We start from the raw sequence: 51,144 nt of genomic DNA, 5'->3' as shown, positions 1-51,144 counted from the left end.
ATATCGCCGATGCACACTCACGGCGAACGTATTTCGTTACAGCGCAACGTATTTCACCGTAAAGGTGACATAATACAAGTTATCGGCATACAAGAAGGTCGAGTTCAACTAGATGAGAGAACTCGTCCCATTGGATCTCAAGCGAAACTGCTGCCTGTGGCCGGTGACGACTTGCTGCCGGACGGTGGCCCACGAGCCTGATCCCCAGATCGACATCGGTTTATGCAAACAGATGAGAGATTCTCGCGCTACACTTGCGTTCATGCAGAGTGTTCCAGGTCGGCTGCCAGAGTTCCTGTCGAACGGCGTCGTCGGGCTGCTGCGACCCGAGGACCGAGTCTTTGAGGCGATGCTCGATGGCTGGCGAGCGCAAATGCTGGCCCGTGGGCTCGGTGTGCCGTTCATTCGGTCCTCGTGCGGCCTGGTCTCTCGGTTCCAGGAGCACTCCAACGAGTATCCGTGGGGCTGGCAGCCGATCCATGTCGATGAGTTCCTGGCTGATCGACGAACCGGGCCGAAAGCCGTCTCGGTGTCGACGCTGCGCGCGAACGCTGGCACGATCAGGTCCTTCTGCTATTACGTCACTGACGAAAGGTATGGGTGGGCTGCGTTCTGCAGCAAAGTATTTGACGACGTTCCCGCCCAAGTCGTGTTCGAGTGGAACACGCCGCGCCACAAGACCGATGACGCCATCCCAGCGGACCGGCGCAGCTTCACTCAGACCGAGTTGCAGACATTCTTCGACACCTGCGATGACCTCGTCGATCAAGAGTTCGCCAAGGGCTCGAAGCGCTGGCTCCCACTGATGCGAGACTCCACCGCGTTCAAGGTGTGCTACGCCTACGGTTTGCGCCGTCGGGAACTTTCCATGCTCGACTACCACGACTTCGGCCCAAATCCGCACGTAGACAAGTACGGCCGCTATGGCGCCGTTCAGATCCGCTACGCCAAAGGCATGTCGGGGTCAGGACCGCGCCGTCGCACTGTTCTCACGGTGCCTGAGTTTGACTGGGTGGTCGATCTTCTCGATCACTGGCTCTCGCCGCAGGGTCGCGAACAGTTCGCCACTGCGGACCGCTCGGCCTCGTTGTGGCCGTCGGAACGGGCTGGCGCCACGGGCATCCGCAACTTCAATCGCACCTTCACTGCGGTCCGCGAACTGGCTGGGCTACCGACAGAGTTGAAGATGCACTGCCTGCGCCACTCCTACGTCACTCATCTCCTCGAGGCCGGATACGATCCTATGTTTGTCCAGCAGCAAGTTGGCCACGCCTACTCATCCACCACCGCGCTCTACACCTCAGTCTCGGCAGACTTCAAACAAAAGACCATCCAACGGATGATCCAGCAACGAATCGTCACACGTGACGAAAGAAGGACCGGGAAGGACACGTGAGCGAGCAACGCCGAATCGGCTATCGCTGGAATCTCCGCCAACGAATGGCCGATCACAACCTCTGGAAGACAACGGAACTCATCCCGCTTCTCAAGTCCCGCGGAATCAACCTATCAAACGCACAAGTGCACCGATTGGTGACAGGCACACCCGAGCGGATCCCTGCGCGCACCTTCGCCGCGCTGTGCGACATCCTTGAATGCACACCCAACGATCTCTTCGAACCATATGTCGAGATCCGAGCTGCGGCCACGGCCGACGCACCGGCCAACCCGGCCGACCTAGGCATCAGCGACAAGCGCTCGGTTGCCCGCCGGATCCGAGTCGTCCGTAGCGATGATGACGATGGCAAGACCACGTAAACCTGAAGACCCACAACGGTGGGAAGTTCCATGCGATCGCTGCGGTGAGCACAGAGAATGTGTCGTCACCTGGCAGGGCCTCGGAGTGTGCGGTTACTGCTACCAAGCAGCCAAACGAACTCGAGGCGTATGCGCGTGCGGTCACGACGGGGTGTTGCCGGGAATCATCAACGGCCAGCAGGCGTGCCGCAAATGCGCGGGCATAAAACTCAACGTCGACTGCGTTGAGTGCGGCGCCGAGGAAGAACTGTACGCACAGGGATGCTGCTGGCGATGCGTCCTGAGGGCGACCGTCGACCGACTACTGACGAATCCAGAGACTGCTAGCATCAACGACGAACTGAAACCCTTTGCAGCTGCCCTGAAGTCGATGAAACGGGCCAACAGCGGTCTGACCTGGATCAACCAGGAACATGTCACAGCGTTCCTCACCGAGCTGGCCCGCACACCGCTCGTTTCCCACGACGTCATCGACCAACTCCCCCGATCGCGCACCCGAGAATACGTCCGAGAACTCCTGGTCACCCACCAGATCCTGCCGCCCAGAGACGGACTACTCCACCGCTACATCGACTGGTCCGATGAAGCCCTCGACCGGCTGAAGTCGTCCGAGCACCGGGAAGTCGCGACCCGGTACATTCGTTGGCATCACCTGCGGCAGATGTATTGCATGGAGTCGGTGTCACACGGCACGTTCCTGCGGTCGAAGCAAACCGTTTCCGTCACAATCGAATTCCTCAACTGGCTCACCGACCGGGACATCTCGATCGACGATCTATCCCAAGCGGATCTGGACGCGTGGCAGGCCGAAGGCCCGAGCACGCGAGAGTTCGCCATCCGGTTCCTCGCGTGGGCAGTCAAGACAAAGCTGGTCGCTCGGGACCTTACAATGACACCACATCGTCGTGGTACAAGCTCTAAGATGAGCCCTGAGGCCCAGCAAGACGTCGTCGATGGCATTACATCAAACCAACCCGCACTGAATCCGCGAGATCGAGCCGCGGCGATCCTGGTGCTCGTCTTCGGCCAACAGATCGACCGGGTCGTGAAACTCACCTGGGACCACGTCATAGTCTCAGACGAACTCGTGACCGTCACACTCGGCGACATCGCCATCGCTCTTCCCGCACCGCTCGACGAACCATTCCGATATCTCGCCGGAGAACGAGACCTCGGGAACACCGCCGCCCACCCAAGTACGCGCTGGGTGTTCCGCGGCTATATCCCTGGCCAACACATCAACCCGGGCCACTTGCGGAACCGCCTGAAGTCGACGTTCGGCACCCGCGCCGCCCGGCTCGGCACCCTGCACGAACTCACCAAGCTCGCACCCGCCGCAATCCTCGCCGACACTCTCGGCTACTCCCCTGCCACCATCGAGCGACATGCGGTGGCGTCTGCAGCCACATATGCCCGATACGTAGCGATGATTGACGCTGATGGCTAGGGTTGTGTAGCTCGAACTGCTTCTGCGGCCGATGCCGTTCATAAACTCGCGGTACTGATATGTCAGGCTACTATTGGCGGCCGGGATGGAGCTAAGAATGTCGAGAGAGAATCGCGGCAAACCTCGGACCAGAAAGACGACGAAACAACCTTCGATTCGCCTTTCTGGCAGGCTATGAGCATGGCGATAACACTAGAAGACACTTTAGCTGCGATCAGCCTGCTGCAGAACACCGAGAAATGTGCTCGCATATCCGGGACCGCCGAGTACCGACGGTGGCCCAAGAACGACATAGCGGGCCCGCCGAACCGCGTCGATACAGTGCACTTCTCCATCGACAACGAGCTCGGTTCATGGTCTCAGCGCGACACCAAGTCCGCGCAAACCCGCCGCTACTCCAGTGGCGCCGGACAGGAGCTGGTCGATGACGACGGGCAGCTCATCCCTCCCAAACCACCATCAGGGTTCGACCACTGGCCTCTGCTCATCAAGATGATGACACCGAGTAGATTCCCGATCTGGGGGCGCCCGGGAGATAAGTGGAGAATGAAGGGCGCCGAGTCCACCGAGCACGGTTACCTCCTGCACCTCAACCGTGACACCTCCCCCGCAGAGGCGGAGCTGTACATCGACACCACTTTTTCGCTACCAATCCGCTGGACCGATACTCACCAAGTCAGGCCAGATCTCGGGGCGAAACAGGAGGTAGAGATCGTGGCCCTGCACATTCCTCCGGAATGGAAGCGTCTCACCGGTATGGACATGTCCGAGGAAGGTCAAGACATGGCAGGATAGCCGAGCTTTGCACCAAGCGCACCTCGGCCTGGTCATCCACTTCATGTCTGATCGGGGTGACGCCTGCACGGCTTGGCTCCGGACGGCGCACAATGGTCCTGTGGGAGCGAAGAGCAACGAGGCGATGTTCCGCTTCATCCTGCCGGCTCAATTGAATGGGCCCGAACTCAGCGAGCAGATAAACGAGGCTGTACTCCGTAGGGCCCGCGATGCTGGAGCTGTCTCCATCGGCGACGTATATGTCAGCGGCACTATCCCTATCGGTGACGGCGCGTGCCAGTACTCGGTTCGAGTTCGGTTGTACTTCGGTGGCCCTGCCTTCGCTTGAGCCCCATTATTTCCCAGCCGGGCTCAACGACGTCGGGCCTCTGAGATAGGTGGTCTACTCGTCCTAGTTCAACACGTCCCGTTACCAGTTTTCTTCTGTGATCGAGGCCGCGTGCCGGATCATCATCCTCGAAGACCAACTCGCCGAAGCGCGGCGCATCAACACCGAACTCCAACAACACCACGACAACAGTCCCGGCGCCGCGCCCGAATAGTGGCGGAGACAGTCGCCCGCGTCTCCCCTGAGTGCGCCGATGCACACGCCTATGCGGAGCGCCGCCGGGAGTCGAACGGGGACAAAGCATTCGCTATAATCGTTCAACGCAACGTCATCCCGACGTGGCGTTGCACTCAGCCGACCGAACACCGGTCCTGCGCAGGCCGACATCCGGTGGGCCACCCGGTACCGCGCGCCTGTCTCCCCAGACTCCGGCGCGCACGGCCCATCAGGTCGGACACCTAACCCCGCCCTGATGGGCCACTTCCGGGCCGTGCCTCACGGTCGGCTAACTACTCACTCGCCGTCCGAACCCCGAAAACTTCTGGCGAAGAGAGAATTTCACCCCTGACGACAGCGAGTATCTCTTCGAAGCGGCGTCACAACCATGCTATCGATCGCGATGCAGGCACCGAGTTGCCAAGACCAGGAGGGTCGTCACGATGGTTCGCAGACTGCCTCGAACTAGTCAGTGGCTTCCAGATTCGGTTGGATTGCAACATGATTCGAGAGTCGAACTACCGGTTACCGTAGGAAATCGATCTATTGACGTCCGTCAGGAGTGCGCGACTGACAGAGGACCGGCTGACCTGACCTCACTCCCCGTATACACCTTTTCCTGTTACATCCCGATGGCGTTACATCAGCTGCCGCCGGGGTTGATTGAAAGCTCGAAGCGGGTTTCAGCAGTCGCGTGTCGTCCATGTGCCGCACCCGTGGCTGCGAAGACGATCATCGAGTTTGCGGCGAAGACGGCCACATTATCGGCTGAAACGGCTACTGGGTCTCTGTCTGAGCCCCTCGTATCTAGGTGCAAGCCTTACGAGACGGTGCGTATGTTGAAGCCGAATGATTCCAGAGGGGTCAGCGCTCTTCCCGTATTTTGGTTGTTGACGGCGAAGACCGTGATTCGTCCGCTCCCATCGATACTCGATGCATAGAAACGCATGTGGTAGGCGACGAGGTCGTTCTGCATCTTGAAGTTCGAGTCGTATTCGAGAATGAATACCGTCTCACTGCTGGTGGTTATGCATGTCGCGCCGGCGATAGCGCCACCAATCGGGTTTCCGTCGAAGAATTTTCCCGGCGCACAGACCGCTCCGAACCAATCCTCGGCGGTCCCGTAAATCGCGTTGTCGTCGATTGCAGCCACGGATGCGGTGGAGTCCCGGGTGTCACTGTTCTTACTTTCTGATGACAGTGCAAGGCCGGCGAACACCGCGCCGGCCACAAGTATGCTCGCCGATCCGATAGCGAGAATGCGCATATGAGTGGCCCGCCCGGCGACCGGGCCGAGTGGATCGTGACGGGCCTTCGTGCGTGACTTCACGTAGAGGAAGAAGCCGCAGGCAGCCGCCACAAAGGGAAATATGCCGAGCCGGATGTAGGTGCCTTGGGTGCTGGTGCCCCTGACGATCTGACCCAAGGCGATGAATACCGCCCCGAGAGACAGCGCCAGCAGTATCAGTGCAATCGACACAGCAGCAACCGTCGCCCAATGTCGATCGATAGGCCTGTGCCCGTGAGAGGGCGGTGTTGGACGCATCTGGGGACGCGTGGGCGCGGCATCGAGGGGCGCGGTGTGCGACGACCACGCTGTTCCGTCCCACCACCTGAGCACGTGGGCGTCGGGATCGGCGTACCAGCCCGGATTTGCCTTCGGACCAGCGTTGCCGGCCGATTCGGAAGCTAAGGGTGTATCCCACAGATGTTGGAAGTTGTTGCGCGAGGACGTGTCACTTCCCGAGCTCGAGGCGATCGGGTCACTAGCATCAGGGGTGGCTGGCATCTTCGGATCGGGGTGGGAAGTCACAGAGATTGCCCTCTATTTCAGGTGTGTAGGTGTGTTCGAGATCGAAAAATGAATCAAAGCTATGCAATGAAGGGCGTCAGGTATCTGAACAATCCATCTCGCAGCGCGCGCTCTTCTGCGGCGGTTATGAGTTCGAGTGGCGGGCGATGGTTGCTTGTTTTGCTGCCGCGAATTCGGCGTCGTCGAGGATGCCTTGATGATGGAGGTCTGCGAGGTTGTGGAGTTCTTCCGCCAGACTTGTCGAAGGCGCCGCGGCGGCACTCGGACTGTGCTGTACGTGAAATGTCGGGCGCTTGTAATCGATGATTTTCTTCTGAAGTTCGGTGAGGCGAGGAAGGGCCAGTTTGTGCTGCGCTTTGGGGAGCGGAAGGCAGTTCGACAGAGTGAAGGGGCTATCACCGGCTTTGTTGCGGCTGGTGCTGGCCGATCTCCAGTAGTCGTGGTTCGCGGTTCCCTGGTAGCTCGGGGTGAGTACCTCGAGAACACCGCTCATCATCCCGCTGTTGTATTCGATGTTGGTGATGTCGGAGTAGGGGAAGGTGGTAACTCGTCCACCGCCCATGGATCCGGTCATGAAGCCGGCCATGCCGCCGACTTTCGCAATGATGAGACGGTCTTCGAACGCGGCGAGGATCCCTGCGGACCCGGAGTTGATGACGAACCAGGGCAATTCGTCTGGGGCCGTGTGCTCGTCTATGGTTCGCCACGCGACGTCCTTGAGCGGCGCACCGATAATTTCGACGTCGAATCGTCGGGCCTCGCGTGCACGCACGTTTTCGGTGGCGACAGCATCGCGGGCTCGAAGAGTCTCACGTATCCCGGGAGGAAAGCCCGCCGACGCCAGATGGTGGACGTAGTGACTGACGAAGTCGATGTCCGCGTCAGTGATCGCGCCGAACTGATGCACCTGCTGAGCAAGGTCGGTGATGTGGAGTTGTTTCCCGGTCATCTTTTTGACGAACTCGAACCGGGAAATATTGTCGGCCTCGAGAGCGACTCGGGGTCCGCGGGTAGCTACGTCGATGCTGCTGAATGCCATGACGCGGGCATTGGTGATTGCGAGTCCGTCCAGCACGGGCCGGACTTGATTGGTTTTCGACAAGGCCCAGATTTCCTCACCAGGAAAGAGTTGCCCTCGCAAGCTTGTCACCCACTTCTCGGCAACTTTTTCTTTCAACTTGGGGGCGTACTGGGGCGCCAAGGTTGCTCCTTTTGTCAAGGATTTCGAGATGCCGCGGAGCGGTCAATAGTCTCTGATCGAGTACCTTATCGCCGGAGCCGGCGGTGTTGTTTCGATCTTCTCGAACAGCGCTCTTTTGCAGGGTCTCTCCTACCGGTCAGGGGTCACACAGCACAGTCGATAGATCGCCGAGTCGGTGGCGTAGGCCGAGATAGGCCGAATCACCGCGAGTTTTCGCGTAGAGCACGGCCTTCGACTGCCATAGTTGCCGGTGGAAAATCCATTCAGCGGCCTCATCGGTGGTCCAGGCACAAGAGGGACGGCACCAATTCCGTCCGTTGTCAGTGGGCCACTGTTGAACAGGGATCGGAAGACCTTCGACTATCGCGGCGTAAGCAAAGGCGTCGGAAAGAATCGGACCGTCACCGCACACCACACAGGCGATTTCGAAGGCCGGCGGCTCGTGCTCACAATGGCGCCAGTGCGACCGGACGATGACCGATCCCTGATCGCTGGCATTCGGTCCGCACGTTATGGGCAGCTTCCGCTGGAGTGTGAAACAGGACCAGACCGATATCGGCGAAGGCACAGAAGATCCAGGCGGTAACCAATCCGCCGCACCGACCGATCCACAGTGGACGGGACGTCGGCAAGCCAAAGCGACTCTCTAGCGCAATCCGGTCCGTGCGATGAGGAGCTAATGGTGAAGAAGTTGGACTACGACCTGGTCGGTGAACGATTGTTCTCGAACTACAAGGTCAGGGCAAGGATCGAGAGGGATTACAGCCTCCCGACAGGCGCCGCCACCTCGTCGCAGTTCCTCGACTACGCGGTGCGCTATCTCGACCAAGAAGCGATGGACAACCCCCTCGCTCAGACGTACAGCAACCAGCAGGTCTTCAAAGCTGCAGTCAACGCCCTCGGCAGCAACTCCCGAAACTGGGCGAGTTTCGTCAAGGTCCGTGACCAGCACCTCGAAGGACTTCTCTACGACTTCGACCCCGACAAAACGCACACCGCCGTCCTCGACGGGACGTTAACGCTCGCCGACATCCGTGAGCATTTGAGCGGGCAGGGGGGCACCGGTGATGCAAAAGCGATCATCCGCTGGGCGAAGCTGCTGACCGATCACCCCAATTACTACGACCAGATCCTCGGAATCGCACGCGCCTTCGTCGCCCTCGCAGAGGATGCCGGCTACCAGCTCGACAACCAGCACCTGATGATGATCCTCGCCGGCTACCTGATCTCACCCCCACGCCGGTGGCCCGGCGAAAAGCATCTCGACAGCGGCCTCGTTCGGATGACGCACCGCGAACGGGACCTACCGGGTATGGGTTATCCGCTCGCCAGCGAATTCCTCCGCAACCTGCATTGGAATGGTTTCAAACCCGACCGCCACATCACCAGACTTCTCGGGCTGTGGGTGCCCGAAATCAGGGAAACGGTAGAAGAGGACGTTGATCGTCTCTGTGCGTTGATCGGAAGCAAGAACCGATCACTCAAGTACTTCCTGAGGTACTCACTGGTCGGAGTTGCGATCACGCCGGACGGCAACTACTCACGCGCCGATAACCTCATCTGGATGCTCGGCGCCTATCTGGAGAAGAAGAACAAGGAATCGAACGTGGAGTACATCCACGAATGAGGATGTCGGCCGGCGGTCAGTCACACGGATCTCATTCGATATCCAGGCGACAGTGGGCGTGCATTGCCGTTGTCGTCATCGGAGCGCTGGCTCTGGCAATGGGTGGCCCTTCGCTCTATCGGTGGGTGAGCACACGATCAGCCGAGAAAGCCGCAGAGTCGCTGGCAACGAACCTCGGTTTACATCTGACAGATGACGACACGATCTTGTACGCCGAGAACTACAGTTCCTTTCCCGACTCGAGCGCATACCTGGTCATCGAGTCGAGTTCGCGCGCCCGCGCGGGAAAACCTTCACACCGAGGCTCATCTGACGTCATACGGACCCACGGTGGCCCATGATTTCGATGAGGTTCCGTCGGAATATCGTCCTGTGCCTTCATCGAATTCAATGTCGTGCGAGTCTCCGGTGACCAGTCACGGATTCCTTCGAGGCATGTGGAACCCCGCCCTGGATCAGGGAAAACGTGTCTACATTTGGGCGATCCAGATGTGAGGGCTGACGAGATCCCGGCAGGACCGAATCTTCAATGCGCCCATCGGCTCCCCCTAAGTTCTCAGTCGCAGGTATCGCATGTGCCGTTGAGGGGTGTGGATACAAAGCAGGTCGGGCACAGCGGCCCAGTGGGGCCGGCGGAGCCTCGTGCCTGCGATTCGCGTTCGCCGGAGGACGTCCTACTCACACAGTCCCGGCAGGGAGGCACATTACGCATCTGCTCTTCGGTAGCCAGTTGCGGTGAACCAAGAACCGTGCCGTCATCGAATTTGAAATGTCCGCAGTCCAAGTCATGCCGCTTTCGGGGCGCTTGGCCTGTCGCCACCCCGTTCATGTCAACCGGCGGCACAACGTACCTGATCTCTGGATGACTGATCATGTCCATGTCGACGCCTTTCGCGCGGGTTTGCCCCACGCAGGTTAACCCGAAAATTGAGAGCGATCGCTTACCCTCAGACCGACACCGTCGTTGGCCGATTCGATTCTGGTCCGTAAAGGGTCTTGGTCTCAACACGTCAACGCATCACTACTGGTGAGATGATGCGTGATCGTGGAGGCATGGATGGGCAACAAGGCGCTCGGGTTCACTATGGATCAAGAGAACACGATCTGGGAGATGTGGCGTCGCGGTGATTCGCTGAGTGCGACCGGGCGGGTCCTCGGGGAGAGTGTCCCTCAGATCGGCCGGTTCCTGCGTAAATCCGGCGGTATCCGGCCGCTCCCACGTCGTCGGCGAGCATCTCGTCTCACGGCCGGGGAGCGTGAAGAGATTTCCCGTGGGATCGCCGCCGGTGACAGTGCTCGGACGATCGCCGACAAACTCGGAAGATCCCCGTCCACGATCGCTCGGGAGATCGCCCGCAACGGCGGCCGCGAACACTATCGGGCGACCCCGGCGGATGCCGCAGCGTATGTCCGCGCGCGCCGCCCTCAAATCTCGACTCTCTCTACCAGGCATTTTCTGCAGGAGGTTGTCACAGGGAAGCTGAGTGAGCAGTGGTCACCGCAGCAGATCTCCGCCTGGCTCCGGCGCGAGTATCCGTCCGATCCGCAGATGTGGGTTTCGCACGAGACGATTTACCGTTGCCTGTATATACCGTCGCGGCAAGTATTCGACGACACAAAATTTCACGAACTGCGTACCGATCGGCGGATCCGCCGGCCTCGTGGGAAGAAACGCTCCCACGGGCGCGGGCAGATACGGAACAGGGTCCCCATCGATCACCGCAGCCCAGCAGCAGATGCTCGTAGCGAGCCCGGACATCTGGAAGGTGATCTCGTGTTCGGCACCCGCCCGTCGGCGGTCGCGACGCTGGTGGATCGGCAATCACGCGCCGTGCATGTGGTCGCACTGCCGGACGGGTACCGGGCCGAGACGGTTGCGGACGCCTTGATTGCCTATCTGGGCCGGTTGCCTGCGCATCTGCGTCGGTCGTTGACGTGGGATCGGGGACAGGAAATGGCCGCGCACGAGCGCATCACCGCAGCACTCGACCTGCCCGTCTACTTTTGCGCCCCGCATCATCCGTGGCAACGAGGGACGAACGAAAATACGAACGGGCTCCTGCGCCAGTACCTGCGCAAGAACGCTGACCTGCGCACTTTCAGCCAGGAGGACCTGAATTCGATCGCGGTAAGACTCAACAATCGGCCTCGTCGGGTGCTCGACTGGAACAGTCCACGCCAACGAGAAGACCAGGTGCTCGGCTCCTCCGCAGTCGGATAGCAAAGCTGGCCATAACGGCGGTTGGCATGATGATGGTCATGGCTGCCACCGGACTCCCCGAACTCGATGTCGCCCGGATCGTGAAGTACTGCGCCAGTAGAGTTCCCGATCGTCTGCGTCATGAGATTCGGGTCGAATGCGACATCGCGCCGCGCCATGTCACGATCTGCGAATGCCGGTCGCCGTGGCGAGAGGACTTCGGACCCGAATGGACACGATTCCCGATCGCCCGCCTGTCTTACACGAAGAAAACCGGGCTGTGGACTCTGTATTGGCGGGATCGGCACCTCAAATTTCACCGCTACCAGTTCTTGGATCCGAGCCCTCATGTTCAGGATTTGCTCGATCACATCGAAAACGGTGGGGATCCGATCTTCTGGGGTTGATCCGTTATCGTCGGTGATGCGTTGACCTATTGAGACCAAGGTTCTTTTCCGCCCCTTCGCGAGCGCCGCCCGTGACCGACTCATGCTGCACGGCGGCGCCAGTCATAGCAGCGAATCCGAAATCGACGCTGCTCGGCGAACGAGAATGAGGACGAATGACCGTAGAAGCTCCGATGTGGAAATCTCGATCGACCATCACCATTCCGTGGAAGGGCAATGCCGAGGTAACCATCACGGAATTGCTGTCAACGACGCTTGATGCCGCTCGTTCCGTCCTCATCGACGTCGCGAAAAGCGGTAAGAAGATCACGTACGGGGAGCTCGCACAGCGTTCGGGAACCGGATATCCAGCGCAGTCGATGGGCAAAGTTTTGGACGTGCTCAGTTTGGACTGCAGCGACAGAGGTGAGCCGTCACTGGCACCCATCGTGGTGAGAGCAGCGACCGATGAAGTCGCGTACGGATATGTCGGGTCTCCAGAAGACGATCGTGCAGCGCTATACCAGTGGTGGGTCGCGCACTGACGTAGCTGGCAGGCAACCATGATCGGCCCGCAGTGGCCGAAGCGGCGGCCGAGGTATTTCACGTCCGGCGAGACTGATCGAGAGTAGGACGTCGACGACAAGCAGTCGTCGTACCGGGTCAGCTCCGGTGCGATAGTGACGGCGGCGAGCCGCTCGAACGTTCCGATGGCGACTTGCGATCTCGGGACATTTCGGTGCCCGTGTTGATCGGTACTTCTTTGACACAAACCGCCCGGTCTACAATGGATCTTCACGATCTTGCGACTCCGTCAGCACGGGAGGAGGCAATACCGATGCCGTATCTGGGTGGATTGATCATCGTCCTGTGGATCTTCTGCCTCATCGACGTCGCCACCGCCGATGAGCACGGTGTCCGGAACATCCCCAAGCTGGCCTGGCTAGTGGTGGTGGTGTTGTTGCCGCTGGTGGGATCGGTGATGTGGCTGCTCGCAGGTCGACCGGTCGGCGGCGGCATCTGGGGTGGCAGCGGGACGCGCCCACCGCACACCAGTGGGCGATTCGCCGAGTACGAGTCCAAACCGGGCAGATACGTCGCCCAGGATCCCGAGGCCGACGCCGAATTCCTCCGCCAATGCCGTGCCCGCGCGGAAGAACAACGCAGAATAGAACGTGAGCGGCGCCGGAACGACGGCTACTGAGTCTCCCTGCCCCGTATGCGGAGCGTACCTACCCTTCGAAGCCTGCTCGCGGCGAAATCCCGAATTCGGGAGAGTTCTGTTGGTTCGGCGCTTACGCTGACATGACAGCACGGTCGGGCGGACCCATGTTGGAGGGCACAGATGCGCCGCAGCGCGATACATCGCCTACTCGTCGCCGGAATACTTGCGATGACAGCAATCCTGGCATCATTCGCCGGATCATCCGCCGCCGAGGCAGATCCGCCTCCCGGTTCGATGCCGTCGACCACGCAGTTTCAGATCCCGGTCACGTTCTTCTCGGGGTGCGGCGTCGGATTCCGGTGCTACATCCCACCCGTGGTGCCGCTGTTCCCGTCGGCAACGACAGGAACCCCGGGAGAGGTGACCTTCCAATTGTCGCGCCCCACAGCGTATGCGATCGACACCTTCGACTGCATCGGCGTGAGCGTGAACTGGCGCAATCTGACGACCGGCGCCGCCGGCACGACCGAGGTCCGACGCGTCCCGCTGGATTACAGCGGCCCCATCGCAGCGGAGGACTGGTGCCGATACACCCCGGCGACAGTGTTCACCGGCAGCGGCCTGGTGACCGCGACCGCAACTGCCGGGGACCCCGATCACCGCCCTGTCAGCGCCGGAGCAGCGGTCTTCCTCGTCCCCTAAACGGATGACAGGTGTCATTGCGCGGTTGGGGTGGTCCAACACCGACGACGCGAGAAAATGGGAAACAGGTCGCCACGTGCGACCGATCGGCAAGGGGATTGGGTTCTTGCCGATCAGGGCCGTCGATGGTGCCGCGCGGCCGGGGTCAGTGTGGCGACCTGTTGCTCGTCGCGGTATCGACGCTAGCTGCTCGGTCTGACAGTGATGGTGGATGTTGTTGGTTCCCGAGCCGTTGTCCCGGTTTGTGAATCCGGCAGTCGGTCAGGCGTGTGCCGCAGCCTGCCGACGTGATTCCGTATGCAACCCTCTCAGGTGTGGTCGGGGCATCGCAGCTCAGGCAGTACGGTCCACCCGCTCGCGGTGAGCCACTGCTGCACCGGATCCGGCAGGGTGCCACTGCGTGCGGTCTGTGCGAAGTCGCCGGCAAGGATCGGACCGTCACCGCACACCGTGCATGCGACATCGAACGCCGGCGGCCCCGGCTCGCACTGATGGCAATGCGATCGGGCGAGCACCGCACCAGGATCGGCGGGATTGTCGGTATGAGGATGCAACCAGATCACGGCCAGATCGCCGCGTTGATGGGCCGCTTCGGCTCTGGTGCTCGGCTCGTACCCGCAGGACGGGCAGATCCGCGACGTTCGCACCGCCGCAACAGGGACCACAGCGACCGTGCTCACCGAATCAGTCGGCGCACTCGTCGCCGGTGCGCGCTTGTTCAGGTGTCCGTAGACAGTAGTGCGGGGAACATTCAACATCGCTGCGATCTGCGCGACCGTCTTCTCCCCCGCGTCGTAGAGCTGCTGGGCGAGTGCGATTTGATCGTCGGTGAGCTTCGGCGGACGGCCGCCCTTTCTGCCGCGCGCCCGCGCAGCGGCCAAGCCGTCCCGGGTGTTCGCCATTATCTATACGACGGCAGGAAGGATTCTCCTCTTCAGCTGGGGAATCAGGATATTCGGCGACATCGCTCTGGTGAGTTACATGGGTGACGAGCGGTGGATGCCAGCATGAGGCGATCGGCGGTGTCGCCGATCATGGGCGAGGTTTCGAAAAATGAGGGCCGAGCCCGACACCCTGACATGAATGAAATCCGAGTCGGCGGGTGTCCCTCCGATGCGAGCGAAAGAGGTGTCGAAAACACCGTCGAAAATCAATGTCGACTAACCACCGTCGGGGTATTGTCGACGGATGCTGCTCGGATATGCCCGGGTCTCGACCGCAGATCAGAACCCTGCCCACCAGATCGACGCGCTGCGCCGGGCGGGGGTTACCACTGAAAACATTCACGTCGATCACGTCAGCGGCGCGAAGGCCTCCCGCCCTCAGTTGGATGTGGTGCTCGCCCTGTTGGACGACGGCGACATCCTGGTCATCACGCACCTGGATCGGCTCAGTCGTTCGGTGCTGCACCTGATCACGCTCGGCGCCGACCTGCGCAAGCGCGGGGTAGGTTTGAAGGTTCTCGAGCAGGGCATCGACACCGCCACCGCCGAGGGCCGGGCGATGTTCGAAATGCTGTCGGTTTTGGCCGAACTCCAGCGTGAGCTCGCCGTGAACAATGTCCGGGAAGGTGTGGCGGCGGCCAGGACTCGCGGCCGCAAGGGCGGACGCCCACCGAAACTCACCGACGATCAGGTCCAGCTCGCGCAGCAACTCTACGACGGCGGTGAACACACCGTTGTCCAGATCGCCGACATGTTGGGCGTGCCTCGCACTACCGTCTACGGGCATCTGAACAAAGCCGCAGCAGCAAAAACTACTGGAACAGTCTCTCTCGCAACAACTCCCGAGCCCGCGGCTCCGGAGTCCGGTTCGGTATCCGGCACTGTCCCCCGGCCGAGCCGGACACGCAGGACAACCCGCGCCTGCCCCACTTGCAGGCACGAACCGGCCACCCGAGCCGAGGCGGCGCATCAGCGCGACGATCTCGCGGTGAGCTGGCTTCGTCCCGACAAAGACCGGCGTGGCGAGCTGGTAGCCCAACATCATTGTCGCCAGTGCGAACCCGACCTGCCGGTCTTCGACGTTGCCTGCGCCCTGTGCGGAGATGGCCCCATCCTCACCGGAGAGCTCGCCACCGCGGCAAGAACAGTGTTACCCGTACCGGTGCAACGGTGGCTCGCCGACGCCGGCTGGTGCACCTCGCCAACACTTCTGTGCCCCGACCATTCTCTCCAAAGCCGATAGCCACGCGGCCGGTGTAGGTGTTTCGCCGATCATGGGTGCGAGCGGCTGGCTTCTTTCATGTACCGGCGGAGCAGGATGTTCGCGGTCTCGAGGTCGTCGCGTTGCTGGTCGGTCAGCTCGACCAACCGAGTATTGGTTTCGCGTAGCTGCGCGTTGTCGACACGCAGGTTGGCGACGAGGGCCTCGAGGTCGGCGATGCGAGCGGCCAGCTGGGAGTGGTCGATCTGTTCGATTTCGTTGCCGAGGGTGCGTTGCAGCCGCTCACGGAGCTTGCGTTCGGAGGTGCGGAGCGCGGCGATCTCGTGCCGGGCGAGTTCGAGGTCGGTGCGCAGGCTGTCCCCGGACGTGAGGGGGCCTGGCGGGTGTCGGGGTGGGCTCTGTTGGGCCATCGCGTCCCGGATTGCGGTCGTCAGCTCCGGCTGGTTGTAGAGCAGCCACGTCGACACGCCGGCCTCGCGGGCGACCCGCGCGTAGGTGATCCGGGTACCGGATCGCACCAGCTGGTCGAGTGCGCGGAGGGCGTGGGCGTGTTTGTCGCGGCTGGCTTGTCGGCGGGCCGTGAGGAGCCTGTCGGTGCGGGTGTCAGTCATCGACAGCGCCTCTGCGGTGGGCGACGCTCAGCGGCAGAAAGTGCCGTTGGTGTTCGCGGGCTTGGCGGATGGTGCCGATTGCGGCATCGAGGGCGGCGCGTTCGTCGGGGTCGAGTCGGTGCAGGTGGGTGGTCATTTTGGTCAGGATGCCCTCGAACATGGCGAGGTTGTAGCGCAGGTTGTCCACCACTTGCGGTGCGGCGCACAATTCGGCCTCTTTCACGTCGGCCTTGATCTTGCGGATTTCCTGCTCGATTTCGGGGATGTAGGAGGGGTCGGGCCGGTAGTGGTCGCAGCCACCGCATTGAAACCTGATCGGGCAGGATTTGCCGCCGGAGTTGACGTTCGACGGTTCGACGCATCCGCCGAGAAGCGTGGAGACGGTTCGCCGTTCATATTCGATGAGCTCGGGTGTGGGACGCAGCGCACCTCGCCGGTCCATCACCATGTTGCCGACGCGTTCGATCGCCTCGCGCTTGCGGTGGTGTCCGATGCGGTAGTAGCCCTGGGTGACGGCGAGGTCGCGGTGGTCCATCAAAGCGGCGAGCACATCGACGGGAGTGCCCGCGTCGGCATGATTTTGTGCGTAGGTGTGGCGCAGCGAGTAGGCGACCAGATCCCGCCGATCGATGAGGCCACCGGGGTGGGGAACCGTCCGGATCAAGGGCGCCAGTTCGTCGATCGAGTCCACCCACTGGCGGAAGATGACGCCGAACGCGGACGCCTTGAAGTGCTTGTCCGAGCACGGGTCCGACAGATCCAGTTGCGGAAACAGGTGGGCGGTGCGGCGATCGGGCCGCAGGGTCGTCACCCGCGCCAACCAGGCGCTGACCGCCGCCGCGGCAGCGGTGGTGATGTGCAGTCGGCGCCCGAGTCGGTTGGCCTTGGCGTTGGTGTAGATCAGCACCGGGCCGCCACCGGGATCGGTGTCGAGACAGTCACGGCGCAGGGCGGTGATTTCTCCCGGTCGCCGGCCGGTGTCGCGCAGCAGCTGATAGATCGTCTGCCGCATCACTGCGTAGTCGTCGTTCGACCATCCCTCGACGCGGTGTCCGGCAGTGAACGTGGGCCGCAACAACGTCATGTTCCGGTCGAGGACCTCGACGATCTCGGTGGGCAGGGCCCGCCCCGGTTCGTCGTCGTCGCGGTGAGGAGGGACCGGTCGTTGTTTCAGGTGCGCGGCGGTGAGCGCGAATGCCCCGGGAATCTCGTCCATGTGTCCGGCGGACCGGCAATACCCGAGGACAGCCTTGATGTTCCCCAGTCTGTCGTCGGCGTAGCTGCCCGCGAAAGGCGCACCGGTGGCGGCGGTCTTGCGGCGGCAATGGTCGATGATGGCGGCGATGTCGCCGCGCCCCGCAGCACGACGATCGGTGAAGGCGGGGCCGAACTCGAGGGCCTCGGACGCCCACGTCAGTGCCCGCAGCGACGGCCTCAGGTGCTCGTATCGGGGCAGGGTTTCCTTGGCCCATGTCTTGCCGAGCATGCGTAGCCAGCCGCAGCCGACGGCGGACCAGTCGATGACGAGGTTGCGGCTGCGGGTGCCCGCGGCGCTGGGGAACCGGTCGAGGACCTCGGGGCCCCACCGGTCCGGCTCGGTGAGATCGATTCCCTCGAATGCGCCCCGCTGCTGCCGCAGCAGCGGCAACGTCATCCGCAGGAAGCTCACGACGTGCGCGTCCGAGGCGGTGGCCTCGAACAGGGTGCGCGCGCCGTGGGCGGCTTTGACGAGATTACGCATCCGCAAGAGGGAGATTCCGAATCCCCGGCGGTCGCGTTCTTGCAGGATCCACAGCAGCTCCGCTCGCACCAGATCCGTGCACCCGGCCAGGGTGAATTCGTGCGAGCGGATCAGCGGCAGCGCCTGGGCCGCGAACTCGTGCGCGTCGATCGGCGGCTCGCCGCGGTCCTGACGGCCCCGATACTGGCTGCGGTGGGATTGGCATAGTGGTGTCGAGGGGTGGAAAACCTGGTGACTGCAGCCCCCGACCGCGCAGGTTGCCAGCGCACCGAGTGGTTGCGCGTCGGCCATGAACTCGGTGATGCCGATGCCGCGGGTCTTCGCCGCGTGCGCGAACCGGCTCTGGTGTGTGAAACACAAACCGGCGGTGGAGTATCGGGGACGTGCGCAACGGACGTCGGCGGCGGCGACCGTACAAGGTTCGACGATGGTGTCGTGAAAGCGGCGCGTGAGGGTTTTGCTGTGCGGCTTGGCTTCGGTGAGGCAGAACGAGCATATGGTGTTGCGAACCCCGGTCGGGTGCACACAATTCGGATGGGCGCACAAATACACAAAGGTTTTCTGATTGTGTGGATCGCCGGTGAAGATCAGCGTCTGCGGGTCCCATTCGTTCGGGCGCCACCGCTCATCGAGCCGTTCCGTCAGAAACGTGTGCCACCGGTCGCCGTCGCCCGGCGTGATCGCATGGCCGGCGGCGGCCACCGCGCTCATCGGATGGTCTTCGCGTGCGCGTTCCGCCGGTGTGCGACGGCGTCCACGGCGGCCCGCATCTGCTCGTCGGACGGGTGCAGGTATTTCGCCGTCGACACCGGACTCTGATGTCCCATCAACTTTTGCACCACGTCGATCGGGGTGCCCGCGCGGGCCCATGACGTACCCGCCGTGTGCCGCAACATGTGCAGCCGCGCCTCCACCCCCGCACGGCGAGCCACTCGGGTCAGGCAGTTTCGGGTGTTCTGATATCTCATGGCGGTATCGGGCGCCGACGTCGAGTACAGGTTGATGAACACGAAATCGCATCCACTGTCGGGTACAAGCCGATCACGTTCGTACTGGTAGTCGCGGTAGGCCGTGGTCGTCTGCGGGCCGACCGGGACACTGCGCGGGTAGTGACTCTTCGCGAGCGCGTGGTTCTCGTTGGCCCGGCGTCGCACATGCAGATGGGCGCCGGGCAGGGCGCAGCCCAAGGCCTTCGAGTCCGGAAGGAAATGCAGGTCTTCCCGGCGTAACCCCAGGGTCTCGCCGACACGCAATCCGGTCTCGACCATCAACTGGATCAGTAGGAAGTCCCTGACGTTCGCCGTCGCTACGAGGAGCGCGGTCACCTCGTCGTCGCTGAGGGATTCCGGTGGCCGCGTCACTTCCTTGGCCTTGATGACCTTCGCGGTGATGTATCGATGCGCGCCGTTTTCGCGCTGCGGCATCGTCTCCGGAGCAAAGCGCAGATGTTTGGCCTCGACGAACTTGTCGACGACCGCGTCGTCGATCACGCCCATCCGGGCGCAGTACCTGAGAAACTCGACGATCGCCGTGATGTGTGCGTTCACCGTCTTGCCGGCACGCACCCGACCGGAGGGTCCCGGTTCCGCTTCCAGTGACCGCTTGTACAAAATCAGTTGCGGCAGAGATATTTTGGTCCACTCCACTACCTGGAAATGGCACCAATTCAGGAACCGGGCAAGCCGGGGAATGTAGGCCCGCAACGTGTTGACGCTCGCGCCGCCGCCGTCGAGATACAACGCGAACTGGGTGACCTCATCGACCGGATCGAGCCGATCATCGAGCACCAGCCACGTCACCTTGCCGGCGACAGGCCCGATCGCCTTCTCGGCAACAAACGGACCATTCACACTTCGAAGCTAATCCCCGTCACTCACTGGGTGTGGGATATCCGCGAGGGACGTCAGCAGGCGTGTCGTAACCCCATGTCCCTCACAGGAAACCGACGCGTATAGATAATCGCCACGATCAACTCACGTTGGAGTTCCGCAAGGACGGAGAGCATCCCGAACATCGCTCGCCCTTCCGCTGTGCCAGTGTCGATGCCCTGCTCGAGAACCTTCAATCCGATTCCCCGCTCGCGCAACTCTGCACCGAGGGTGATCAGATGCAACACCGAACGCCCCAACCGATCCAGTCGGGTGATCGCCAACGTGTCACCGCTACGTAGTCGGGACAGCACTGCGTCGAGTTGCGGGCGTGAGGCTTTCGCACCGCCCGCCTGGTCGGTGTGGATGTTTGCGGCGTCGATCCCCGCCCGCGTCAGGGCGTCGATCTGGTGGGCGGGGTTCTGATCTGCGCTCGACACCCTGGCGTAACCGAACAACATCTGTCGAAAACTACCCTTCTTTAGGGTTTTCCGTCAGGTTTGGAGCCGTCAGCATCTGCCAGGATCAGGCGTGGGAGCGCGAAGTCAGCAACTCGTCGATGACGACCGTCTGGCCCTCACGGACCGCAGCCTGAAAGATTTCGAAGGATCGGCGGCTTCGTCGACAGGCATCGAGGGTCCCGAAGTTTGCAGACAAGAATAGATACGGAGAAACGAACCTCTATAGTCCTCTGATGCGAATGCACATTTATGCCGCGGGGATAATCGCCACAGCTCTTGTTCTTTCAGCGTGTGGCTCCAGCGCCGACGTCTCGGATTCCGGCTCTCCGACTACGGTCGCGTTACCCACCCCCTCGTCGAACGGAACTCCAGTCGCGACAAGTGAGCCTGCCATCCTCAAGCCCGGCGACAAGACTGGGATCAGTCTCGGTAGCACCAGAGGGACTGCGACTCTCGAATCTATCCAGACGAATGTCCCTTGTGGATCTGGATCAGGTTTCTATCAAGCTTTGGAATTTACGGTGACCCTCGATCCGGGTACGAGTTTCATGACAGCCGCATCACTGGAACTCACCGAGATCTTGCCTGATGGAAGCCAAGCAACGTCGAAAGCGAATATTTCGATCAGCGATTGCTTGAGCGAGGACCAGCCTGAGCTCGACACCATTCGCCACGGCTCAACACAGCGAGGTTGGATAGTCGCGAAGACGAAACAAGATGGCGGCTCACTCTATTTTCATACGGACTCCCAGAACAACATGGACTCGATAATCGAATTCTGATCTCCCGGTTCGTTCGAATCTCGAGGAAGGCACGTGCTGCCTGGAACAGGATGGCCCCCTATGACCGAACTCCCCGATACGACCTCCACGGGTTTGACCGAAGCACAGAACCACAACCCCGAGGAAGTCATCGAACTCGAGATCACGTTCAAACTTCCGTCGCCAACCATTAGGTTGTTCTTCCGCATGGGTGAACAGTTGGGTCTCAACAGCAAGGAGCTCGCACAACTGGCGATCGAGGAATATGCCCGCAACCACTTCGACTCCGACCTACCGAAGCCCGAGCGCGGGTGGAGTTCAGTGAACGAGCCGTAGATGGCGAAGGCGCACCGGCGCAGCACCCCTCATCCCGCAGTCGTCCGTTCAGGATAATCGGGGCACATCTCGGCTCGTATGGGCGATAGAATCGTTATCGAAGACCCGGATCGACCTCTGCCACGATGTGCATGTCACCGGGGTTTCGGCGATCCCGTGAAGGAAGTTCATTGCTTTGGTGGCGCTCCACGCCGCCAGGGAAACTCGGCACGATCATGAGGATGCGTCCAACGGCGCATCGAAAAAGCCACTCGACCACGCCATCGGGGCGTTATCGACCGGATTCGATCCAGCAGATGGTCGTATCGGCTGGTGCGGGTTCGCCGAGTACCTCGACGTGCTAGCCGAACGTGACCGCCCGGCAGATCCGACGGCGAGCTGGTCCGGGCACTGGTGGCCGAATCCGCCTTTTCGGTGTTCGACACGGACACTGTTCGACGGGGCTTCCGGCGGGTTTGTGGTTCGTCGCGACAACAGTGGATGGAAACGCGTCGTCACACGGGAAGTCGGTACACCCGCTGGCGCTCGAATTGGCATGTAAGTGGATGACCAAGAACGGCCACTAGGGCGCGAAGTTGTCGTCACCCGGTGCCGATGGCGGGATCGACGTTGAGTCGCTATTCGCAATTGCGCAGGTCAAACATCACAAGTCGCCCGTGGGTATCGGCGAGATGCAACGGATCTACGGAATCGCACAGTCCAAGAAGAAAGCGCTCTTCTTCGCTGCAACGGGATATACCACGCAGGCACTCGAATGGGCCAAGAAGCACAAGATCGAGTGCTACATCTACCCACCGGTGAAACGCGTGCGCGCCTAATGACGCGATACCTGACGACCCACCCACTGAATGCTCTCGTTGTCTCGACAGATCGGGGCCGACGACAATTGGCGATCTCACACGGCAACCACCCGCGACGGAGATCTCACGGTACTGCCAGGAAGTGAGCCCCGAACGTTGCATCGTCCCGGTATCCGCTTTCACCGGAAGATCGACCAGCGCCCCCGTCGAAAAGACCATGCCTCGCAGGAATTCGACATAGATTTTCGACACGAGTTCTCGACAGATCCGAACAAGTCTGAACTGCACAAATCCAATCACCGACCGGGTGACGAAATCGGATCGATTTTCGACGCGGTGAGGGCGCTGGCCATGGTCATCGTTAAGCCGCGGAGACCGGCGACTCCGTCACACGGGGACGATACCCTTCTCGACCATTCAGTCACGGGCGACGTCGACGGGGTCACCTCGGTCGACGTCCGCCATCAATTCGCTTCCCGGATATACGTCACGCCGAATGCCCTGGCCTGACGGAACTCCTGCCGCGTACTGCCGAAGTCGAACCAGCCGCCTTCTTGCTTCTGAAAGATGTCGAGGCCCCGGCCGAGGTTGATGCGCCATCCGTTGTTCGTGCGGATCCAGCGATCATGACCGCCAGGGTCCTTAGCCACGTCAAGCTTGATGCCCTGTTGGGCAGCCCCCTGAATGATCTGGCCGATCATCTGCAACTGTCTCTTCTGATACTCAGGGTCGGTTTCGAGCAGGGTGAAGAGCTTGAATGTCACCTCGTCGGCGGGGTCTTTGGCCGCCGCGATCAAGGCCAGTAACTCGACGAGATTCCGACCCTGGTGGTTCATCCGGATGTACGGGTCGTGCAACTCGATCTCGGACGCGCCGCGCAAGTACGGCATAAGGAGCGTTTCGTAGGAGACGCCGCGCTGATTTTCGATGAAATCTCGGTGTCCTCGATACAACTCCTCCTTCACCGGGACGGAGACAACCGCCTTCTCCGAGCCGGCTGCACCTGCCCCGGGTTGGGCCGGACCGACAAGGTCCTCGATCTCCTCGACAGCGTCTGGTCGATCGCGGTAGTAGTGCCGGGGGTACTCGTCTTCCTCCAGTGTCGTGACAGCGGTCCACTCACCCACAAGCGATTGGTACCCGAACTTCACCGTTGCCATGGTGGAGTCCATGCGCAGGATCTGGTCCTTGACGCGCTTGCGGCCCTCGATCGCGAAGCGCAAGATCTCTTCGATCTCCTGGGCGGTGGCCTGCTCGTGCGGGTAGAGCAGCTTCATCAGACCGGAGAAGGTCTTGTGGATGCCGTCTCGGTCGCGAGTGGAGATGTCCGATCCGAGTGTGTAGTACTGCTGGTAACGATCGGAGTAGTCGAGATTTCGCATCGACTTGAGGACTTCGGCAATGTAGTCGACGACGAAACCGTAACCGCTGGAGAACATCTCGCCGCGGATCGTGTCGATTTCCCAACCAGGGATGTAGAAATGCAGGCGGTCGAGGTAGGCCGAGTCATGGTAACTCTCGGGGAGCTCGTCGAAGAGGTCTGAGTGCTTGAGCATGTACGGAACGGTGTGCGAGGTGTTGCCGACGAACACCATGGACGCCTCCGCGCCGAGCGTCTCGACACCGCGGGAGAAGGACTTGTTCGCCATGTAGTTCTTCATGATGTCGACCAGCGCCTTGTCCGTGCGCTTCTTCTTGCCCGCGAACTCATCGAACGCGACGACGTCCCAGTATCCAACGAGGCCGATCTTCCCGTTGGCGTTGTTCACGAACAGTTTCGGCACGGTGATCTCACCGCCGGAGATCAACATGCCATGGGGCGAAAACTCAGAGTAGATGTGCGATTTGCCGGTGCCCTTCGGGCCCAATTCGACGAGGTTGTAGTTACGTTCCACGAACGGGATCAGCCGGATCAACTGAAGCAGTTTCGCGCGTCGCCCAAACATCTCGGGGTTGAAGCCGATTGACTGGATCAGAAGGTCTATCCATTCATCGGTAGTGAACTCGGCGCGGGCCTCGAGGTACCCGGCGTAGTCAAAACTCGACATCTGGATCGGCTGCAATCGACCCAGAATCCAGGGCACCACACGGGCGTCGTCACTGTGGAAGTACTCGATGTCGCACAGGCACCACACGCCGCCCACCAGCAGTTTCTGGTTCGCGGTCACCGTGCTCGAATCCACGAGCACCCCGCTGATGCCGACGTTCGCGAACGTCGCCTGATAGACGTCGTCCTTCTCGTTCAACGTCACGCTGACCCGATCGATGATCCGGAAGCGACCCTTCTCACGAATCTTCGACTTCACCAGCTCCGACTCGTTGCGGTGCACGTAGTGCTCGGCAAGGATCCGGCGCACCTTCTCGATGCCCTCCTGGATCGTCGCCTCGTCGTCGGACGCGGCGAACTGCCCGAGCAGGTACTCCAGCACGTACGACGGCACGATCGCGTTGCCTTTGACCGTCTTGACGAGGTCCTTGCGCACGACAGCACCCGGGAAATGCGCGTTGATCTTGCGGTCCAACGCTGTCAGCTCGGCCACAGCACTAGCAGGATCCTCCGCGGGAGTCTGCTCGCGGAGGGCCACCTCTGTCAGGTCGATGTGGTCACTCATCAGAAATCCCATCCATCGTCACTGGCGAAGGCACGTTTGACCGTGTACGGCGCGCTCTTGTACTTCTTCCACTGATCGGTGCCCTCGATCGGCTCCGAGAGCCGGAATTCGACGCTGTGGTTGTTGGCCTCGTCCGCGTTCCTACCGAGAAGCAGTGTCACGCTTTGGAACCGATCACGTCCAGCATCACTGCTCGAGTCGAAGGTCATCTCCTGCTCGTTGGAGATCAGTATGTCTCCGAAGTACAGCCCGGCACGCAGCCGCCGCGCAGGTTTGTGCGGCTCCACCTTCGCCGACTGGTACAGCTTGACGACGATCTGCCCCGTGGTGATCCGATCTGACTCGGGGTGGATGTCGACGTTCACCGGCTCGACGGTGTCGATGCGCCTCTTGTTGATCTGGATCACCGGCACCACGATCTCCTGCAGGGAGGCGCCGCCGTGCACGAACTGGTATCCGGCTCCGGGCTGCACGATCCGCTGGATCGAATTCGGGATCTGCACTTCCAGGTCGCTCGACAGTCCCACTTGGTCGGGTTGGAATGTCGTGAACGCTGCGTCCTTCTTCAATCCTCGCCCCAGCACGTAGCGGCGCGTTGACTTCACGATCTGCTCGCCCTGCGGTTTCACCGTCTGGTTGAACTGCTCAGCCAGCTTGGAACGCTGATAGAGGAACCCGTGATCGGCGGTGACGATGATGTTCGTCGCGTTCGCGCTCGCGAGCTTCTTGACGATGTCGATCAGTTCGCGGACCGCGTCCGCTGCCGCCGTGAAGGTTCGGTGTTCGGAGACGGCTTTGTCCCCGGTCGCATCGATCGTGTCGTGGTAGACGTACAGCACTTGATTCGACGAGTACAGGTCGCGGCGTTCGGACGGCTTCATCTCGATGAAATCTCTCGCCTGGATCGCCGTCCCGCCGACTGCATTGAGGATCTTGCTGCGGTTCGCGGTACCGTCGGACTTCTGCCCGTCGACCAGCACCGGGTCGCCGTCTGAGGAATGTGCCAGCGTGGTGTGTGGGAGCAGTGCTGCCATCCCGAGTTGGGTATACGAGGGCAGGACGCCGAGCATGGCTTCGATGGTGGCGGAGAACTTGTTCTCTCCGCGGATCCTGGTACTCAGCTCGTCGGCGACCTCGTAGCGCAGTGCGTCGGAGACGATCACAACGGCCTTCTTGCGACCGGTGAGGCTCGGGGCGACGTAGTGGTCGTAGAACGAGGTTTGCGAGGTCGTATTAATGGTGCGCCACTGCGTGACCGTATCGACTTGCTGTTGCCATGCCACTCCGAGCGGAGCCAGAAAATTGGTGACATAGGCATTTTCGACCAGGTCTGCCAGTGCCTCGATCGGCTGCTTGAACTCAGCGGTGAGGTACGCCTGGGTGAACTGGCGATAGCGCTGGTCGATGCGGAACCACTCATCGCGATACCGTGTCAGTCCCTCGTCGAAGCTGCTGAGGTCGAACACGGCGTTCCGGATCGCCGGAATCAGTTCGGCTGCGGCGCTCAGCCCTTCATACAGGGTCGCGTAGTCGTCGAACCAGAAACTGTCACGACGTCTTGCGCTGATCGCATCGGTGATGTCGCGATACGGCATCGTCTGCGCACTGATCCCCTCCACCAGGCGCCGGATCACCTCACGCTCGCCGGCGTCGAAGATGTCCGTGTCCTTCAGTGTCTCCCAACCGATCTCACTCATGTGATCGGTGTAGTCGAGATTGCCCTCGACGGTTCGGGCCAGCGATTTCATCGCTGCACTGCTGCGCTTGGAGTCACGGAAACCGCGGAAGTCGAGCGACAAGTTTCGTGCCTTGTTCGACTCGGTGACTGCGAACCCGTCGACCGCGCGCTGAAACATCCACAGCACGAAACCTGCCATCGTCGGCGTCTGAGAGGTGAACCCGTAGATGCCGGAAGCTCCAGTCCAGTAGAAGTCCGCCAGGCCGTGGGAGGTAAACGCATCGAATCCGGCGGTTTCGCCGTCGGCGTGCTGTATCAGCAGCGTGCGGGTCAGCTCAGAGAAGCTGTGTTCCTTCTGATTCAGAAGCACGGCGCACATCTGCGCCTGCACTACCGTCAGGTCTCCGCCGTTCAACGGCAGCGATTTGAGCCGCGCTACCAGCTTCGTGTCGTCGAAGAACGCCCGATAACTGGCAATCAACTCATCGGAACCCTGCGCTGTGAGCCCGAGATCGACCCGCATCAACGCGCCACGGTCTGCAGTGAACACCGGACCGTAGGCCAGTTCGATGTCGAGCAACCAGTTCCCGACACCTTCGGGTACACCGCCGGATCGGTAGATCAAGAACTTCGCCGTCGGTTCTTTACGCAGTACCCGATGCTTAACGGCGAACTCGTCATCGACGATGCGCAGCACCGTCACGTCGCTCGGCGCGAGCACATCGAGTCCGGCGGAGTAGCCACCGTCGAGATCGTGCCATACGACTATGCGCTTGGAGTCGAAGCGATCCGCAAGGTGGTCCGCGATCGTGGGGGTCTTACTCATTCATCGTCCTTGTCGTCACGAGCTGGTCCGAGCGCGCACGTGCGACTCGTTACACATCGCTGGACTCCAAGCCAACAATCTTCTTCACCGCCGGGTAGAGCTTCGGGTAGTTCACTTTGACGCCGTCATCGAGATCGATCTCGACCTGCTGGGTGGCGAGCGGATAGAACACGTCATGCTCGTAGTCACGCAGTTCGGCGAGTATTTTGCGCAGCCGGTCGGCTTCCTTCTGGTCCTTCACCGATGTGCCGCCAGCGGCCGCAGCCTCGGCACGCTCAAATGCCTTCTGCAATTTGTTCTCGTACTCACGCAAGTACTCGTTGAGCACAGTCGAGACCGTCGACGGCGTGTAGCGGTGCAAGTAGATCAGCGCGTTGAACGAGCCCTTGGGACTGGAGAACATCCAGTAAATCGGGCGCTTCTTGTAGCGCTTCACGTGGTCGTCGTAGAACTTCGACCTCCCCGACTTAGTGACGAAGTAGTCGCGCAGTGTCTTTACGCCCAGCGACTCCTCTACAAACCGTAGGTTCTCCTCGAAGTGTTCTGCGGCAAACGCAGCTTTCAAGAATTGCCGGAATTGTTCGACGATGTCATCCTCGAACCAGCCATCGTCGACGAACGGAATCACATTGTCGGCGTCCGGCATGAACGTCAGGTCGCTAGTTGTTGAGCTTAACGAAACCTTGGCGAGATAATCCTGAAGCGTCGCACTCTGATCGGCGAGAATCAGGCCCGGCTCATCGAGGCTGTAACGGCCGAACATGCAGCCCACGGCATAGGAGATGATCTCCGCAGCGAAATCTGCTCGCTCCAATGCCTCGTACTCGGTAGCGGACCTACCAGGTCCGTATCGGAACTCGACATTGCGGGTCAGGGAGACGCGATGCAGAGGCACGTCGATCAGAACCTCGTCTTGCAACCCATAAGCTTCAGCAACGATGCGGTTGTTTTGCGTTTCGCGGGTTTGTTGCTCGTCGGCAATACTTTTCTGGTTCTTCGACCATAAGAAATAGCGCTGCCGGAGGGAACTCAGCCCGGCAAAGTCCCCAAACCATGAAGGGCGCTTAAAATCCCACGAGGTCTCGAAGTCATCCCAGTCTGCCTGCGAGGTGGCAACTGCGGCCCTAACGTTTTCCTGGCAGGCATGACTGTCAGCAGCAGGCGAAACAGGTACAGAGCCAAGATAGCCCGGATGAAGGTTGAGCGTAGGATTAAGCGTCGCAAGAATTGCTGAAGCAGCCGAGGAGTTCAGAACTCCGAGGTGGACGTCATCGGTTCCCGACTGACATATACCTGCCGCCGCATCAAAAAGTGACCCCCTCGGGACATTCCGGAAGGTCTGCGCACCTGACGTGACGACCGTCCACGCAATACCTGGACGGAAAATCCGGTCAAGATTGAAATTATGCGCCCATGTCCTCGAACCGCCAGGCGCCAAGGTGGTCTGCAGGCGCAATCCATCGTGTTGCCAATCGACAACCGAATCAAGGTTCCCCGCCCAGCGTCGAAATTCACCACCCTTGGCATAGGGGAACCATCTGCGACTAGTTTGCGCAGCCTGATCACGGCTCTGCGCATCCAGGCACGTCAGATTCGCCGCAACTTCCCACCACTGTCGGACATACAAAGCGTTCTTGCCGGTAACCATTCCGATTGTGGAGCGCGAGCGCGACGACAACGCGGGGAAGTCGCTAAATGTCGCACGCATGGAGTCGGAAAGCCAGTATGCAATCGGAGTACCAGGCACCTTGGCGAAATCCGACGTTGCGGTCCTGTACAAGTGACGCTCCATACCGCTACTTGTTTCACCGGCGCGTTTCAAGCGATCAGCCTGGATGATTTCGAGGGTCTTCGGCCCCTGAACGGCAGGCCCTACGAAGTCGAACAAGCGAACGAAAGCGCCCGCCTGATCCGACTGCCCGCGGCGAAGCACATATGCGCAGATCGGAACCGTTGCACCATCGAACCCCGAGTATTCGAGCTGAATGAGCGTAGTAATTGTCTCTTCACGAATTACTCGATTCCGTAAAGCTTCGTAGCTTGAGATAAACATCCACACGAATGGTGTCATCAGCCCGGAATAGCCGCCCACTGGCAGGAGATCCAGGCACCGTTCAACGAACATTGAAAATAGGTCAGACTTCGAGTCCTTGGACTCGGACTTGGCGAAATCAGCGAGTCGCGTGTCCATATTCTTGGCACCCATGTAAGGCGGGTTGGCCGTGACTACCAGATACTCACAACTCAGTATCTCGGCCTGCCGGACCACCAGACGGGCACGAATCAGCGTGTCGTAGTAGAGTGTCGCTTCCTGGTCCTTAAGCGCTTCCAAAACCATGGCAGCCTGCGCGGTCGCATCTGGGTCTGGCCGGATCAACGAACCCAAGACATCGGCGTCATGGAACTGATTCCAGAACGCTTCTTCGGCGTCGCGGTCCCCGTCCTTCGTGATGAGCAAGCCCAGATCATCGGGAGTGAATGAGATCGGCTCAATCACACAGATCTTCGGCGAAATTCCCGAACGAGTGAAGAAACGACGATCTTTTCCGCGTGCCTTCATGGTGAGGGCGAACGCGGCGAGAGCCCCGGCGCGGGAGTCGATCTCTGTGCCGTGGAGATTGTGGGTGAGGATGAGGCTCGGGATATCAGAGGGTGCGTAGCCCGCTTCCTCGTAGATCGCGTAGAGCAAGTCGAAGGCGTAGGTGAGCATGTGGCCCGAGCCGCAGGCCGGGTCGATCACCGTCAACTCTTCCGGCCCTGCAACTTTTAGAAAGTCGGTTTCCTCGTCGATCGGCGCGATGTAGTAGTCCATTTGGTCGACCAGTCGCGAGGACGGTCTGTTGAGCATCCAGAGTCGTCCGAGCGTGTTCTCTAGGAGGTAACGGACGATCCAGTGTGGAGTGAAGAGCTGGGTGGCTGCGGGGATCTCGTCGGCGCCGGCCTTCTTGTTTTTCTTGAACCCGGCGAAGATTTCGTCTTTCCGCTCGGAGATGTAGAACTGGTAGAGCCAGCCGATCACCTCCGCGTCCCCGCAGACGTCCTCGGTAAGCACTCCGCGGGCCCGGGAGAGCAGCGCTCCATCGGCGAGCAGACCAGCGGGCACTAGCAACTCGGTGTAAGCACCCTCGGCTTCGAACATGAATGGCATTGTCTTGTGCCAATGTCGGCAATACGCGGTGAGCAACAGTGCATAGGCCTCGCCCTCGGCGTCGGTGCTGCGGCGGGTGCCGTCCAGCAGGCCGATGATCGCCTCGTGAGCGCTGATATTGGTGACGACCTCGGTGTCGAGGTCGCCGCGTTTCGCGTCGGCCAGGATCTCCGGTTGGCCGTGGGCCTGGCCCGAGGCCGGCGAGACGATCCCGGCGTCGGTGTAGCCGCGAGCGTCCATGAAGCGTAGTGCGATGAGACGGTTGAACCAGGTGTAGGCGACTCTGTCGATGACGTGTTCACGACCGTGGTCGGCGATCTCGGACTCAAGAAGGCGTACTGTCTCGGTGCGCTCGCTGCGCGCGACGGACCCGGCGGCGAGCACCGTCGATGCCCGTGCCTCGACGGCGACAAGTAGTTCGCGCCTGGCAGCTTTCGCGAAGCTCTCCAACGGCTTTGTATCCATGCTGCGTCCTTAAACTCGTGCCCTTGAGGGGCGCTTGGGCACTACAGGGTGATGCGTTTGTTGTCGTTGATCGTCGCGAGCAAAATCACGCGAAGTTGACCTAGATAGGCGTCGACCTGTGCTTCGTTTTCGAGCACTCCGCCGGCTCCCGGCAGTGAGAGTTTCTTGATCGAAATGCTGTGCTTCGTCGGAGGTGTCGGGATTCTCGGGGCCTTTGACGTGTCGTCGTCGGGAACCACCGTTTCTGGATCCGGTACAGCTTTCGCAGCTTCGAGCTCGTCGAGGATCGCGGGATAGATCGTGTCGTCGAACTGCGTGGCCAGGTGACGGATCGTAGGGATCTGGATCTCCTGCTGGACGCTCGCCACAATCTGCTCGGTCTGGCGGGTCACCGATTGACGAGCCGCCTCCGCCGCGGCCGCATACGCCGCGCTGACCGGAATCTGCTTCCAGTAGTTGTCGATCTTGGCGATTGCTTCGTCCCGTTCAACAGCAACCACTCCATCGAGTTGCTCCTGTACTGCCGCGACCGCACTGCCGAGCTTGGTGGTCTTATTGCCGCGGAAGATCTGGGCGTCTTCGAGCGCGGTCTCGATTCCGTCGGCGACTCCGGCGGGTAGGTAGGCGATGTTGGTGCTGTGTGTCAGCATGAACGAACGGGCATCGTCGTAGATGCTGCGCTGATTGCCGTTGAGGAACGCCTTGATCGGATCGATCACGTTGTCCTTGGCATCGAGCAAATCGTCGGCACCGGCGAAATGCTCGACGAACCAAGCCTCCTGATTGCTGCTCAGCTCCGCGAGCCGCCCGATCGGTTCGTCGAGCTGGTCAATGAACGGGTAGACGGCGGCGCCCGCACGCAGTGCCTTCAGCTCGGCGAGTTTGGCTTCGAGGTGTTCCTTGCCGATGCGGCCGAGTTCGGCGGCATCTTTCGTGACGGAGCCGTCGTCGGTGAAGTCGATGACGAACTTGCGGAACAGGTTCACGATCTTCTGGTCGTAGACGCGCTGCGGGGCGACGATCAGTTTCGGGTAACGCTGAGTGTTGCGCAGCGCCCCGGCGATCTCCGTCCGGGCGATTGTCTTACCGTCGACCTGGATTTCGACCTTCGCCTGCCCTGCTAGATAGGCCACCACGGCGGCGATGGACCACTGGTCCCAGCCGTACGGCTTGGTGGTGTAACGGTCGACGAGTTGCTTCATCGTGACCATCTCGTGCCGCTTACCGCGCATCTCCAGATGCCCGAGCAGGTCGCCCGCGGGAACATCGAGGATGCTGCCGGTTTCCTCGAACATGCCCTCGGCCGGGTTCACCAGTGCGCTCAGGCTCTGCTCGCTGAAGGTCTTACCGCCGAGCATGCTGAGGTTGGTGTAGGTGGCGGCGATGACCTTCCCGAAGCCGTCGTTGATGCGTGTCTGCGGATCCGCGGCGGTCATGTCGAGGACCCCGGCGTTGTGGATCAGGATCGATGCCCCGACCGCTGTCCGCAGACGTTCGACGATTTCCTTCTCCCGCTCGGCGTTCTGGGTGCCTTTCTCGCTGAGGATCCTGGTCTCTATCGCGGTGCGGCTGGACCCCTGAGCACGTTTGACGTACTTCTCGGTCTTGAGCAGCAGACGCAGGTCGGCAAGGATTCGGTTCGCTTCCACCGGGAGCACCACTCGGAGTTCGTCGAACCCCGCGCTTTGCATCTTGATCTGCTCCAGACTGAAATCTGTTTCGGGGCTGATGAAGTGCAGCGAGAGCTCGTACTGCTTGCCGTAGGGCACGCCGTCGAGCTTGTAGCCGAACGGGAAGTTCTGGCCGTTCTTGGCAGTGGCCTTCGTGGTCTTGATGACCGATTCGGCGAGCAGCTTGTTGAGTTTCGCGGAGGCCTCGGAGCTGTCGATGTCGACGTCCTTGATTTCCTGCTCGATCTTCTGCTCTTCGTTGGTCAGGTAGTCGTAGAGGTCGCCATTGCGCTGGATGTAGGTCTGCGCCTCCAGTGTGTTGAGCGCGTCGATGACATCTTTGCCGAGCTGGGTCAGATCGGTGCCGAATCGGTCGTAGACCAGCACAGTGAGGTTGCGAGGCGTGGATTTGAAGCTGTCAACGTATTTCACCAGGAACAGCGCTTTGAGCAGCCGCGCCGCGAGTGGGCTGAGCTTGCCGCTGTCCCGGGAATTCTCGGCGCCCAAGATCGCGCGCTGATTGGCGGACTTCAACGAGGCCCGAATTCCCTCGAACATCTGGTCGAAGGACGCGAGAGTGCCGAGCGGCCGGTCGGCGAGGCTGGTGGCGACTTCCTGAACGACACCGAGCATGGAACGTTCACCGACGGAGCTGTTGCGCCCCTCGAAGAGATTGTGGTCGCTGATCGACTCGATCGCGGCCTGGAAAAGCGGGAACTGGTAGCCCACGAATGGGTACGTGCCGACAAAATGTTGCTCGTCGCGATAATTCGGATAGTGGCGGCCCTCTACGAAGTCGAACAGGGTCTTGAAGTTCGCCTGCTCCGCGTCGTAGATCGCCTCGATTTCGGTGCCCGCACCATCGGCCTTGGCCAGCAGACGCTTACGGATGACCTCCTCGACGTCCTGGCTGGTGAGTTTGAGCCGGTTCTTGAAGCGCGCCTGAATCTTGGAGAAGTCGTTGGCCTGCTGTTTGGTGCGGTCGCCGCCGACCTTCTCCATGTCCTCCTGGGAGGTCACGAAGATCCACGCCCTCCCCTGGCATTTGGTAGCGAGCGATTCGGCGATGGTCTGGAGGTTGAGCATGAGTTGGGTGTGGGTGCCGATGAACTGGCCTACCTCGTCTACGAAGAAATTCAACCGGTAACCGTCAGGCTGTTGGTCAAGCCAGGCGGCGACCTCGTCGGCGAAATCTTCGATCGAGACCGAGTAATTCGCACTGTACTGGCGGATGATGCCGAGGCTCTCGGAGCCGTTGACCTCGGCAAAGGCCTTGTCGATGTTGCCTGCTTCAAGGGCCGTTTGCTCGCGTCCCTGTGACCAGGGAATTCCCGCAATCTGTTCGAAGGCTTCCTGGAACGCCACGTACTGGTCACGGAAGTCGAGGTCGCGCTCGAAGCGGGCGATGTGTCCTTGGTTGCCGTAGTAGCCGCGGGACTCGTCGAAGATCTTCACGAACACCTTCAGCAGGGCGTCGTTCTGGTCTTTCGAGATCAGGGTGGCCTTCTGGTCGATGTTGAACAGCAGGCTCTTCGCTTCGATCCGTTCGGCCTTGTCGATCAACGCCGGCAGGAACGCGTCGTCAGCCTTCGTCCGAAACTGGGTGCAGACCCCAGCACGCGGGTAGTCGAGGCCGTCGATGTCGCCGAGCAAGTGGGCCAGCATCTTCAACAGGTGCGACTTGCCGGAGCCGAAGAAGCCGGAAATCCACACGCCGTTGGCGTTCGTGTAGTTCGTGTACGCCTCCAGCACCTGCTCGACACCCTTGGCGGCCTCGTTGGTGAGGACATACTCCTCCACCTCAGTGGCGAGTTGGGAGGTGTCGTCAGCCTTGATGACGCCCTCAATCGAACGGTCGATCGGCTTGGCGAAGATCTCATTGATCACAGTCATGCTCATGTCTCCTGCTCGAGGATGTCCTTGGCCCGGTAATAGCTGTCGCTCGCACCAAGGTTCAATGCGCGGAGCTGGTGCCCGGTCGACCGGGTGAACTCGTACGTGCCCGGGAACCACGCCAACATCGGGCGACCCACGACCACGCTCTGCAAGTTCTCCAGCACCGTGTGTGTACGGATAAACGGAAATACCTCACCGATGCCGGTGAGGAAGACCACGGTTGCTTTCGGTTCAGTTCCTGGCTCAGTTCCGAGCCGAGCTCGAATCGCTGGGGCGAGGTGATCGTGCGGATCGAGCATGCCCTGAAGCATGTCGCGGAAGTCGGCCTTGTCCATCGTCGGCTCCGCCTGGAGAACGCGATCCCAGACGCCCCGTTCGTTGAGGAGTTCGACGGCAAGGTCGTACAGATTGATCTCGACCACACTGATTCCGTCATCGCTCTGGAGCTTCGTGGTGACCCGGTCGCGCATGCCGTCGACGTCGAGGGTCCAGGCAGGAGGAAAGTGGTAAATGAAGAAGGGAACTTCCTTGGAGAGGCCCTCCATCCTCAAGAACCGGTCGCTACGCAACACGTCATATACGTGCTTCTCTTCGTGAGTGAGGTTTCGCTGGGTTGTTCTCATCGCTGCACCTGGTTGCCTGAGGATGTGAATGGTGTGACCATCGGGAAGAATCGGAGGTCGCTGGGCGTGCGGCGGTCCAGGACGTCGATGACGCGCCCGGAGATCACGGCGGGGATGATGTGGCTGGCGTCGGTGTACAGACCTGCCTCGCGGAGCATCCGAAACAACGTCTGCCGAAGCTTCTGTCGCGTCGACGACTTCAGACCGTCGAGCTCGGGGTGCCACAGGCTCTTACCGGTGATGAACCGGTCAAAGTCCTCGATGTCGAGCGTCGGCCGCATCAGGAGGAATCGCTCGCGCAGCACCTCTTCGGCAAAGTCGCCGATCAGCGCGTAGCGGCGGCAAGCCGCGGCCCACATCAGGTGATGCTGCTCCGACGGACTGCCCTCGACAAGCAGTTCGATCTCATCATCGCCGAGCGCAGCGAGCCGCTGAACGGTCTCGCGGGAGACCCTGTCGAGCGATGAGGTAGTGCGAGCCTGCAACAAGTTGCCGTCGACAACTCGGACACGGGTCGCCTGCCAGTCGCGAGACTCAAGGTATATCGCTGCGACGGACACACCCTCGCGGGCGAGGAGGCCACCACTGGTGAACGACAATGCATAGCGCGATTGCGCTTCGTCAGTCACGTGGTGCAAGGCCTCCCTTCCTGTCTTCAGAACAGCACACAGACTATCGGGAGCCTGCGACAATCCTGGAGGTCGGCCCGCAGGCTGAGATTTTCCTCCGCTGCGCGTCCAGTTGTCGACTTCGCTGGCGCGATGCTCCCAGCGCCTGCGTGCGATAGGTCACCCGTAAAATCACGGTCGCAATGAAGCCGGTTATGGACTTTCGCGTTGTAGCCGATGGTGGCGGTGCGGTCGTCGGCATTCTTGCCGGTCTCGGGGTCGCTTTCTTCTTGCCCCACTTCATCTTTCGATATTCGGACGTCTCTCAGCCTCTGCCGAGGAACCCGACTAAGTTGTACGTCAAGGGGATACAGATCGACGCTCTCGGGTCTCCGGCGTGGGGATGTGCGGGAGAATTTTCTTCAAGTCAGGTGCACAATCCTCGCAGTACGCCGGATCGTGCAGTAGGCCGTAGACGAAGATGCCATCCATGGTTACCTGATCACCGATTACCTTGCCGTTAACACGTCGGTCCAGTTAGGACCACTGATGGAAGAAGGGTCGATAACTACCTAGCCGTACGAACATTCTTATGAAAGTGATGTCGGTGGTAACCGATATTGTCCTCACCTGACGACGGGAGTCACGCGGTGGGAATGTCAGCTTCAGCTCGTACAGAGCTTCTCAGCAGGTGGATCAAGCCATCGAGCGAGAACGAACAGGTGCAGCAAGAGCGAGCGGAGGACATGGTCCGCAAAGCGATTACCACCTGTAATGCCTTCGACGGCACCAACGTCCTCATCTATACAAAGGGCAGTTACCCCAACAACACCAATGTCCGCCGTGACAGTGACGTCGACGTTGTGATCGAGCTTCGGGACTGCCTCTACTACGGATACAAGGCGGGCGTCACCGGCGCAGCACCACCGCCACCGCCTTACCAAGGGTCGTGGACTCCTGAAAGCTGGCGTAAGGCAGTAGTTGATGCGCTCGTCGTAGCCTTCGGATCAGACTCCGTCGACACCAGCGGAAGAGTTGCCATCAACATCAGCGCCGTGGAAGGTAGCCGCCCGAGCGCCGACGTCGTGCCGAGCTTCGACTACCGACGCTACGACAACTCCGACCGGACTATCTCGAAGGAAGGAAGTTGCGTCTTCCCAACCGATGGCGGAAGCAAGATCGTGAATTGGCCGCAACAGCAACTGGATAACGGACGCAGCCTCAACACCGAGACCAACCACCGGTACAAGAACTACGTTCGCGCACTGAAGAACGCTGAGAACTTCCTCGCGACAGCGGGCACCATCGACGAGCTGCCTTCGTACTTCATGGAGTGCCTGGTCTACAACGTGCCTGCCTCGACTCTCACCACTGGTGACCTCGACGAGGGTTTCCGCGCCACGCTGGTCAGCTTGTGGAGTCTCCTCGAATCAGAGGAGAGTGAGCGCAAAATGGTCGAACCTAATTGGATGAAGTGGCTTTTCACGAGTGACAAGAAATGGTCGGTCCAGGATGGAAAAGACCTAGTCCTGGCGACATGGGGCCATCTCGGATACGGAAGCTGACCCCAACGTGCGTCCGACTACCTTGGTGCGAATCGTCGTACTCACTGTTGGCCTCGTCTACACCGCCATCCTCGCGCTATCCGGGATCAGTCTCGACAGCACCACCAAACTCGTTATCGGATGGCTCCCCGCGGCCGCCTCGATAGTTCTGCTCGTATGGGATCTCTGGGGATGGCGCCTTCCACTGCTGAACAGACTGACCCACAGACCCCGAATCGACGGCTTGTGGGAAGTGACGCTGACTCCGACGGCAAAGAGTGTTATCCCGGAAGGAGGGAATCGTGGGCCTATCCCTGCGTACATCGTGATCAACCAGTCGTACTGGTCCCTCCATGTCCGTCAGATGACCGTCGAAAGTGGAAGCGACAGTAAGTCGTTCTTCTGGGACCGAATACCCGGAGATGATGTGGAAAGACTCAACTTCCTCTACCAGAATGATCCCCGCCCTGAGCACCGGGGCCGCAGCTACCCACACCTGGGATCGTGTTCGTTCAACACGGCCCGCCTAGTCCCCCAATCGATTCACGGCATCTACTTCACTGATCGCTATACCCAAGGAGAGATGGATATTCGTCTGGTGGACAGATCCAAGGGGTACACGTCGTACCAGGATGCCGCTGCACATATGGCAGAACTACGCTCCGACAATGACCGGTCGTGACACGCCGCTATCCTGAGGACGTCGGGTCGGATACCGCCCGACGAGAAAATATGCAGTCTTTGAACTGACATAAGGGACGGTTATCGGACTTGACGGGACTACGAAAGAGCCCTCGGCCCCCACCGGGCGGGCGTGGCGTGCCGCCCCGGGCACGGTGAGGCTGGGAAACAAGAACGGCGAACCTCTCTTTGTAGCCAGCGGATGTGCGATGGCGGTTTCTACATATACCGTTGATCGGTTAGCGACAGAAGCGATGTCGTCACCAAACACGAGAGGTCTCGGCCCGTATCTCATCGAGTTCTTTCCCTGGCTCCAGGCGCCCGACAACTACTTCCGGAGTCGTCGGCACCCGGGCAAGTAGAGCGTAAGCCCCCGACAGCGGCCGCAGTCGGGGGTTCACGCTTGCGTGTTCGCTTCCGGCGCAGCGGATAACCCCCAACCTTCCGAGGGAACGCGGGGTGTCGGCCGGATTCGGGAGACTCCGGCCTATTCGCCCTCCATCACCGGTTCAGGTTGCTGGCCGTGCCGTCGACGCCATAGGTTGCCCATGTCGTCGGCGAACTGGAGATCGACCCGTAATTCGGCCGCTCCGGGGGCGCTGTACAACACCTCAGCTGACTGGTCTCGCGAGATCACCTGCGGGTATTTGTCGACCATCTGCTGTTGCGCGTTCTGAAGAAGCGCGGAGAGGCCGGGGACACTCATGATGTGATCCGAGAACATCCCACCATAGGAACCGAGGTTCGTCGGCACACCGAAAATCCCCGGCGGGTACATCGAGTTAGCGCGGGAGCCGATGGCATCAAGTGTTCCGCTCATCACGCCCGACAGCATCTCGCGGGAGAGCCCCTGCACTGAGATCTTCCCCTTCGCCGGGTGACACGCACCCTCCAGTCCGTTGCCGTCCCCATCAACGGCATACACATCGACTTCGAGGTCCGTAATCGGACCCGAACTCGCGTTGTTTACAGCGACGGTCCATAGACCCTGACCGATAGGCACCGGCTTGACTGACGCCGTTACTGCGCGGATGCGGTCGCCGCTGTTACCCGTCTCCGTCGCGCCGACCGAATAGTACGTGTTGTTATCCCGGCCAGCGATGACGTTGCGCTGGGTCGAGGTGAAGTTGTGCGCGGAAGCAGACCAACCGTCTATTGCTCCCGCGCCCAGGTAGGGTGGGGCGACTCCTGAAGGGCACGCGCTGCGACTCGGCCGATCCGCAGATCGCCAGCAGCTGCGATGTCCTCGGCGACAACACCACTCCCGCCGTCGACGGCCACATCTTTGACCTCGATGTCGCCTCCAACCGATGCGCGGCGAATCACTACGCCGATGGTGGCAGGCAACTCGGGAGCCTGCTCCTCGACGGCTGCCAGGAGAGCTTGCGCGAGACCCAGAAGATCGACGTCGTCGCCAGCACCCGCCTGATCCAGTTTCTTCGCAAGGAGTGCGCGGCGGAGTTCTTCCTCTGGCTCCTGCTCCAGCCCCTCGACCTCCGCGGTCACGGAGCTGTACCGGTTCGTAATCCAGCCCTTCACGGCCGTGTACGCGTCGCCGATTGCCTGTTTCGTGGTCTCACGTGCGCCGTCCGACGCACCGAGTGCGATCGCCGCGACTACTAGGGTTACGGGTTCCATCAACCACCTCACAGGGATGTGGTCCTGCACGGTGCCGGACCACGCCCAAATCTAGCGGCCGATGCCGACAATCGCGGGCGCCGAACGTGTATTCCGCTCGAGGACAACTAAACCCGGGGCCCCTGAAGCAAGTGGCAGGACGGTTAGACCATTCAGTGTAAGTAAGCCCTCCCCAGAGTTGCCCGAATCTTCGACATAGCAAAGGTGCATGAATAAGCAGCGTACGGTTCAGCCTGCGAACGATTTACTCCTCATCAACTGTTCCTGTACTGACCTCACTCGCCAATCGCGGAGGCTTACCGGTTCAAGGCAAACGCACTCAGAGCCCTCCTGCCGGTTTCGGTGTGCGTTTTGACCATCGTCATACCGGACGATCGCAAACAGGCTTCTGCGTGAAATTGACGTGGACAAATTCTCGCGATTGCGTCCGGTTTAGGTGTCCGTTGGGTACGTCCGGTATGGCATAGTTTCTAGCGGACAGGTTGTGCGCAGGACGGTGTGAACGGCGAGAATCGGGAGCGGAATGAAGATCGGCTACGCGCGGGTCAGTACGGCGGCACAGGATTCGTCGATTCAGGTCGAGCTTCTCGCCAAGGAGGGCGTCGATCGCGACCGGGTCTACGTCGATCACGGAATCAGCGGCCGGCAGACCCGGCGACCCGGACTCGACAATGCGATCAACGCTGCCCGCGAAGGCGACGTGTTCTGCGTGACCAAACTCGACCGTCTCTCCCGGTCCGCGAAGGACCTCCACGAGACTGTGGGGCGACTGGCAGACAAGGGTGTTGCCTTGTCGATCGACGGGAAGATTTATGACCCATCAGATCCGATGGGCAAGATGTTTATCGGCGTTCTCGGGTTGATGGCCGAATTCGAATCAGACCTGATCCGAAGCAGGACCCGAGATGCCGTTGCGGCCGCGGCGGCGGCAGGCAAGATGAAAGGCCGTCAGCACAAGCTCACCCCGGAAGAGCGCGCATACCTGCTGCAAACGTACGAGACCGGACAGTTCAAGATCGAAACACTATGCCGAAACACAGGTTTGAAGCGATCCGCACTGTACGCAAACATCGAGTTGGCCCGCACCGAGAGGCAAGCCGGAATGCTCCCAGCGCTCTGAGCGCACCAGTCCGTATGACGTGCAGCGGGATACGACCGCGAGCCCGTTGCTGTTGCTGGAGCTGGAGCTGGAGCTGGTGACCCAGTCTCGAATAGCCTGGTCTGTCCGGTCGCCCGAACATCCTCATCGATCCGGCCGGGTGACGCCGCTGCCCATTCGGGATGCTTCACAGTATTTCGTGAGCACGGCCCTGAACTTACCGGCAGCATCTGATGAGATGTCGAACTCGTACGCCGGCAACACCATTGCCGGAAATGCAGAGCCGGTCCCCGCGCAACGAGAAGTCGCTGCGCTGGGGATCGCCGCTACTCGCGCTATCAACTGCGTATCGCCGCACGCGCCCACGAACTCGTCGCCGCCGGCACCGCACTCGATGCCGCGTGCCGCATCATCATCCTCGAAGACCAACTCGCCGAAGCCCGCCGCATCAACACCGAACTCCAACAATCGCAGCAACACGCCACCGACCTCGCACCCGGCACGTAACCGTCGGTCAAGGCGAAGACCACCTGGCCCCGACTCGTCGGGTGCCACATCTTGGTATCGAAGAGGGAAAAACTCCTTTTCATACCAAACGTACGGTTTACAGTAGTGGATGTGCGGTCCCTGAAGGTGACCTCACGGGCCAGTGGGTTGCCAGCATTGTGTGCTCGATGCTGACGACGTTCGACCGCCCCGATCCGATGCATGCAGGGTCGGGGCTTCGGCATGCCCGCCGGGATCGTCTTCCTCACCGCAGCCCTTCCTCACCTGTACAGAACCACACGAAAAGGCAAGAAATTCAAGGGAATCCGGCTGCCGGAGTTTCTGCTGCACTCTCGGCTGAAGCCTGCTGCTTCGGCGAGTTCGACCATCGCGGTGCGATGTCGGGTACGACGGAAGAACGTGCCCTTCGTGGCTGGTGTCGCAGCGAAGACGTATTTCTTGTCGGTGTCGACGACGCAGGAGGGAGTCGTCGTGATGCGCACCGCGTGTCCTTCGAACGCAGCGAACAGGGCCACCGCCTCGGTGTGGAGTTCTGCGAGCAGTTCCTCGGTGACGCGGTCCCGATCGACTCGTTTCTGGAAGACGAGGTCGCCGCGATCCTGGTGGTCGGTGATGAAGGCGTCGACCCGGGCCAGTGCTTGCGCCGAGGATTCAGGTTCAGGTGCGCCGGAGCCTGATCGTGTCGTGTGCGTGATTGACTGATCCCCACATTCCATTGCGATGTCAGCGTGATCTGCGGGTCAAGCGAGTGTGCTGCGCAGGTGCGCTGTCACCACGTCCTCGATGCGGACCGTGAGGTCGACATGTTCACGCAAAGCCGATGCGGCGTGAGCAGCCCCGAAGGTGCCGGCGCACAGGTTCCATGCGAGTCGGTGTGTGGTGGGGGTGTCGGTGAGTTCGCCGTCGGTGATGGCGGTTTCGATGATGTCGCTGATGGCGTCGACCCAGTGTGCGAATGCTGCGCCGTTGTTGATGGTGGGTTCGAGGGTGAGTTTCATTCCGGCCCGCAGGTTGGTGTTCTCGGTGACCTGACGTGCGAGGGACGTGAAGATCGCTGTCAGCTTCTCCCCTGCCGTGCTGCTCGCCCCTGCCGCCAGTGCTTCGCTGATGGTTTCGGCGAGGGTGTGGTTCCAGTCCGAGATGAGGCGTTCGGCGATCGCTTCTTTGGATGGGAAGTGGTAGTACATCGCACCTTTGGCGAATTTTCCGGTGTGGGTGATGGTGTTCATGCTGGTGTGGCCGTATCCGTCGGTGTCGAAATGCCGGGCTGCGACGGCGGTGATCGCTTCGCGTGTTCGTACTGCGCGGTCCTGCATTGCTGAGTTCTTGCTGCCGGGGGCGCGACCGATCCGAGGACGGGTTGTCGTGGTGGCAGCGCTTTCCGGGGTTTGCGCCGGGTCGATGGGGCTGTTCACAGGGATGCTCCTTCGATCATGCGGACGGAGGCCGGGTCGGTGCCGCGCCACATCAGCAGCAGATCGTCGACCCGTCTGGTGATGGAGTGATTCTCGTCGAGGCTAGCTGCAACCTGCACAGCGCCGACGAAACCGGCGCAGAGAGTGTCTGCGAGCCGCGACATGCTTTCCGCGCAGTCGAGAGCGCCGCAACGAATAGCGTCGACGACGATCGGCGTGACGGCTTCGGTCCATGCCTCGTAGGTGGCGCGGGCGCCGCTGAGCGACTTGTCGACGGACAGGATGAGTCCGGCGCGGATGATCGCCTCTGTTTGGGTGCGGCGGGCGAGGTCCCGGTAGATCATCACCACTTGCCGATCGGCGGATTGACCTGTCGCTGCGGCCTTCCCCACTGTCTCCGAGACGGCGTTCTCCCAGCGATGCAGCATTTCTTGGGCGATGGATTCCTTCTTCGAGAAGTGGAAGTACATCGCCCCTTTGGTGGTCTCGGAGATCGCCAAGATGTCATTGATGCTGGTGCCCGCGTACCCGGCTCGGCTGAACAGGGTGGCAGAAACCTCGAGGATCGCTTCTCGGGTGACTTTCGCTCGCGGCTGCATAGGTGGTCGGCCGGTTCTGCCGTGGTCGATGCCTTCGGAGCGGTCGGCGTCATTGCTCATGGTCACAGGTGCTTTCTGTGGTCATCGGCCCTGACGGTGTTACAGCACTGTCGGGGCCACCCTTTTATTTGTGCGTGCGGGTCAAACGGTGGTGAGTTCGCTGCGCATCGGGTTCTCGGCGGCTCGCAGGTCGGGCAATGGTGGACTGTCGAAGCCTGCTTCTCGGGCTGCGGTATCGAATTTCTCGTATCGGCGCCATGCGGTCGATGTCGCGACAGGCGGTTTCGATTCCAGAGCGATGGTTTCCCACGTGAGGTTCGGGTTTGTCAGCTTGCGGACCGCTGTGTCTTTGACATTCTTCGCGAGATTCGACCGGGCGATGAAAGCCATGAGGTCGTCTATGTCGGCATCCGTGTCGGCCTGTGCTTCTTCGGCGTCGCGGCGGGCTGGGAGCTCCGTAGCTGTGTCTTGAGAATCGAGGATCTCGTCGAGGCCTTCATCCGTCATTTCGTCTACGAAAAACGGCTCCGCAAAGTCCGCAATAGCGTCGTCAATGCCTGCCTTCGCATCCACCGCTATGGCGTCCACGTCTAGATCCTCTTCCTCCTGCTCCGCAATATTCTGAGCGATCTTCTCGCGGGGCTGAGGGACGCGGATCGGCCCCCGGCCTACGGTGAGGTCAGATGCAATACTCGTTGCATCCTCACTGTCGGTGACATTTTCGACGATCGAACGGTAAGCGGCGTAGGCCATTCCGACTGCCTTCACCAGGATTGTGATTCCGTGCGTGAACGCCAAGACCAGGGCCGGCGGAATGATCGCAATGGCCGCTGCAATAGCGGGCGCGAGTGGAATGAACCCAAGGTCTCCCCCACCGTCGATCGACTCCTGCGCGGCGATTGCTGCGTGATAGGCGTGGTAGGCGTTTCCGAGGATGCTGATCACGACAACGCTGACGGCGAGTGCGATGTAGAAGCCTCTGTCGCGTTTGTTCATGTTGAGCTTGCTGATGATGACGATGGCGATGGTGGCGCCGAGGATGGCGCTGTCGACGATCGCCGGGAAGATCCAAGTCAGGTGTTCGGGGATCAGTGCTTGCCGTGCGAGGTCACGTTGCACGGCGAAGGAAAGTACGAATGCGCCAGTGGTGATACCAAGCGCAATGACGATCGCGAGTGCCAGTGCAGCAAGCAATGCGCCTAGCTGAATACGAGCTGCCCGAAGGCTAAAGTCGGTCATGACTGGGTTTCTTCCTAATTGGTGTGTAGAAGCACGGACCGACGGGCTGCAACGCTCACGCTGGTCTGATGTTTCTGCCGGTGCACTGCCCGGCCGACTCCCGGTTTTTTCCCGGCGCACACGACGCCTTCTGGAAGAGAGACAGCGCCAGGCAGTGCACCATTCGACGTGGTGAAATGTCGTGGTACGAGCCCGCCACAGGGTCGATCTCTTCTTCTGCATTCCCGAGCCGTGAGCTCTTCGGCAGATCGAGTGCCCTGCGGTGCGCTGGTGACACGAACGGCTGGTGAGATGACGGACCGTCGAGTCCTGCAATTAGGTCGCCGCGTGCACCACACGGGTTCGCAACCTGCACATCGACACTGGGAGGCGCGGTGGGACTGTACTGCGGAATCGATTGGGCCGAAAACCATCACGACTTCGCAATCCTCAACGACCTGGGCGAAGTCGTGAGCCGGGGACGAGTCGACAACGACGCCGCCGGGTTCGCCCGACTGCTCGAGGCATTCGCCGAAGCCGGCGACACCGCCGAAAACCTGATCCCGGTCGGGATCGAAACCGACCACGGCCTGTGGGTCGCCGCACTCCGAGCAAGTGGCCGGGTGATCTACCCGATCAACCCACTCGCCGCCTCCCGGTACCGGTCCCGGCATTCGGTCTCCGGATCGAAATCCGATTCCGCCGACGCGGTCATGCTCGCGAATATCGTGCGCACCGACGCCACCGCACACCGTCCGTTGCCGGCCGACACCGACAGCGCTCTGGCCATCCGGGTTCTCGCCCGCGCCCAGCAAGACGCGGTCTGGTCCAGGCAACGCTTCGGCAACGAGGTCCGCTCGCTCCTCAAAGAATATTTCCCGGCAGCGTTGACCGCGTTTCAATCCCTCGAAGACGGACTGACCCGCCCTGATGCCCGAAGCGTGCTCGCTGCGGCTCCGACCCCGACCGCAGCTGCCGCCCTGACCCGGCCCCAACTTCGGGCGGCGCTCAAGAGAGCGGGACGCTCCCGATTCCTCGACCGAGACGTCGAACGACTGCGGGGCATCCTGCGCACCCCGGCGCTTCGCCAGCCACCGCAGATCGAAGCAGCGATGGGAATCAGTCTGATGGCCCTGTTGCGGCAGTTCGACGCTGCCTGCGCAGCCGCCGAGACCCTCGCCGCACACGTCAGCGTGCTCTTCTCCGAACACCCCGATGCGAAGATCATCACCAGCTTCCCCGGGCTGGGGCCACTGGCCGTGGCCCGAGTTCTCGCCGAGATCGGTGACGACCGGAACAGGTTCGCCACCGCGCGTGGCCTCAAGGCCTACGCCGGCGCCGCCCCGATCACCCGTGCCAGCGGGAAAAAGACCTTCGTCCTGCACCGGCACGTCAAGAACCGAAGACTGGCTGCAGCAGGAACGATCTGGGCGTTCAGCGCCCTCCAAGCGTCCCCCGGAGCCAGGCGACATTTCGATGCCCGACGCGCAGGCGGGGACTGGAACCACCAAGCTCAACGACACCTGTTCAACCGATTCCTCGGCCAACTCCACCACTGCCTCATCACCCGCGAATTCTTCGACGAATTGCACGCATTTCCACCTCCCCTCCCGATCGCGGCTTGACTCCTACACCCCGTGAGATGTCTTCCAGGGGTTTCCCGGTCTGGAGCCTCGTCGGGTGCAACCGGCGAGGCTCCCTTTGTTTTTGCGCAATAGCGTCACGGGGTTATGAGCGACCACTGTTCGCGTCGGTCCACTGCTCGATCATTTCCTCGACCACGTCGCGCATCTTCTTGCCGCTTCCTGCAACGGCAGCTTTGAAGCGTCGGTGCAGTTCAGCGTCGATCTGGACGGTGAGTTTTGTGCGGTCTGCGTCCGGTTCGACGAAGCTGGACGTCACTGAGGGCGGCGCGATGGGTGGCGCGGACTTGCGAGGCCCGAGCGTCGGTGTCGTCTTTGCCTTGGGGATGCTCATGCTGTCAGGGCCTCTGTGATCTCGTCGACGACGTCGGAATACCCTTCGTCGTGCTTGGGGGTAGTGCCGAATGTTGACCGGATGCGCTCGCGCATGGGGATGACGGTGTCGAATCGGGCTGCGTCGTTGCTGTCGAACGCTGCCTTGGCATCTTCGAGCAGGTTCGTTCCGAGACGTGCGGAGGTGATGAGGATTCCGTATGGAAGGCGGCCCTGCACCGAGGGCAGTGTCTCCCAGACTCTGGCGGTGTCGAGTCCTGTAGCGGCCGTGGGCATTATGACGAAGTTGGACGCCCCGATTGCAGCGTCGATAACTTGCCCGTCACCGGGCGGGGTGTCGATGATTACTACCTGGTCGTCGCCATCGGTGGCGTACTTCACCAGGCGTTTCATGTTCACGACATGCACTGGGAACGGGAGTGGATCTCCAGCCTCCGTAGCGCGATCAGCCCAGTCGGTTGCTGAACCCTGTTTGTCCAAGTCGAGGACGACAACCTTCCTCCCCCGATTATGAAACGCGAGCGCAAGGTAGATCGCGCTCGTCGTCTTGGCCGTTCCGCCTTTGGTGTTGACCAGACTGATGATCATCGAGAAGCGCCCTTTCGCTCGTTTACAGCTTGCCAGTTTTACAGTTTGCAGCTTTCTGAAAAGCTGTAAAAACAGTTACCTGTAAAACAGGTTTCCAGCTTGCCATTTAGCCGCATACCCACTTAGCCGGTTTGCCAGGCAACCGGCTTGCCGTCTACCTGTAAGAGCAGCATACCGGTTTGCCGGATAGCTGTCTATACGGTTTTACAGCTTACCGGTTTTCCGTTATGACATTTACCCACTTAGCCGTAAAGCTGTATAACTGTTTTCCTGAAATGGAAATCGTGCAAAATGCCAGCTCAGAGGAACTTCTAGTAGTGGCAGGGGAGTGGAGAGATAAGAGAACCAGACATTCGACATCCGCAGTACGACGGGTACGGTCCTTGGTTCGCCCGTTCCGTTGGCCTTGTTGCTCCATCTTGGATGGCAACTTTGCGTCCCATCGCGCATTTTGCGTCGCGGCGGACTCCGTTCGGAAACTGATGCAAGACTGTCCACCATGTCTTCCGACAAGTGCCCGTATCCGAGCAGTGAGACACCGACCAGTGAGGTCGCGGTCAATCCAGTCCTTGATTTCGAGTCGATCCCCTCCCCGGCCTGGCGGCTACCTGTACTGGGGGACTTGCTCAGTGTCGACTCGGAGAAGCCGGTCCAGAAGGAAATGGTCATGGCTTCGAGGCTGGGGCCGATCTTCGAACGCAAGATCATCAATCACCGACTGACCGTGGTCTCCGGGGTGGAGTTGGTTGCGGAGGTCAACAACGAGGCATTGTGGGCGAAATCGGTGGGTCTGCCGATTCGAAAGCTGCGTGCAGTCGCGGAAGACGGCCTTTTCACCGCTTTCAACTCCGAACCCAACTGGCAAAAGGCGCACAACATCCTCAACGCCGGGTTCAGCCAGGCAGCGTTGCGTAAGTACCACCCGTCGATGCTGCGAGCTTTGGACGGACTCACGGCAGCGTGGGATGCGTCCGCGGCCGCCGGCAGAAAGATCGATGCCACCGCTGATGCGAACAAGCTCGCTCTGGACGTGATCGGCCTAGCTGGCTTCGGCTACGACTTCGCGTCCTTCGATGGCGACGAGCACCCGTTCGTCGGTGCGATGTCGAGGGTTCTCGAGCACGTGAACCGCACCTCCAACGACATTCCATTCCTTCGTAAATTGCGCGGAAACGGCGCTGAACTGCAATATAAGAAGGACATCACGTTTGTTCGGACGGTCGTCGACGACGTGATCGCCGAACGACAGGCAAAGCCGGGGGAGCATCAGGACGATTTGCTCGACCTGATGCTCAACAACACCGACGACGAGACGGGCGAGAAGCTGGACCCGGTGAACATTCGGAACCAGGTCCTGACGTTTCTCGTCGCTGGAAACGAGACAACCGCCGGCACTATCGCCTTCGCGCTGTACTTCCTGGCTCTGCATCCCGAGATCGCCGACGCTGCTCGTGCGGAGGTCGCGGACATCACTGGTGGTGAAGCACCGGCCTTCGAAGACGTGGCCAAAATGCGGTACCTACGCCGAGTCGTCGACGAGACGCTTCGCCTGTGGCCGAGCGCTCCGGGATACTTCCGCAAGGTCCGAACTGACACGACTCTGGGTGGTCGCTACGCGATGCCGAAGGGATCATGGGTATTCGTCCTCCTCCCACAGCTGCACCGCGACCCGGTCTGGGGTGAGAATCCAGAATCCTTCGACCCGGACCGCTTCAAACCTGAGAATGTGAAGAAACGCCCAGCTCACGCCTACCGCCCTTTCGGAACAGGACCAAGGTCCTGCATCGGTCGGCAGTTCGCTTTGCACGAAGCGGTCCTGTCGTTGGCAACCATATTGCAGCGCTACAGCTTTCAATCGGATCCGGAATATAAGTTGGACGTCCGCGAAGCGCTGACGCTCAAGCCAGTCGGGCTCGAGCTCTCCTTGCAACGTCTGTAACGCCGAGTACGCTACTGGCCGGTAGTCTGCCGAGTTGCCGTAATTGTCCGGGTTTTCCCGGGTGGGGCAGCTCCCGCGGGGGCGGGTGGCAGCGGTAAGCGAGGTGTCTGTGAACGAGTGGCATTTGATCGAAACGCTGGGGAAGAGTCCGACCGTCGTCAGCGTCGGTGGCAACGTCAAGAACTGGGCAACCACCAAACGGCTCTCGCCGAGCGCGGACGTGCGAATCGACCCGATCATCGAGCAGGTTCGGAGCAGTAGAACCAAGATCGTCCTGCCGGCCCTCGACAGCGCCCGCGACCAGCGGAGCTACCGAATCGAATGCCTTCCTGTTGTCGGTCCGACAGGCAAGGTTCACGCTGTTCAGCTGTGGATCGGCGACCCCGAAGTCCCACCGGTACCGCCGCGAATCGTGTCCGGGTTCTCCTGGCTGCTCGATCGTTTCGTCATCGCACAAACCCTCGAAGCTGCGCTGATGTCGGGAGTCAAACCCGAGGATCACGTTCCGGAGCGCACGCCTGCGGAGTATTACGCGAAGGCGATCAAATTCGACGATTCGGAGGCCATGCTCGCGGCCGGCCTCAATCCGGTCGACGATCAGACCTTCGACGCAGATATGAGTGTCCTGCACGCGGACGGCCGCGTGATGCGTTGGCATATGTGGGCGCGGGGGTGCGTAGAGGAAGGCGAGCGCGGGTTGCGGTTGCTCTGGCACGACGTGACCGATACGACGCCGCCGCGCCGGCCGACACTCGCTGAGTTGGGGTTGCAGGAGAGCGTGAAAGATTCAGGCATCTACACCGCAGTGTTCTGCACACAGACCGCTGTGTTGGCGTTGTGGTTGCCCGAACCAGCGCCGTGGGTGAAGTGGCGCGACATTCCTGGCGCGAACCAGGTCATCCACGCCGACGATCGACATCTGTTGTCTTCGGCCCAGGACAAGTTCAATCTGGGTTCGACCGATCCGGTCCACGTCGTGGCTCGTCTTCGGACTGAAAATGATGACTGGCGCCCTTCGACCCTGCGGATCAGCCCGTATCCAGGACCTTTGACCGAGCGTTTGGCGATCGTGCAGATTTCTCCGCTCACAGAAAGCTGATCGCGGCTGCTCACTGCGGTCCGAGGTCGCGTAGATGCGTGATCCACACAGGCTGCGCGGCGTTCTCACGAGCTGAGGTATCCACCTTGCGGCGGTGAGCCGTATCGGCGGCTCGACGAGCAACGAAACGCGCTGCTTGGCGGCCGGGGGAGTCCTCGGGCGCGGCCCATGCGTAGCGTTCTCGCTCCATCTCGAACTCGGCGGACTGGCGTTCACGTTCAGCTTTCTCCTGGTCAGCGGCAATCTGAGCGAGAACATGCGGCGCGAAGGCCAGATCCTGCTGCTTCATGAGCCAACGGATGAATGCGATGGGGTGCTTCGGGGTCGGAACCATGTTCTGGGCGTTCGCCCAGGCGTCGATCGTGTCGTTCAGATCCGTTGCGGTCCAACCGTGTGCGGCTGGTTCGGTCAGTGCCGATGCCCACCCTCGGGGGGTGTGCCGACGCGCCCAGACCGGCGTTCGCGGATTGCTGAGCCACTTGGATGCAAGCAACAGGCCCTTCCGGATGGCTTCAACCTTCTCGACCTTGGCCTTGGACTCCTTGCGCCGCGAAGCGGCTCGTTTATTCACAGATCCTTTTGTATTAAAAACCTCTCTACGAGAGCGAAGAGACAAAAGATGACCCCTACGGGGATGGGGTGCCATCTTTATGGATCCGTCCACGTAGACACGGGTTTTATCCACAGGCTTACGCGGGTGAAGTGCCCACACTGACGCCCATCCTCGGCCCTTGTCACCCACCCGGTACGAACCCTGTCGTTCACCCTTCTTCCTACGAAGCCGTCCACGGAAGACCTCGGTGGCCACTCGAAGCAGTTTCAGGGCCTGACGGGCACGCTGCACGGTTCTCTCACCCTTGCCCGTGCGTTCGACAGTCTTGTCGAGAGACAAACGCGATTCACGGCCAGTGTCGAACTCAGCGACTGACGCCA

General features: G+C 60.8%; 43 protein-coding genes and 3 pseudogenes (1 of these 46 cut by a window edge). 22 read left to right on the top strand and 24 right to left on the bottom strand.

Annotated features, from left to right (window positions below; all coding sequences use genetic code 11):
* Positions 1 to 262: 262 nt before the first annotated feature.
* The 6 genes and pseudogenes from M0639_RS30065 to M0639_RS30040 all read left to right on the top strand — a co-directional run.
* Positions 263 to 1,396, top strand: a complete 1,134-nt coding sequence (locus tag M0639_RS30065) for a tyrosine-type recombinase/integrase (protein WP_064075756.1) — start codon at positions 263 to 265, stop codon at positions 1,394 to 1,396.
* The gene (locus M0639_RS30060; RefSeq protein WP_054802584.1) at positions 1,393 to 1,758 is read left to right on the top strand and encodes a helix-turn-helix domain-containing protein; all 366 of its coding nucleotides are present in this window, start codon (positions 1,393 to 1,395) and stop codon (positions 1,756 to 1,758) included. The genes M0639_RS30065 and M0639_RS30060 overlap by 4 nt, the downstream gene beginning before the upstream one ends.
* A 151-nt stretch (positions 1,759 to 1,909) precedes the next feature.
* On the top strand, positions 1,910 to 3,205 hold the full coding sequence (locus M0639_RS30055) for a Fis family transcriptional regulator (protein WP_248671205.1): 1,296 nt from the start codon (positions 1,910 to 1,912) through the stop codon (positions 3,203 to 3,205).
* Positions 3,206 to 3,385: 180 nt separating this feature from the next.
* Positions 3,386 to 4,000 carry a hypothetical protein gene (locus M0639_RS30050; RefSeq protein WP_156525134.1) on the top strand — a complete coding sequence of 205 codons (615 nt, stop codon included), beginning with the start codon at positions 3,386 to 3,388 and terminating at the stop codon, positions 3,998 to 4,000.
* Between the two features lie 100 nt (positions 4,001 to 4,100).
* The gene (locus tag M0639_RS30045; protein ID WP_156525133.1) at positions 4,101 to 4,328 is read left to right on the top strand and encodes a hypothetical protein; all 228 of its coding nucleotides are present in this window, start codon (positions 4,101 to 4,103) and stop codon (positions 4,326 to 4,328) included.
* A gap of 94 nt (positions 4,329 to 4,422) precedes the next feature.
* Positions 4,423 to 4,542: pseudogene (locus M0639_RS30040) on the top strand (MerR family transcriptional regulator); the annotation flags it as partial.
* 822 nt (positions 4,543 to 5,364) lie between these two features.
* On the opposite strand, the gene M0639_RS30035 reads toward M0639_RS30040, so the two are convergent.
* The 3 genes and pseudogenes from M0639_RS30035 to M0639_RS30025 all read right to left on the bottom strand — a co-directional run bounded on the left by M0639_RS30035 (position 5,365) and on the right by M0639_RS30025 (position 7,558).
* Positions 5,365 to 6,024: a hypothetical protein gene (locus tag M0639_RS30035; RefSeq protein ID WP_064075654.1), complete on the bottom strand. Its 660-nt coding sequence runs from the start codon at positions 6,022 to 6,024 to the stop codon at positions 5,365 to 5,367.
* Between the two features lie 90 nt (positions 6,025 to 6,114).
* Positions 6,115 to 6,333: pseudogene (locus M0639_RS30030) on the bottom strand (DUF2510 domain-containing protein); the annotation flags it as partial.
* Between the two features lie 148 nt (positions 6,334 to 6,481).
* Positions 6,482 to 7,558, bottom strand: coding sequence for a hypothetical protein (locus M0639_RS30025; RefSeq protein WP_064075652.1), 1,077 nt, complete (start codon positions 7,556 to 7,558; stop codon positions 6,482 to 6,484).
* Between the two features lie 682 nt (positions 7,559 to 8,240).
* Here M0639_RS30025 and M0639_RS30020 point away from each other — a divergent pair.
* The 6 genes from M0639_RS30020 (at position 8,241) to M0639_RS29995 (ending at position 13,638) form a co-directional block, all read left to right on the top strand.
* Complete coding sequence (locus M0639_RS30020) at positions 8,241 to 9,185, top strand: hypothetical protein (RefSeq protein ID WP_197491328.1); 945 nt, start codon at positions 8,241 to 8,243, stop codon at positions 9,183 to 9,185.
* Between the two features lie 1,057 nt (positions 9,186 to 10,242).
* Positions 10,243 to 11,406 carry an IS30 family transposase gene (locus tag M0639_RS30015; RefSeq protein ID WP_064075657.1) on the top strand — a complete coding sequence of 388 codons (1,164 nt, stop codon included), beginning with the start codon at positions 10,243 to 10,245 and terminating at the stop codon, positions 11,404 to 11,406.
* Positions 11,407 to 11,444: 38 nt separating this feature from the next.
* Positions 11,445 to 11,792 carry a DUF3024 domain-containing protein gene (locus tag M0639_RS30010; protein WP_064075656.1) on the top strand — a complete coding sequence of 116 codons (348 nt, stop codon included), beginning with the start codon at positions 11,445 to 11,447 and terminating at the stop codon, positions 11,790 to 11,792.
* Positions 11,793 to 11,947: 155 nt separating this feature from the next.
* Positions 11,948 to 12,316: a hypothetical protein gene (locus M0639_RS30005; protein ID WP_064075650.1), complete on the top strand. Its 369-nt coding sequence runs from the start codon at positions 11,948 to 11,950 to the stop codon at positions 12,314 to 12,316.
* Between the two features lie 293 nt (positions 12,317 to 12,609).
* The gene (locus M0639_RS30000; protein ID WP_064075655.1) at positions 12,610 to 12,975 is read left to right on the top strand and encodes a PLDc N-terminal domain-containing protein; all 366 of its coding nucleotides are present in this window, start codon (positions 12,610 to 12,612) and stop codon (positions 12,973 to 12,975) included.
* 141 nt (positions 12,976 to 13,116) lie between these two features.
* Positions 13,117 to 13,638 carry a hypothetical protein gene (locus M0639_RS29995; protein WP_064075649.1) on the top strand — a complete coding sequence of 174 codons (522 nt, stop codon included), beginning with the start codon at positions 13,117 to 13,119 and terminating at the stop codon, positions 13,636 to 13,638.
* A gap of 308 nt (positions 13,639 to 13,946) precedes the next feature.
* On the opposite strand, the pseudogene M0639_RS29990 reads toward M0639_RS29995, so the two are convergent.
* Positions 13,947 to 14,543: pseudogene (locus tag M0639_RS29990) on the bottom strand (helix-turn-helix domain-containing protein); the annotation flags it as partial.
* Positions 14,544 to 14,826: 283 nt separating this feature from the next.
* Between M0639_RS29990 and M0639_RS29985 the strand changes: the two are divergent.
* On the top strand, positions 14,827 to 15,825 hold the full coding sequence (locus tag M0639_RS29985) for a recombinase family protein (protein WP_064074902.1): 999 nt from the start codon (positions 14,827 to 14,829) through the stop codon (positions 15,823 to 15,825).
* Between the two features lie 29 nt (positions 15,826 to 15,854).
* On the opposite strand, the gene M0639_RS29980 is transcribed toward M0639_RS29985, so the two are convergent.
* Genes M0639_RS29980 through M0639_RS29965 form a run of 4 tightly spaced genes read right to left on the bottom strand, consistent with a single transcriptional unit; the run spans position 15,855 to position 20,485 of the window.
* Positions 15,855 to 16,415, bottom strand: a complete 561-nt coding sequence (locus M0639_RS29980) for a DUF6262 family protein (RefSeq protein ID WP_064074903.1) — start codon at positions 16,413 to 16,415, stop codon at positions 15,855 to 15,857.
* Positions 16,408 to 18,858: a tyrosine-type recombinase/integrase gene (locus M0639_RS29975; protein WP_248671228.1), complete on the bottom strand. Its 2,451-nt coding sequence runs from the start codon at positions 18,856 to 18,858 to the stop codon at positions 16,408 to 16,410. The genes M0639_RS29980 and M0639_RS29975 overlap by 8 nt, the downstream gene beginning before the upstream one ends.
* Before the next feature lie 5 nt (positions 18,859 to 18,863).
* Entirely contained in the window at positions 18,864 to 20,006 is a 1,143-nt protein-coding gene (locus tag M0639_RS29970; protein ID WP_082893248.1) for a tyrosine-type recombinase/integrase, read from the bottom strand.
* A 53-nt stretch (positions 20,007 to 20,059) separates the two neighbouring features.
* Complete coding sequence (locus tag M0639_RS29965) at positions 20,060 to 20,485, bottom strand: recombinase family protein (protein WP_248671227.1); 426 nt, start codon at positions 20,483 to 20,485, stop codon at positions 20,060 to 20,062.
* Positions 20,486 to 20,718: 233 nt separating this feature from the next.
* Between M0639_RS29965 and M0639_RS29960 the strand changes: the two genes are divergently transcribed.
* The 3 genes from M0639_RS29960 to M0639_RS29950 all read left to right on the top strand — a co-directional run bounded on the left by M0639_RS29960 (position 20,719) and on the right by M0639_RS29950 (position 22,400).
* Positions 20,719 to 21,267 carry a hypothetical protein gene (locus tag M0639_RS29960; RefSeq protein ID WP_156525036.1) on the top strand — a complete coding sequence of 183 codons (549 nt, stop codon included), beginning with the start codon at positions 20,719 to 20,721 and terminating at the stop codon, positions 21,265 to 21,267.
* A gap of 60 nt (positions 21,268 to 21,327) precedes the next feature.
* Positions 21,328 to 21,582, top strand: coding sequence for a hypothetical protein (locus M0639_RS29955; protein WP_064233709.1), 255 nt, complete (start codon positions 21,328 to 21,330; stop codon positions 21,580 to 21,582).
* A 575-nt stretch (positions 21,583 to 22,157) separates the two neighbouring features.
* A complete protein-coding gene (locus M0639_RS29950) occupies positions 22,158 to 22,400 on the top strand; it encodes a restriction endonuclease (RefSeq protein WP_054801843.1) in 243 nt (80 codons plus the stop codon).
* A 446-nt stretch (positions 22,401 to 22,846) separates the two neighbouring features.
* Here the strand turns inward: M0639_RS29950 and brxL are convergent, their stop codons facing one another.
* The 6 genes from brxL to M0639_RS29920 are packed head-to-tail and all read right to left on the bottom strand — an operon-like array spanning position 22,847 to position 35,929.
* On the bottom strand, positions 22,847 to 24,994 hold the full coding sequence (gene brxL, locus M0639_RS29945) for a BREX system Lon protease-like protein BrxL (RefSeq protein WP_082893188.1): 2,148 nt from the start codon (positions 24,992 to 24,994) through the stop codon (positions 22,847 to 22,849).
* A complete protein-coding gene (gene pglZ, locus M0639_RS29940; RefSeq protein ID WP_064074476.1) occupies positions 24,994 to 27,498 on the bottom strand; it encodes a BREX-1 system phosphatase PglZ type A in 2,505 nt (834 codons plus the stop codon). The genes brxL and pglZ overlap by 1 nt, the downstream gene beginning before the upstream one ends.
* A 49-nt stretch (positions 27,499 to 27,547) precedes the next feature.
* Positions 27,548 to 31,111 carry a BREX-1 system adenine-specific DNA-methyltransferase PglX gene (gene pglX / locus M0639_RS29935; RefSeq protein WP_064074477.1) on the bottom strand — a complete coding sequence of 1,188 codons (3,564 nt, stop codon included), beginning with the start codon at positions 31,109 to 31,111 and terminating at the stop codon, positions 27,548 to 27,550.
* A gap of 41 nt (positions 31,112 to 31,152) precedes the next feature.
* Positions 31,153 to 34,674: a BREX system P-loop protein BrxC gene (gene brxC / locus M0639_RS29930; protein ID WP_156525037.1), complete on the bottom strand. Its 3,522-nt coding sequence runs from the start codon at positions 34,672 to 34,674 to the stop codon at positions 31,153 to 31,155.
* A gap of 2 nt (positions 34,675 to 34,676) precedes the next feature.
* Complete coding sequence (locus M0639_RS29925) at positions 34,677 to 35,300, bottom strand: DUF1788 domain-containing protein (RefSeq protein WP_064074479.1); 624 nt, start codon at positions 35,298 to 35,300, stop codon at positions 34,677 to 34,679.
* Complete coding sequence (locus M0639_RS29920; protein WP_064074480.1) at positions 35,297 to 35,929, bottom strand: DUF1819 family protein; 633 nt, start codon at positions 35,927 to 35,929, stop codon at positions 35,297 to 35,299. Before M0639_RS29920 ends, M0639_RS29925 begins: the two co-directional genes overlap by 4 nt.
* Positions 35,930 to 36,564: 635 nt before the next feature.
* On the opposite strand from M0639_RS29920, the gene M0639_RS29915 reads away from it, so the two are divergent.
* Together M0639_RS29915 and M0639_RS29910 are read left to right on the top strand one after the other, a co-directional pair.
* Positions 36,565 to 37,473 carry a nucleotidyltransferase-like protein gene (locus M0639_RS29915; RefSeq protein WP_064074486.1) on the top strand — a complete coding sequence of 303 codons (909 nt, stop codon included), beginning with the start codon at positions 36,565 to 36,567 and terminating at the stop codon, positions 37,471 to 37,473.
* 7 nt (positions 37,474 to 37,480) lie between these two features.
* On the top strand, positions 37,481 to 38,134 hold the full coding sequence (locus tag M0639_RS29910; RefSeq protein WP_156525038.1) for a Cap15 family cyclic dinucleotide receptor domain-containing protein: 654 nt from the start codon (positions 37,481 to 37,483) through the stop codon (positions 38,132 to 38,134).
* A 486-nt stretch (positions 38,135 to 38,620) separates the two neighbouring features.
* On the opposite strand, the gene M0639_RS29905 is transcribed toward M0639_RS29910, so the two are convergent.
* The gene (locus M0639_RS29905) at positions 38,621 to 38,989 is read right to left on the bottom strand and encodes a hypothetical protein (RefSeq protein ID WP_231914979.1); all 369 of its coding nucleotides are present in this window, start codon (positions 38,987 to 38,989) and stop codon (positions 38,621 to 38,623) included.
* Between the two features lie 296 nt (positions 38,990 to 39,285).
* Positions 39,286 to 39,771, bottom strand: a complete 486-nt coding sequence (locus tag M0639_RS29900; RefSeq protein ID WP_064074484.1) for a hypothetical protein — start codon at positions 39,769 to 39,771, stop codon at positions 39,286 to 39,288.
* Positions 39,772 to 40,294: 523 nt separating this feature from the next.
* Here M0639_RS29900 and M0639_RS29895 point away from each other — a divergent pair.
* On the top strand, positions 40,295 to 40,891 hold the full coding sequence (locus tag M0639_RS29895) for a recombinase family protein (protein ID WP_064075412.1): 597 nt from the start codon (positions 40,295 to 40,297) through the stop codon (positions 40,889 to 40,891).
* A 123-nt stretch (positions 40,892 to 41,014) separates the two neighbouring features.
* On the opposite strand, the gene M0639_RS35235 is transcribed toward M0639_RS29895, so the two are convergent.
* The 5 genes from M0639_RS35235 to M0639_RS29870 all read right to left on the bottom strand — a co-directional run bounded on the left by M0639_RS35235 (position 41,015) and on the right by M0639_RS29870 (position 44,630).
* Positions 41,015 to 41,350: a hypothetical protein gene (locus tag M0639_RS35235; RefSeq protein ID WP_064075411.1), complete on the bottom strand. Its 336-nt coding sequence runs from the start codon at positions 41,348 to 41,350 to the stop codon at positions 41,015 to 41,017.
* Positions 41,351 to 41,637: 287 nt separating this feature from the next.
* Positions 41,638 to 42,093: a hypothetical protein gene (locus M0639_RS29885; protein ID WP_064075410.1), complete on the bottom strand. Its 456-nt coding sequence runs from the start codon at positions 42,091 to 42,093 to the stop codon at positions 41,638 to 41,640.
* 24 nt (positions 42,094 to 42,117) lie between these two features.
* Complete coding sequence (locus M0639_RS29880; protein ID WP_064075409.1) at positions 42,118 to 42,792, bottom strand: TetR/AcrR family transcriptional regulator; 675 nt, start codon at positions 42,790 to 42,792, stop codon at positions 42,118 to 42,120.
* Positions 42,789 to 43,451, bottom strand: coding sequence for a TetR/AcrR family transcriptional regulator (locus M0639_RS29875; protein WP_248671233.1), 663 nt, complete (start codon positions 43,449 to 43,451; stop codon positions 42,789 to 42,791). The genes M0639_RS29880 and M0639_RS29875 overlap by 4 nt, the downstream gene beginning before the upstream one ends.
* Before the next feature lie 81 nt (positions 43,452 to 43,532).
* On the bottom strand, positions 43,533 to 44,630 hold the full coding sequence (locus M0639_RS29870) for a DUF2637 domain-containing protein (RefSeq protein ID WP_082893299.1): 1,098 nt from the start codon (positions 44,628 to 44,630) through the stop codon (positions 43,533 to 43,535).
* A 374-nt stretch (positions 44,631 to 45,004) separates the two neighbouring features.
* On the opposite strand from M0639_RS29870, the gene M0639_RS29865 reads away from it, so the two are divergent.
* Positions 45,005 to 46,234: an IS110 family RNA-guided transposase gene (locus M0639_RS29865; RefSeq protein ID WP_064075407.1), complete on the top strand. Its 1,230-nt coding sequence runs from the start codon at positions 45,005 to 45,007 to the stop codon at positions 46,232 to 46,234.
* A 103-nt stretch (positions 46,235 to 46,337) separates the two neighbouring features.
* Here the strand turns inward: M0639_RS29865 and M0639_RS29860 are convergent, their stop codons facing one another.
* Positions 46,338 to 46,586, bottom strand: coding sequence for a plasmid partition protein ParG (locus tag M0639_RS29860; RefSeq protein WP_064075406.1), 249 nt, complete (start codon positions 46,584 to 46,586; stop codon positions 46,338 to 46,340).
* Complete coding sequence (locus M0639_RS29855) at positions 46,583 to 47,173, bottom strand: ParA family protein (RefSeq protein WP_003941234.1); 591 nt, start codon at positions 47,171 to 47,173, stop codon at positions 46,583 to 46,585. The genes M0639_RS29860 and M0639_RS29855 overlap by 4 nt, the downstream gene beginning before the upstream one ends.
* A 499-nt stretch (positions 47,174 to 47,672) precedes the next feature.
* Between M0639_RS29855 and M0639_RS29850 the strand changes: the two genes are divergently transcribed.
* Both M0639_RS29850 and M0639_RS29845 read left to right on the top strand, forming a co-directional pair.
* Positions 47,673 to 49,112, top strand: a complete 1,440-nt coding sequence (locus M0639_RS29850) for a cytochrome P450 (RefSeq protein WP_082893298.1) — start codon at positions 47,673 to 47,675, stop codon at positions 49,110 to 49,112.
* Between the two features lie 109 nt (positions 49,113 to 49,221).
* The gene (locus tag M0639_RS29845; protein ID WP_231914976.1) at positions 49,222 to 50,211 is read left to right on the top strand and encodes a GAF domain-containing protein; all 990 of its coding nucleotides are present in this window, start codon (positions 49,222 to 49,224) and stop codon (positions 50,209 to 50,211) included.
* A 10-nt stretch (positions 50,212 to 50,221) separates the two neighbouring features.
* Here M0639_RS29845 and M0639_RS29840 read toward each other — a convergent pair whose 3' ends face one another.
* Positions 50,222 to 51,144 carry the 3' portion of a replication protein gene (locus M0639_RS29840; RefSeq protein ID WP_082893297.1) on the bottom strand. Its footprint extends 184 nt past the window's final position, so only the last 923 of its 1,107 coding nucleotides appear in the window; its start codon lies beyond the right edge, outside the window; it ends in the stop codon at positions 50,222 to 50,224.

Source organism: Rhodococcus qingshengii JCM 15477 (assembly GCF_023221595.1).
Classification (GTDB): Bacteria; Actinomycetota; Actinomycetes; order Mycobacteriales; family Mycobacteriaceae; genus Rhodococcus_F; species Rhodococcus_F qingshengii.
This window is presented reverse-complemented; position numbering and strand designations above follow the sequence as displayed.

Excerpts from the sequence above, each read along its gene's own strand:
- M0639_RS30065 (WP_064075756.1), top strand. The coding sequence starts at position 263 with ATGCAGAGTGTTCCAGGTCGGCTGCCAGAGTTCCTGTCGAACGGCGTC.
- M0639_RS30050 (WP_156525134.1), top strand. The coding sequence starts at position 3,386 with ATGGCGATAACACTAGAAGACACTTTAGCTGCGATCAGCCTGCTGCAG.
- M0639_RS30015 (WP_064075657.1), top strand. The coding sequence starts at position 10,243 with ATGGGCAACAAGGCGCTCGGGTTCACTATGGATCAAGAGAACACGATC.
- M0639_RS30010 (WP_064075656.1), top strand. The coding sequence starts at position 11,445 with ATGGCTGCCACCGGACTCCCCGAACTCGATGTCGCCCGGATCGTGAAG.
- M0639_RS30005 (WP_064075650.1), top strand. The coding sequence starts at position 11,948 with ATGACCGTAGAAGCTCCGATGTGGAAATCTCGATCGACCATCACCATT.
- M0639_RS30000 (WP_064075655.1), top strand. The coding sequence starts at position 12,610 with ATGCCGTATCTGGGTGGATTGATCATCGTCCTGTGGATCTTCTGCCTC.
- M0639_RS29995 (WP_064075649.1), top strand. The coding sequence starts at position 13,117 with ATGCGCCGCAGCGCGATACATCGCCTACTCGTCGCCGGAATACTTGCG.
- M0639_RS29985 (WP_064074902.1), top strand. The coding sequence starts at position 14,827 with ATGCTGCTCGGATATGCCCGGGTCTCGACCGCAGATCAGAACCCTGCC.
- M0639_RS29980 (WP_064074903.1), bottom strand. The coding sequence starts at position 16,415 with ATGACTGACACCCGCACCGACAGGCTCCTCACGGCCCGCCGACAAGCC.
- M0639_RS29965 (WP_248671227.1), bottom strand. The coding sequence starts at position 20,485 with ATGTTGTTCGGTTACGCCAGGGTGTCGAGCGCAGATCAGAACCCCGCC.
- M0639_RS29960 (WP_156525036.1), top strand. The coding sequence starts at position 20,719 with ATGCGAATGCACATTTATGCCGCGGGGATAATCGCCACAGCTCTTGTT.
- M0639_RS29955 (WP_064233709.1), top strand. The coding sequence starts at position 21,328 with ATGACCGAACTCCCCGATACGACCTCCACGGGTTTGACCGAAGCACAG.
- brxL (WP_082893188.1), bottom strand. The coding sequence starts at position 24,994 with ATGAGTGACCACATCGACCTGACAGAGGTGGCCCTCCGCGAGCAGACT.
- pglZ (WP_064074476.1), bottom strand. The coding sequence starts at position 27,498 with ATGAGTAAGACCCCCACGATCGCGGACCACCTTGCGGATCGCTTCGAC.
- pglX (WP_064074477.1), bottom strand. The coding sequence starts at position 31,111 with ATGGATACAAAGCCGTTGGAGAGCTTCGCGAAAGCTGCCAGGCGCGAA.
- brxC (WP_156525037.1), bottom strand. The coding sequence starts at position 34,674 with ATGACTGTGATCAATGAGATCTTCGCCAAGCCGATCGACCGTTCGATT.
- M0639_RS29925 (WP_064074479.1), bottom strand. The coding sequence starts at position 35,300 with ATGAGAACAACCCAGCGAAACCTCACTCACGAAGAGAAGCACGTATAT.
- M0639_RS29915 (WP_064074486.1), top strand. The coding sequence starts at position 36,565 with ATGTCAGCTTCAGCTCGTACAGAGCTTCTCAGCAGGTGGATCAAGCCA.
- M0639_RS29900 (WP_064074484.1), bottom strand. The coding sequence starts at position 39,771 with ATGGAACCCGTAACCCTAGTAGTCGCGGCGATCGCACTCGGTGCGTCG.
- M0639_RS29895 (WP_064075412.1), top strand. The coding sequence starts at position 40,295 with ATGAAGATCGGCTACGCGCGGGTCAGTACGGCGGCACAGGATTCGTCG.
- M0639_RS29885 (WP_064075410.1), bottom strand. The coding sequence starts at position 42,093 with ATGGAATGTGGGGATCAGTCAATCACGCACACGACACGATCAGGCTCC.
- M0639_RS29875 (WP_248671233.1), bottom strand. The coding sequence starts at position 43,451 with ATGAGCAATGACGCCGACCGCTCCGAAGGCATCGACCACGGCAGAACC.
- M0639_RS29870 (WP_082893299.1), bottom strand. The coding sequence starts at position 44,630 with ATGACCGACTTTAGCCTTCGGGCAGCTCGTATTCAGCTAGGCGCATTG.
- M0639_RS29860 (WP_064075406.1), bottom strand. The coding sequence starts at position 46,586 with ATGAGCATCCCCAAGGCAAAGACGACACCGACGCTCGGGCCTCGCAAG.
- M0639_RS29855 (WP_003941234.1), bottom strand. The coding sequence starts at position 47,173 with ATGATCATCAGTCTGGTCAACACCAAAGGCGGAACGGCCAAGACGACG.
- M0639_RS29850 (WP_082893298.1), top strand. The coding sequence starts at position 47,673 with ATGTCTTCCGACAAGTGCCCGTATCCGAGCAGTGAGACACCGACCAGT.